Annotated in this window: 57 protein-coding genes, 2 tRNA genes and 1 pseudogene (2 of these 60 running past the window's edge); 17 read left to right on the top strand and 43 right to left on the bottom strand. The window is 72.7% G+C overall.

The window, feature by feature from the left end; all coding sequences use genetic code 11:
• The 3 genes from ACQSSQ_RS03845 to ACQSSQ_RS03835 form a co-directional block, all read right to left on the bottom strand.
• Positions 1–1013: the 5' portion of a sugar transferase gene (locus ACQSSQ_RS03845; protein ID WP_431325709.1), read on the bottom strand. The gene continues 457 nt to the left of window position 1, outside the view; only the first 1013 of its 1470 coding nucleotides appear in the window; the start codon lies at positions 1011–1013; the stop codon falls past the left edge of the window.
• A gap of 103 nt (positions 1014–1116) precedes the next feature.
• Positions 1117–1701 (bottom strand): aminoacyl-tRNA hydrolase, encoded by a 585-nt coding sequence (pth, locus tag ACQSSQ_RS03840; RefSeq protein WP_431325708.1) that lies wholly within the window; start codon positions 1699–1701, stop codon positions 1117–1119.
• 33 nt (positions 1702–1734) lie between these two features.
• On the bottom strand, positions 1735–2385 hold the full coding sequence (locus tag ACQSSQ_RS03835) for a 50S ribosomal protein L25/general stress protein Ctc (protein ID WP_431325707.1): 651 nt from the start codon (positions 2383–2385) through the stop codon (positions 1735–1737).
• A gap of 59 nt (positions 2386–2444) precedes the next feature.
• Here ACQSSQ_RS03835 and ACQSSQ_RS03830 point away from each other — a divergent pair.
• A pseudogene (locus ACQSSQ_RS03830) lies at positions 2445–3713 on the top strand (acyltransferase family protein); the annotation flags it as partial.
• Between the two features lie 144 nt (positions 3714–3857).
• On the opposite strand, the gene ACQSSQ_RS03825 reads toward ACQSSQ_RS03830, so the two are convergent.
• The 3 genes from ACQSSQ_RS03825 to ACQSSQ_RS03815 form a co-directional block, all read right to left on the bottom strand.
• On the bottom strand, positions 3858–4838 hold the full coding sequence (locus tag ACQSSQ_RS03825; RefSeq protein ID WP_431325706.1) for a ribose-phosphate diphosphokinase: 981 nt from the start codon (positions 4836–4838) through the stop codon (positions 3858–3860).
• Entirely contained in the window at positions 4835–6301 is a 1467-nt protein-coding gene (glmU, locus tag ACQSSQ_RS03820) for a bifunctional UDP-N-acetylglucosamine diphosphorylase/glucosamine-1-phosphate N-acetyltransferase GlmU (RefSeq protein WP_431325705.1), read from the bottom strand. Before glmU ends, ACQSSQ_RS03825 begins: the two co-directional genes overlap by 4 nt.
• A 39-nt stretch (positions 6302–6340) precedes the next feature.
• Positions 6341–6420: transfer RNA gene (locus tag ACQSSQ_RS03815), tRNA-Gln, on the bottom strand.
• Between the two features lie 180 nt (positions 6421–6600).
• On the opposite strand from ACQSSQ_RS03815, the gene ACQSSQ_RS03810 reads away from it, so the two are divergent.
• On the top strand, positions 6601–7557 hold the full coding sequence (locus tag ACQSSQ_RS03810; protein WP_431325704.1) for an acyl-CoA desaturase: 957 nt from the start codon (positions 6601–6603) through the stop codon (positions 7555–7557).
• Between the two features lie 36 nt (positions 7558–7593).
• Here ACQSSQ_RS03810 and ACQSSQ_RS03805 read toward each other — a convergent pair whose 3' ends face one another.
• Both ACQSSQ_RS03805 and ACQSSQ_RS03800 read right to left on the bottom strand, forming a co-directional pair.
• A complete protein-coding gene (locus ACQSSQ_RS03805; RefSeq protein WP_431325703.1) occupies positions 7594–7827 on the bottom strand; it encodes a hypothetical protein in 234 nt (77 codons plus the stop codon).
• Between the two features lie 179 nt (positions 7828–8006).
• The gene (locus ACQSSQ_RS03800) at positions 8007–8873 is read right to left on the bottom strand and encodes an alpha/beta hydrolase family protein (RefSeq protein ID WP_431325702.1); all 867 of its coding nucleotides are present in this window, start codon (positions 8871–8873) and stop codon (positions 8007–8009) included.
• A 268-nt stretch (positions 8874–9141) separates the two neighbouring features.
• Between ACQSSQ_RS03800 and ACQSSQ_RS03795 the strand changes: the two genes are divergently transcribed.
• Positions 9142–9801: a TetR family transcriptional regulator gene (locus ACQSSQ_RS03795; protein ID WP_431325701.1), complete on the top strand. Its 660-nt coding sequence runs from the start codon at positions 9142–9144 to the stop codon at positions 9799–9801.
• An 18-nt stretch (positions 9802–9819) separates the two neighbouring features.
• On the opposite strand, the gene ACQSSQ_RS03790 is transcribed toward ACQSSQ_RS03795, so the two are convergent.
• Genes ACQSSQ_RS03790 through ACQSSQ_RS03780 form a run of 3 tightly spaced genes read right to left on the bottom strand, consistent with a single transcriptional unit; the run spans position 9820 to position 11336 of the window.
• Positions 9820–10590, bottom strand: coding sequence for a methyltransferase domain-containing protein (locus ACQSSQ_RS03790; protein ID WP_431325700.1), 771 nt, complete (start codon positions 10588–10590; stop codon positions 9820–9822).
• Positions 10590–11120, bottom strand: a complete 531-nt coding sequence (locus tag ACQSSQ_RS03785) for a Clp protease N-terminal domain-containing protein (RefSeq protein ID WP_431325699.1) — start codon at positions 11118–11120, stop codon at positions 10590–10592. Before ACQSSQ_RS03785 ends, ACQSSQ_RS03790 begins: the two co-directional genes overlap by 1 nt.
• A 3-nt stretch (positions 11121–11123) precedes the next feature.
• On the bottom strand, positions 11124–11336 hold the full coding sequence (locus tag ACQSSQ_RS03780; protein WP_431325698.1) for an RNA polymerase subunit sigma-70: 213 nt from the start codon (positions 11334–11336) through the stop codon (positions 11124–11126).
• Positions 11337–11453: 117 nt separating this feature from the next.
• On the opposite strand from ACQSSQ_RS03780, the gene ACQSSQ_RS03775 reads away from it, so the two are divergent.
• Complete coding sequence (locus ACQSSQ_RS03775) at positions 11454–11948, top strand: MarR family winged helix-turn-helix transcriptional regulator (protein ID WP_431325697.1); 495 nt, start codon at positions 11454–11456, stop codon at positions 11946–11948.
• Positions 11949–11957: 9 nt separating this feature from the next.
• Here ACQSSQ_RS03775 and ACQSSQ_RS03770 read toward each other — a convergent pair whose 3' ends face one another.
• The 3 genes from ACQSSQ_RS03770 to ACQSSQ_RS03760 all read right to left on the bottom strand — a co-directional run bounded on the left by ACQSSQ_RS03770 (position 11958) and on the right by ACQSSQ_RS03760 (position 16907).
• Positions 11958–14006, bottom strand: a complete 2049-nt coding sequence (locus ACQSSQ_RS03770; RefSeq protein WP_431325696.1) for an MMPL family transporter — start codon at positions 14004–14006, stop codon at positions 11958–11960.
• 91 nt (positions 14007–14097) lie between these two features.
• Positions 14098–15876: an ABC-F family ATP-binding cassette domain-containing protein gene (locus ACQSSQ_RS03765; RefSeq protein ID WP_431325695.1), complete on the bottom strand. Its 1779-nt coding sequence runs from the start codon at positions 15874–15876 to the stop codon at positions 14098–14100.
• A gap of 44 nt (positions 15877–15920) precedes the next feature.
• Positions 15921–16907 carry a helix-turn-helix transcriptional regulator gene (locus ACQSSQ_RS03760; protein ID WP_431325694.1) on the bottom strand — a complete coding sequence of 329 codons (987 nt, stop codon included), beginning with the start codon at positions 16905–16907 and terminating at the stop codon, positions 15921–15923.
• A gap of 33 nt (positions 16908–16940) precedes the next feature.
• On the opposite strand from ACQSSQ_RS03760, the gene ACQSSQ_RS03755 reads away from it, so the two are divergent.
• Complete coding sequence (locus tag ACQSSQ_RS03755; RefSeq protein ID WP_431325693.1) at positions 16941–17345, top strand: RidA family protein; 405 nt, start codon at positions 16941–16943, stop codon at positions 17343–17345.
• Complete coding sequence (locus ACQSSQ_RS03750; RefSeq protein ID WP_431325692.1) at positions 17342–17782, top strand: SRPBCC domain-containing protein; 441 nt, start codon at positions 17342–17344, stop codon at positions 17780–17782. Before ACQSSQ_RS03755 ends, ACQSSQ_RS03750 begins: the two co-directional genes overlap by 4 nt.
• Before the next feature lie 11 nt (positions 17783–17793).
• Here the strand turns inward: ACQSSQ_RS03750 and ACQSSQ_RS03745 are convergent, their stop codons facing one another.
• The 9 genes from ACQSSQ_RS03745 to rsmI form a co-directional block, all read right to left on the bottom strand.
• Positions 17794–18711, bottom strand: coding sequence for a 4-(cytidine 5'-diphospho)-2-C-methyl-D-erythritol kinase (locus tag ACQSSQ_RS03745; protein WP_431325691.1), 918 nt, complete (start codon positions 18709–18711; stop codon positions 17794–17796).
• A 9-nt stretch (positions 18712–18720) separates the two neighbouring features.
• Entirely contained in the window at positions 18721–19635 is a 915-nt protein-coding gene (gene rsmA / locus ACQSSQ_RS03740) for a 16S rRNA (adenine(1518)-N(6)/adenine(1519)-N(6))-dimethyltransferase RsmA (RefSeq protein ID WP_431326770.1), read from the bottom strand.
• The gene (locus tag ACQSSQ_RS03735) at positions 19596–20675 is read right to left on the bottom strand and encodes a resuscitation-promoting factor (RefSeq protein WP_431325690.1); all 1080 of its coding nucleotides are present in this window, start codon (positions 20673–20675) and stop codon (positions 19596–19598) included. Before ACQSSQ_RS03735 ends, rsmA begins: the two co-directional genes overlap by 40 nt.
• Before the next feature lie 171 nt (positions 20676–20846).
• Positions 20847–21692: a TatD family hydrolase gene (locus tag ACQSSQ_RS03730; protein ID WP_431325689.1), complete on the bottom strand. Its 846-nt coding sequence runs from the start codon at positions 21690–21692 to the stop codon at positions 20847–20849.
• Positions 21689–23527 (bottom strand): methionine--tRNA ligase, encoded by a 1839-nt coding sequence (gene metG, locus ACQSSQ_RS03725; RefSeq protein WP_431325688.1) that lies wholly within the window; start codon positions 23525–23527, stop codon positions 21689–21691. Before metG ends, ACQSSQ_RS03730 begins: the two co-directional genes overlap by 4 nt.
• Before the next feature lie 30 nt (positions 23528–23557).
• Positions 23558–24685 carry a hypothetical protein gene (locus ACQSSQ_RS03720; RefSeq protein WP_431325687.1) on the bottom strand — a complete coding sequence of 376 codons (1128 nt, stop codon included), beginning with the start codon at positions 24683–24685 and terminating at the stop codon, positions 23558–23560.
• A gap of 2 nt (positions 24686–24687) precedes the next feature.
• A complete protein-coding gene (locus tag ACQSSQ_RS03715) occupies positions 24688–25836 on the bottom strand; it encodes a hypothetical protein (protein ID WP_431325686.1) in 1149 nt (382 codons plus the stop codon).
• 56 nt (positions 25837–25892) lie between these two features.
• Positions 25893–27083 carry a hypothetical protein gene (locus tag ACQSSQ_RS03710; RefSeq protein ID WP_431325685.1) on the bottom strand — a complete coding sequence of 397 codons (1191 nt, stop codon included), beginning with the start codon at positions 27081–27083 and terminating at the stop codon, positions 25893–25895.
• Positions 27084–27145: 62 nt separating this feature from the next.
• On the bottom strand, positions 27146–27973 hold the full coding sequence (gene rsmI / locus ACQSSQ_RS03705; protein ID WP_431325684.1) for a 16S rRNA (cytidine(1402)-2'-O)-methyltransferase: 828 nt from the start codon (positions 27971–27973) through the stop codon (positions 27146–27148).
• 86 nt (positions 27974–28059) lie between these two features.
• Here rsmI and ACQSSQ_RS03700 point away from each other — a divergent pair, with 86 nt between their 5' ends.
• Positions 28060–29733: a dolichyl-phosphate-mannose--protein mannosyltransferase gene (locus ACQSSQ_RS03700; protein ID WP_431325683.1), complete on the top strand. Its 1674-nt coding sequence runs from the start codon at positions 28060–28062 to the stop codon at positions 29731–29733.
• Here ACQSSQ_RS03700 and ACQSSQ_RS03695 read toward each other — a convergent pair.
• The 4 genes from ACQSSQ_RS03695 to ACQSSQ_RS03680 form a co-directional block, all read right to left on the bottom strand.
• Positions 29730–30989, bottom strand: coding sequence for an RNA polymerase sigma factor (locus ACQSSQ_RS03695; RefSeq protein WP_431325682.1), 1260 nt, complete (start codon positions 30987–30989; stop codon positions 29730–29732). The two genes, ACQSSQ_RS03700 and ACQSSQ_RS03695, sit on opposite strands and share 4 nt — an antisense overlap.
• Positions 30974–31351 carry a YciI family protein gene (locus ACQSSQ_RS03690; RefSeq protein WP_431325681.1) on the bottom strand — a complete coding sequence of 126 codons (378 nt, stop codon included), beginning with the start codon at positions 31349–31351 and terminating at the stop codon, positions 30974–30976. The genes ACQSSQ_RS03695 and ACQSSQ_RS03690 overlap by 16 nt, the downstream gene beginning before the upstream one ends.
• A 96-nt stretch (positions 31352–31447) precedes the next feature.
• Entirely contained in the window at positions 31448–32275 is an 828-nt protein-coding gene (locus ACQSSQ_RS03685; protein WP_431325680.1) for an aldo/keto reductase, read from the bottom strand.
• Between the two features lie 13 nt (positions 32276–32288).
• Positions 32289–32915, bottom strand: coding sequence for a TetR/AcrR family transcriptional regulator (locus ACQSSQ_RS03680; protein ID WP_431325679.1), 627 nt, complete (start codon positions 32913–32915; stop codon positions 32289–32291).
• Between the two features lie 60 nt (positions 32916–32975).
• On the opposite strand from ACQSSQ_RS03680, the gene ACQSSQ_RS03675 reads away from it, so the two are divergent.
• The 5 genes from ACQSSQ_RS03675 (at position 32976) to ACQSSQ_RS03655 (ending at position 36118) form a co-directional block, all read left to right on the top strand.
• A complete protein-coding gene (locus ACQSSQ_RS03675; RefSeq protein ID WP_431325678.1) occupies positions 32976–33386 on the top strand; it encodes a VOC family protein in 411 nt (136 codons plus the stop codon).
• A 33-nt stretch (positions 33387–33419) separates the two neighbouring features.
• The gene (locus ACQSSQ_RS03670) at positions 33420–33839 is read left to right on the top strand and encodes an SgcJ/EcaC family oxidoreductase (RefSeq protein WP_431325677.1); all 420 of its coding nucleotides are present in this window, start codon (positions 33420–33422) and stop codon (positions 33837–33839) included.
• 73 nt (positions 33840–33912) lie between these two features.
• On the top strand, positions 33913–34485 hold the full coding sequence (locus ACQSSQ_RS03665; RefSeq protein WP_431325676.1) for an RNA polymerase sigma factor: 573 nt from the start codon (positions 33913–33915) through the stop codon (positions 34483–34485).
• The gene (locus ACQSSQ_RS03660; protein WP_431325675.1) at positions 34482–35468 is read left to right on the top strand and encodes a DUF4349 domain-containing protein; all 987 of its coding nucleotides are present in this window, start codon (positions 34482–34484) and stop codon (positions 35466–35468) included. The genes ACQSSQ_RS03665 and ACQSSQ_RS03660 overlap by 4 nt, the downstream gene beginning before the upstream one ends.
• Positions 35465–36118, top strand: coding sequence for a hypothetical protein (locus ACQSSQ_RS03655; protein WP_431325674.1), 654 nt, complete (start codon positions 35465–35467; stop codon positions 36116–36118). The genes ACQSSQ_RS03660 and ACQSSQ_RS03655 overlap by 4 nt, the downstream gene beginning before the upstream one ends.
• 56 nt (positions 36119–36174) lie before the next feature.
• On the opposite strand, the gene ACQSSQ_RS03650 is transcribed toward ACQSSQ_RS03655, so the two are convergent.
• From ACQSSQ_RS03650 to ACQSSQ_RS03620, 7 genes are all read right to left on the bottom strand, one after another.
• Positions 36175–36250: transfer RNA gene (locus ACQSSQ_RS03650), tRNA-Ala, on the bottom strand.
• 64 nt (positions 36251–36314) lie between these two features.
• The gene (gene sepX / locus ACQSSQ_RS03645; RefSeq protein ID WP_431325673.1) at positions 36315–37205 is read right to left on the bottom strand and encodes a divisome protein SepX/GlpR; all 891 of its coding nucleotides are present in this window, start codon (positions 37203–37205) and stop codon (positions 36315–36317) included.
• Between the two features lie 75 nt (positions 37206–37280).
• Positions 37281–37844, bottom strand: coding sequence for a GNAT family N-acetyltransferase (locus ACQSSQ_RS03640; RefSeq protein WP_431326769.1), 564 nt, complete (start codon positions 37842–37844; stop codon positions 37281–37283).
• 41 nt (positions 37845–37885) lie between these two features.
• A complete protein-coding gene (locus tag ACQSSQ_RS03635) occupies positions 37886–38380 on the bottom strand; it encodes a MogA/MoaB family molybdenum cofactor biosynthesis protein (protein WP_431325672.1) in 495 nt (164 codons plus the stop codon).
• A complete protein-coding gene (moaC, locus tag ACQSSQ_RS03630; protein ID WP_431325671.1) occupies positions 38377–38871 on the bottom strand; it encodes a cyclic pyranopterin monophosphate synthase MoaC in 495 nt (164 codons plus the stop codon). The genes ACQSSQ_RS03635 and moaC overlap by 4 nt, the downstream gene beginning before the upstream one ends.
• The gene (glp, locus tag ACQSSQ_RS03625; protein ID WP_431325670.1) at positions 38871–40091 is read right to left on the bottom strand and encodes a molybdotransferase-like divisome protein Glp; all 1221 of its coding nucleotides are present in this window, start codon (positions 40089–40091) and stop codon (positions 38871–38873) included. The genes moaC and glp overlap by 1 nt, the downstream gene beginning before the upstream one ends.
• A 10-nt stretch (positions 40092–40101) precedes the next feature.
• On the bottom strand, positions 40102–41487 hold the full coding sequence (locus tag ACQSSQ_RS03620) for a UTP--glucose-1-phosphate uridylyltransferase (protein ID WP_431325669.1): 1386 nt from the start codon (positions 41485–41487) through the stop codon (positions 40102–40104).
• Between the two features lie 30 nt (positions 41488–41517).
• Between ACQSSQ_RS03620 and ACQSSQ_RS03615 the strand changes: the two genes are divergently transcribed.
• A complete protein-coding gene (locus ACQSSQ_RS03615; RefSeq protein WP_431325668.1) occupies positions 41518–42087 on the top strand; it encodes a 5-formyltetrahydrofolate cyclo-ligase in 570 nt (189 codons plus the stop codon).
• Between the two features lie 10 nt (positions 42088–42097).
• On the opposite strand, the gene ACQSSQ_RS03610 is transcribed toward ACQSSQ_RS03615, so the two are convergent.
• Genes ACQSSQ_RS03610 through ACQSSQ_RS03600 form a run of 3 tightly spaced genes read right to left on the bottom strand, consistent with a single transcriptional unit; the run spans position 42098 to position 47173 of the window.
• Positions 42098–44743 (bottom strand): penicillin acylase family protein, encoded by a 2646-nt coding sequence (locus ACQSSQ_RS03610; protein ID WP_431325667.1) that lies wholly within the window; start codon positions 44741–44743, stop codon positions 42098–42100.
• 16 nt (positions 44744–44759) lie between these two features.
• Positions 44760–45818: a hemolysin family protein gene (locus ACQSSQ_RS03605; protein WP_431325666.1), complete on the bottom strand. Its 1059-nt coding sequence runs from the start codon at positions 45816–45818 to the stop codon at positions 44760–44762.
• Positions 45815–47173, bottom strand: coding sequence for a hemolysin family protein (locus tag ACQSSQ_RS03600; RefSeq protein WP_431325665.1), 1359 nt, complete (start codon positions 47171–47173; stop codon positions 45815–45817). Before ACQSSQ_RS03600 ends, ACQSSQ_RS03605 begins: the two co-directional genes overlap by 4 nt.
• 147 nt (positions 47174–47320) lie before the next feature.
• Here ACQSSQ_RS03600 and ACQSSQ_RS03595 point away from each other — a divergent pair, with 147 nt between their 5' ends.
• The 3 genes from ACQSSQ_RS03595 to mscL all read left to right on the top strand — a co-directional run bounded on the left by ACQSSQ_RS03595 (position 47321) and on the right by mscL (position 48906).
• On the top strand, positions 47321–47644 hold the full coding sequence (locus ACQSSQ_RS03595; protein ID WP_431325664.1) for an FmdB family zinc ribbon protein: 324 nt from the start codon (positions 47321–47323) through the stop codon (positions 47642–47644).
• 109 nt (positions 47645–47753) lie between these two features.
• Positions 47754–48392: an SAF domain-containing protein gene (locus tag ACQSSQ_RS03590; RefSeq protein ID WP_431325663.1), complete on the top strand. Its 639-nt coding sequence runs from the start codon at positions 47754–47756 to the stop codon at positions 48390–48392.
• Between the two features lie 73 nt (positions 48393–48465).
• Positions 48466–48906, top strand: a complete 441-nt coding sequence (mscL, locus tag ACQSSQ_RS03585) for a large conductance mechanosensitive channel protein MscL (protein WP_431325662.1) — start codon at positions 48466–48468, stop codon at positions 48904–48906.
• 3 nt (positions 48907–48909) lie between these two features.
• On the opposite strand, the gene ACQSSQ_RS03580 is transcribed toward mscL, so the two are convergent.
• The 6 genes from ACQSSQ_RS03580 to ACQSSQ_RS03555 all read right to left on the bottom strand — a co-directional run bounded on the left by ACQSSQ_RS03580 (position 48910) and on the right by ACQSSQ_RS03555 (position 54467).
• Positions 48910–49140: a hypothetical protein gene (locus tag ACQSSQ_RS03580; RefSeq protein WP_431325661.1), complete on the bottom strand. Its 231-nt coding sequence runs from the start codon at positions 49138–49140 to the stop codon at positions 48910–48912.
• Positions 49133–50047 carry an NAD-dependent epimerase/dehydratase family protein gene (locus ACQSSQ_RS03575; protein WP_431325660.1) on the bottom strand — a complete coding sequence of 305 codons (915 nt, stop codon included), beginning with the start codon at positions 50045–50047 and terminating at the stop codon, positions 49133–49135. The genes ACQSSQ_RS03580 and ACQSSQ_RS03575 overlap by 8 nt, the downstream gene beginning before the upstream one ends.
• A gap of 104 nt (positions 50048–50151) precedes the next feature.
• The gene (gene mgrA, locus ACQSSQ_RS03570; protein WP_431325659.1) at positions 50152–51225 is read right to left on the bottom strand and encodes an L-glyceraldehyde 3-phosphate reductase; all 1074 of its coding nucleotides are present in this window, start codon (positions 51223–51225) and stop codon (positions 50152–50154) included.
• 2 nt (positions 51226–51227) lie between these two features.
• Complete coding sequence (locus tag ACQSSQ_RS03565; protein WP_431325658.1) at positions 51228–52031, bottom strand: HAD-IIA family hydrolase; 804 nt, start codon at positions 52029–52031, stop codon at positions 51228–51230.
• 58 nt (positions 52032–52089) lie between these two features.
• Positions 52090–53103, bottom strand: coding sequence for a CNNM domain-containing protein (locus tag ACQSSQ_RS03560; RefSeq protein WP_431325657.1), 1014 nt, complete (start codon positions 53101–53103; stop codon positions 52090–52092).
• The gene (locus tag ACQSSQ_RS03555) at positions 53100–54467 is read right to left on the bottom strand and encodes a hemolysin family protein (RefSeq protein WP_431325656.1); all 1368 of its coding nucleotides are present in this window, start codon (positions 54465–54467) and stop codon (positions 53100–53102) included. The genes ACQSSQ_RS03560 and ACQSSQ_RS03555 overlap by 4 nt, the downstream gene beginning before the upstream one ends.
• A gap of 145 nt (positions 54468–54612) precedes the next feature.
• On the opposite strand from ACQSSQ_RS03555, the gene ACQSSQ_RS03550 reads away from it, so the two are divergent.
• Positions 54613–54873, top strand: the 5' portion of a protein-coding gene (locus tag ACQSSQ_RS03550; protein WP_431325655.1) for an LLM class flavin-dependent oxidoreductase. Its footprint extends 774 nt past the window's final position; only the first 261 of its 1035 coding nucleotides appear in the window; the start codon lies at positions 54613–54615; its stop codon lies beyond the right edge, outside the window.

Genomic DNA, 54873 nt, shown 5'->3' with positions numbered 1-54873 from the left:
GTGCGGCGCTGCTTGAAGATGATCGGGCCCGGCGAGTCGAGCCTGACCAGGACCGCCAGGGTGAGGAACACCGGCGAGAGCACGACGAGGAGCAGCGCGGCGCCGACCCGGTCGATGACTCCCTTGAGCACCCGGGACGGGACGGGACGCTGCCCCGGCTTGACCGAGAGGAGGAGGCGCTTGCCCAGGAGGCGCGGCTCGATGCGCTGCGGCACCGCGCCGTGGACCTCGGCCGCGACCGTGAGCTCGACGGTCGTGCGGGCGAGGGCCCAGCTGAGCTTGCGCACGTCGTACGCCGAGAGCTGGGGGCCGGGCGCGACGACGACCTCGTCGACGTCCAGACGCTGCGCGACCTCGGGGACCGAGGAGAGGCCGCCGACGACCGGGATCCCGTCGAACTCGAGCAGCCGGAGATCGCTCTCGTCGTCGGGCGTGCGGACCAGGCAGATGCCACGCATGTCCACGTCGCGGCTGGACTGCCACTGGCGGACGAGGTGGCCGACCCCGACGGCGTCGCCGACGAGGAGGGTCGCGCGGGCCTGCTGCGCGAGCCGGTGGACGAGGATCGACCCGGCGACGACCGCCGCGACGGAGCCGAGGACGACCACGGCGGCGCGCACCTGCAGCGGTGTCAGCCTGTCGGCGACGGTGCCGATGAGGAGGAACGCGCCCCCGAACCACGCGAGCTTCTTGAGGGGACGGGTGCTGCGCGCACGGGCGTAGACGGGAGTGGCGACGAACTCGAACGTCAGCAGCAGCGCGGCGCCGCCGACCGACCACCACACGACCGGACCGGCATCGACGAGGAGGTAGGCGACGACCACGCCGACGAGCGCCGCGGCGACGTAGGCGAAGGCGACGGGAAGCGACCGGCCGCGGGCGGCGCGCACCGCCGTGGCGGTGTCCGTGCTCGTCGCCGGCGCGCTCGGTGCGGCGGGCACGGTGGCCGCCGGAACCGTGCTCGACGACACGGCGCGACGGTGCGCGGTTGCCGTGTAGTCGATGTCGGTCACCGGAGGGTCCTCTCTGCGGGTGCCCCATATTCAAGCAGCGGCCGAGGGCCACGATGGGCGTTTTTCCCGAAGTTGGAGAACCGGACGCCGAGGCTTCTCCGGATCAGCTGTTGAACTCCCGCTGAGCGACCTCGAGACCCGCGGTGAGCAACGTCTCGACCGCGTCCGCCGCGGTCTCGATCACGAGGGGGAGCTCCTTGCGCTCTGTGCTCCCGAACGGCTTGAGCACGTAGTCGGCGGGGTTCTGCCGACCGGGCGGACGACCGATGCCGATCCGCACCTTGTAGTAGTCGCCGGTGCCCAGCGAGGACCGGATGGACTTCAGCCCGTTGTGACCGTTGTCACCCCCGCCGAGCTTCACCCGCATCGTCTCGTACGGGAGGTCCAGCTCGTCGTAGACCACGACGAGCTGCTCCGGCGGCACCTTGTAGAACGTCGACAGCGCCTTGACCGCACCGCCGCTCTCGTTCATGTACCCGCGCGAGCGACCCAGCACGACGCGGACGCCGGGAGTGCCGCCGAGGCGACCCTCCACGACGTCCGCGCGTGTGGGTTTGTGCGACTTCCACCGGCCGCCGGCACGCTCCGCGAGGGCGTCGGCGACCATGTAGCCGATGTTGTGACGCGTCTGCGCGTATCCCGGCCCGGGGTTGCCCAGGCCGACGACCAGCCAGGGCGAGTCCGTCATGGCGAGGGGTGCTCCGTCCGCGTCAGGGACGCGTCACTCGGCCGGTGCGGCCTCGGCGTCAGCAGCCTCGGCCTCGACCTGCGGCTCGTCGCGCTCGATGCCGGCCTCGGCCTCGGCCTCCTCCAGCTCGGCCTCGACCTGCTCGGCGGTGGCCTCGGCGACGACGTTGACGATCAGCACGTCGCCGTCGACGGCGAGCGCCGAGCCCTTGGCGAGCTCGAGGTCGGAGGCCTTGATCTGCGCCCCGGCCTCGAGACCCTCGACCGACACCTCGATCTGCTCGGGCAGGTGGGTGGCCTCGGCCTCGATGGCGACCGTGGGGCTCTCGGTGACGACCATGGAGCCGCTGATCGCGTCGCCGGTCACGACGACCGGGACGTCGACGGTGACCTTCTCGCCGCGACGCACGACCAGCAGGTCGGCGTGCTCGATGAAGCCCTTGATCGGGTCGCGCTGGACCTGCTTCGGGAGGGCCAGCTGGGCGTCGCCCTCGACCTCGACCGACAGCAGCGCGTTGGGCTGCTTGAGCGCGAGCATCAGATCGTGGCCCGGCAGCATGACGTGGATCGGGTCGATGCCGTGACCGTAGAGGACCGCAGGAACCTTGTTGTCGCGACGGATACGGCGAGCGGCACCCTTGCCGAACTCGGTACGCGTCTCTGCCTTGATCTTGATCTCGGACACGGCGGTACTGCTCCTTCAAAGAACGGGAATCTACGAGCGGTGGTCGCGCCTCGGCGACGGTGGTCTTTCGGACGGCCGCATCGCGCACTGAGTCCAAGACACCAAGTCGATCACGGCTGACGGAAAGCCAACCCTCGCCGAGGCAACTTCCCCATCCTACAAGGGTCGGGCGAACGCTGTCGAAACGGGTTGCGGGGGCAATTGCGGCGAAGCGCCTCCCCGACACGGCCGTCGCGGTTACGGTGACGCCGCCGACGCCGTTCTCGGAGGGAGGAGTCGTGCGCACCTCGGACCCCACGCCCGCACCGCCCGCACCGTCCGCGCCGTCGCGCCTCGACGCGCTCGACGGCCTCCGCGGGCTCGCGTGCGCCGTCGTCGTCCTCCACCACTTCCTGCTCGTCGTCCCCTCGCTGGCCCGCGACGAGGTCGCCGGGACGGACTCGGCGCCGGGGTCCGTCGCGTGGTGGCTGCGGGCGACTCCCCTCCACCTGGTGTGGGCGGGCCACGAGGCGGTCCTGCTCTTCTTCGTCCTCAGCGGATTCGTCCTCGCGCTCCCGCTGGCCCGCGAGGTGCGTGACCGGACGTGGTGGGCGGCCTACTACCCGCAGCGCCTCCTCCGCCTGCTGGTCCCGCTCTGGGCCGCCGTCGCGCTGGCGTCCGTCCTCGCCGCGCTGGTGCGGCGACCGGACGGCGAGAGCGTGTGGCTCCAGATGCACCAGCCGGTCAGCGGCAGCACGGTCCTCCACGACCTGACGCTGCTGCGGTGGACCTCGACGGTCGACAGCCCCCTGTGGTCGCTGCAGTGGGAGCTGTGGTTCTCGCTCCTCCTGCCGCTGGTCTGGGCCGTGCTGGGCCGTGTCTCGAGCGGCGCGCGCTGGCCCCTCGTCCTCCTGGTGCTCGTGGGCACCAGCACGTGGGCGCGTTTCGACCTGCGGATCGCCGAGGCACCGGCCGGCTGGCTGGTGAGCGGCCTCGCCGAGTACGTGCCCGTCTTCGGGATCGGCGTCGTGCTCGCGGTGAACCACGGCCGGCTGGTCGACGCCGGTCGCCAGGTCTCGTCGGTCCGCTGGACCTCGTGGTCGTGGTCGGTGATGGTGCTGGTCGCTGCGCTGCTCGCGACCGCACCGAGCCTGACGTCGGTCCCGCTCGGACCCCCGCCCGTCCGCTACGCCCTCTCCCTGGTCGGGCTCACGGCGCTGCTCGTCCTCGCGCTCGGCAGGGGTCCGGTGGCCGGAGGGCTTCGGGCGCGGCCGCTGCAGTGGTGGGGCGCACGGTCGTACAGCGTCTACCTCGTGCACGAGCCCCTGCTCGTGGCGGCCGCGCTGGTCCTCGCGCTCCCCCAAGCACCTGGCTCGTCGCCGGCCCGCTGGTGCTCGTCACGGTCCTCGCCTGCGCGGTCGTCTTCTACCGCCTCGTCGAGGCGCCGTCGCACCGGTGGGCCCGGCAGGCCGGCGCGGGCGTACGGCGGCGGCTCAGGCCTTGCCGTCGAACAGGCTCGTGACCGAGCCGTCCTCGAAGACCTCGCGGATCGCCTGACCGAGCAGCGGCGCGATCGAGAGCTCGGTGAGCTTGTCGAAGCGCTTGTCGTCGGCCAGCGGCAGGGTGTTCGTGATGATGACCTCCGACGCCGAGCACCCCTCGAGCCGCTCGACCGCCGGGCCGGAGAAGACGGCGTGCGTCGCGGCGATGACCACGTCGGCCGCACCGGCCGCCATCAGCGCCTCGCAGGCCTGGACGATCGTTCCGCCGGTGTCGATGAGGTCGTCGACCAGGATGCAGGTCCGGCCCTCGACGTCGCCGACGACGCGGTTGGCGACGGTCTCGTTGGGACGGTCGATGTCGCGGGTCTTGTGGATGAACGCCAGCGGGACGCCGCCGAGCTTCTCGGCCCAGTTCTCCGCGACCTTGATCCGGCCCGCGTCGGGCGAGACGACGGCGAGCCGCTTGTCGCCGTAGCGCTGGAGCACGTAGTCGGTGAGGATCGGCATCGCCATCAGGTGGTCCACGGGCCCGTCGAAGAATCCCTGGATCTGGGCCGTGTGCAGGTCGACGACCATCAGACGGTCCGCGCCGGCGGTGAGGAAGAGGTCGGCCATCAGCCGGGCCGAGATCGGCTCGCGGCCACGGTGCTTCTTGTCCTGGCGGGCGTACCCGTAGAACGGCTGGATGACGGTGATCCGCTTGGCCGAGGCGCGCTTGAGCGCGTCGACCATGATCAGCTGCTCCATGATCGCCTCGTTGATCGGCGCGGAGTGGCTCTGGATCACGAAGGCGTCGGAGCCGCGGACGGACTCCTGGTAGCGCACGTAGATCTCGCCGTTGGCGAAGTCGTAGATCGAGGTCGGGACGATCGACGTGCCGACCTCCTTCGCGACCTCCTCGGCGAGAGCGGGGTGACAACGTCCGGAGAAGAGCATCAGGTTCTTCTCGGTGGTGCGCTTGATACCGGTCACGTGCTGCTCTCCTGGACGTCGTCGTCGCTGTGCTCGCCGGCGGCCGCACGGGCGGCGGCCTCCGCTGCCGGGGTCCCGGGGCGTCTCCGCGCGACCCACCCTTCAATATTCCTCTGTGATCCAGCCGACACGCCAAGCGCCCCCGGGGGCACGTCCTCGCGGATCGTCGCTCCCGCGCCGGTGAAGGCACCGTCGCCGACGGTCACCGGGGCCACGAACGTGTTGTTGGACGAGGTCCTCGCCTGGGCGCCGATCGTCGTGCGGTGCTTGTTGACGCCGTCGTAGTTGGCGAAGATCGTGCCGGCGCCGACGTTGGCGCCCTCGCCGATGTCGCCGTCGCCGACGTAGGAGAGGTGCGGCACCTTCGCGCGGGGACCGACGCGGGTGTTCTTGGCCTCGACGAACGCGCCGAGCTTGCCGCCGGCGCCGACGGTCGTCCCGGGGCGGAGGTAGGTGAAGGGTCCGGTCGTGGCGCCGGCCTCGATCACCGAGAGCGACGCGTGGGTGCGGACGACGCTCGCACCGTCGCCGATCTCCATGTCCTGGAGCGTGCAGTCCGGACCGATGACGGCGTCGGAGCCGATGGTCGTCGCACCGAGGATCTGCGTGCCCGGCTGGATCGTCGTGTCCGCCCCGATCGAGACGTCGGCGTCGATCCAGGTCGTCGCGGGGTCGACGACCGTGACGCCGGCCAGCATGTGCCGCTCGACGATGCGCCTGTTGGCCTCTGCGGCCAGGCGGGCCAGCTGCACCCGCGTGTTGACGCCCTCGGTCTGGATCTCGTCCTCGATCTCGTACGCCCCGACGGTGCGCCCCTCGGCGACCGCGACCCCGATGAGGTCGGTCAGGTAGTACTCGCCCTGCGCGTTGTCGTTGCCGACGCCGCGCAGCGCGTCGCGCGCCCACGCCAGGTCGAAGGCGAGGATCCCGGAGTTGATCTCGTCGATCCGGCGCTGCTCGTCGGTCGCGTCGCGCTCCTCCACGATCGCGACGACGGCGCCGTCCGGTCCGCGCACCACGCGGCCGTAGCCGTGCGGGTTGCCGATCCTCGCGGTGAGGACGCTGAGCGTGCGGTCGTGCTCGCGGTGGTCGGCGACGAAGCCCTCGAGCGTCTCCGGCTCGAGCAGCGGCACGTCGCCGTAGACCACGACGACGGTGCCGGCCGCCTGCTCGCCGAGGGTCGCGAGCGCGACCGCGACGGCGTGCCCCGTGCCGAGCTGCTCCTCCTGCACCGCCTGGACGACGTCGGGGTCGACCTGGGCCAGGTGCTCGGCGACCTGCTCGCGCTGGTTGCCGATGACGGCGACGACGTGGTCGGGCGCGATCCCGCGCGCGGCGTGCAGCGCGTGCCCGAGCAGCGTCCTCCCGGCCAGCGGGTGGAGCACCTTCATCGTCTTCGAGCGCATCCGTGTGCCGCCCCCGGCAGCCAGGACGATCACGGTGGTCGGAGCCTGCTCGCTCACGCGTTCCTCTCGGGCCGGCGACTCGGTCTGGCGGATGAGCTCCCCGGGTAGGAGTCGAACCTACGTCGCTTGATCCGCATTCAAAGTGCGGCGGGCCCTGCCGACAGACCAACCGGGGATCATCCGCCCCCAGCGTACGGAACCGCGGGCGCCCTGCCCACACCGACCGCTGGCGGCGGGCACCTCCCGGCTGGCGATTGCCGGAGGGGTTGCCGGGTACCGGTCCACCAGCAACACTGAACCTACGCGAACGTAGGTAGGCTTCCCCGAAGTCGCTCCCCAGCACCGAGGAGACTCCGATGCCCGCAGGACTCGAGACCCCGATGCGCAACGAGGCCGGACACGGCGCCGAAGGGGCGCCCCCCGGAAAGGCCGAGCAGATCACCCTCGCGGTGTTCGTCGCCGTGCCGTTCCTCGCGCTGCTGGCGGCGATCCCCGTCGCCTGGGGCGGCTGGCTGGGGCCGGTCGACCTGGTCCTCCTCGCCGTGTTCTACCTGATCGGCTCGCTCGGCGTGACCGTCGGTCTCCACCGCCTCTTCACCCACAAGTCCTTCAAGCCGAACCGCGCGGTCAAGGTCGCGCTCGGCGTCGCCGGGAGCCTCGCGATCGAAGGTCCGATCACGCGCTGGGTCGCCGACCACCGCAAGCACCACAAGTTCTCCGACCGCGAGGGTGATCCGCACTCCCCGTGGCGCTACGGCGAGACGATCCCGGCGCTGACCAAGGGCTTCGTCTACGCCCACATCGGCTGGATGTTCAACGCCGAGCAGACCCCGCAGCGTCAGTACGCCCCCGACCTCCTCAAGGACCGCGACATCGTCCGCCTGTCTCGGCAGTTCCCCATGTGGGTCGCGGTGTCGCTCGCGGCACCCGCGGTGATCGGCGGTCTGGTGACCTGGTCCTGGCAGGGCGCGGTGACGGCGTTCTTCTGGGCGTCGCTGGTCCGGGTGTTCCTCGTGCACCACGTCACCTGGTCGATCAACTCCATCTGCCACACGATGGGCGAGTCACCGTTCCGCTCGCGCGACCGCTCGGGCAACGTGTGGTGGCTCGCGATCCCGTCGATGGGCGAGAGCTGGCACAACCTCCACCACGCCGACCCCACCTGCGCGCGCCACGGCGTGCTGCGCGGGCAGGTCGACATCTCGGCCCGGCTGATCTGGCTCTTCGAGAAGGCGGGCTGGGTCAGGGACGTGCGCTGGCCGGTCGCGTCGCGCATCGCCGCCAAGCGCGTCGACGTGCCGTCGGTCGCCTGAGCCGACCCGCGCGGCCAGTACGGCTGGGCGTCTGTCTCAGTGCGGCTGGGCGTCCCGTTTCGTCTTGTGGCTGCCGAGGTCGGCCTCGGCGATGCCGGTGATCAGCGCGCAGATGGCGCCGAAGATCGCGAGCGCCGTCCCGAGGGCCTCCCACGGCTGACTGTCGAGCGTGCCGGCGCGGACCAGCAGCAAGATCGTGATGCCCGAGATCACGAACGCCGCCACCACGGCGATCACGGCGGCCCAGCGGGCCAGCTTGCTCACGTGCATGGAGACCTCCTCAGGACGTGCCTCCTCTCCACGGTCGACCTGCGTCGTGCGTCGTGCAAGCCGAACGGGCCGCCCGGCAGGAGTGCGTGCCGGGGGCCCGGTCATCATGGGAGAGCCGGGCCACGATGGTTCCGTCATCGTGGCCCGGCCCTTTCCCGTCCTGCGCTCCGGCTCGAGGGTCAGTCGGGGCAGGAGTTCCGGTAGTCCGACAGCGCGATGCTCGTCGGCGCCGGGCAGAGGAACTGCGAGTAGCGCGTGTCCTGGTCCACGTACCGCTTGAGCCAGGTGACCATCAGGCGTCCCTGCCAGTCAGGGTTGGTGTTGCCGGCGAAGTGGCTCGCCCCCGCCAGCTCTCCGTACGCGCGCTCGGGCGCGCCGGTGAGGGAGTTGTAGAACGGGATCGAGTGCGCGAGGGTCGACGCGACCGTGTCGTTCTGGGCACCGATGATCATCGTCGGCACCCGCACCCCGCTCCAGCTCTTGGTGGTGTGCCACGGCTGGAGCGCGACGGCCGCCTTCAGGCTCGGCCGCAGGTTGGCGGCGGCCAGGGTGCCCCCACCGCCCATCGAGTGTCCCGACGCGGCCAGCCGCGAGGAGTCCACGCGGGTCCGCACGCTGCTGCGCTCGGTCAGGTAGTCGAGCGCGGCCAGGATCTGCCGGCCGCGGCTGTCGGGCTGGTCGAGCGTGGTGGTGGTGTCGATCGCGAACACCACGAACCCGTGGGACGCGACCCGGCGCGCCAGGGTGGCGTACGCGCTGGACGTGGCGGTGAAGCCCGGCGCGAGGACCACACCTCCGAACGTGCCCGCCGACGTCGTCGTCGGGTAGTAGATCGTGCCTCCGCCGAACCCGGTCACGAGCAGGCTCGAGACCGAGGTGGTGCTGACCGCGAACGAGCCGTTGCCGAGCACGCTGGACGCGGTCGGCGCGGGCCCCCGCTCGTACGGGTTCTCCGCGCCGACGGCCGCCGGCGCCGAGACGCCGACGAAGGGAAGGGTCACGGCTGCGAGCAGTGCCGCGAGCCGGACTCCGAGGTGTCTGAACATCGCTGTCCTCCTTCGGTTCGGCGACCCGAGAGCGCCCCCGACCGTCGGGGTTTCCGCCAAGTGCCAACGGACGTTAACGAGTCCGTTACAAATCGGGCAAGAGGCGCGAAAGAAGTCCTTCCAGGGCCTTGTGATCCCGGTAACTAAGCGCTTGCTTACCTGCCTGGGAAGGAGATCATCGTCACATCCCGCATCCGACCGGACGCTGGAATACCGGGGAACGCGCCGACCGACGCGCCAGCACCCTCGCCGGGGGCAGTACGGCACAATGCCGAGAGTGGCCAAGAACCCCGAGCCGGAGACCAAGCGCAGCAGCAAGCGGATGACGGCCGCCGAGCGGCGCGAGCAGCTGATCGCGATCGCTCGGACGCTCTTCGCCGAGCGCGGCGTCGACGGCACCACGGTCGAGGAGATCGCGTCGCGCGCATCGGTGTCCAAGCCGGTCGTCTACGAGCACTTCGGCGGCAAGGAGGGCCTGTACGCGGTGGTGGTCGACCGCGAGGTCCGCACGCTGCTCGACATGATGCGGTCGGCGCTCACCAGCGGCGGACCCCGAGAGCTGCTCCAGCAGGCCGCGTTCGCGCTGCTGACCTACATCGAGACCAGCTCGGACGGGTTCCGCATCCTCGTCCGCGACGCGCCCGTGGGCTCCCCCACCGGGTCGTACGTGAGCATCATCAGCGACGTCGCGAGCCGCGTCGAGGACATCCTGGTGGGCGAGTTCAAACGACGCGGGTACGAGGCGAAGCTCGCGCCGATGTACGCCCAGATGCTCGTCGGGATGGTGTCCACCACCGGGCAGTGGTGGCTCAACACCCGCAAGCCGAGCAAGGACGTCGTCGCCGCCCACCTCGTCAACCTCGCCTGGAACGGACTCTCCAACCTCGAGGCCAAGCCGGGGCTGCTCGAGCGCCCGAAGGGGGACTAACGCCGCTTCGCGACTCCGTCAGACGCGCCGCTTCGCGACGACGAACGTCCTCGGGAACGGCAGCACGGTCCCGTACGCCTTCCGCGGGTACGCCTCGCGCAGCGCCGCCTTGTACTCCTCGGTGAACTCCTCGCGGAGCCCCGGCGGCAGCGCCTGGAGCACCGGGCGTGCGCCGGTGCCGGCGATCCATCGGAAGACGGGGTCCTCGCCCTCGAGCAGGTGGTAGTAGGTCGTCCCCCACACGTCGAGGTCCCATGCGTCGTCGACCAGGAGGTCGAGGTATGTCGCCGGCGAGACGGTGCGCACCGTCGCGAGGCCGGTCGTGTGCTCCGCGTACGGCGCCCGTCCCGCGATCTCCCGGAGCAGCGTGTGGTTGGGCTCGTGGTGGTTGTCGGGGACCTGGAACGCGAGCACTCCTCCCGGCGCGACATGGTCCCGCAGGCGGGGCACGACCTCGAGCTGGTCGGGCACCCACTGGAACGCGGCGTTGGAGACCACGAGGTCCACCGGCTCCGGCGGTGCCCACGCGGCGATGTCGCCCTGCTCGTAGCGCGTCGACGCGTCGGCGTTCTCGCGCAGCGCCTGGGCGACCATCTCCGGCGACGAGTCGACGCCGGTGATCGTCGCCTCGGGCCACCGCGCCCGGAGCACGGCGCTGAGATGTCCCGGCCCGCAGCCGAGGTCCACGATCGTGCGTGGCGCGATCGGGACGCGGGCGACGAGGTCGAGGAACGGGCGTGCCCGTTCGGACTCGTACGCGAGGTAGAGCGTCGGGTCCCAGCGCGGCATCAGGCGGCCCGCCCCGCCACCGCCCGCTCGACGTCGGCCCGCAGCGCCGCCGGGTCGTCGCAGACCGCGACGAGGACCGCCTCGGTCCGCGGGTCGTCCACTCGCAGGACGCTGGCGAGGACCTGCAGGGCCCCGATCTCGCGCCCCCGCCCCGCGACCGTCACGCGCAGCGCGTTCTCGAGCACGGCCTTGCTCGCGCGCGTGAACCGCAGGTGGCCGCCGCGGCGGCCGGCACGCTCGAGGGCGCCGTCGCCGAAGGTCGCCTCCGCCCGCGCACGGACGGCGTCCAGGTCCACCCCGAGCGAGGCCAGCGCCTCGGCGTCGAGCGCACCGTCGCCGACGCGGGCGATCTCGCGCCGGACGGCCTCGTACGTGATGCCGTGCCGCGCCAGCAGCCCGTCGCCCGCGCCCTGCCTCGCCAGCGCGCCGAGCAGGTGGGCCGGCTCGATGCGCCGGTCCCCGACCTCACGTGCCTCGGCCTGGGCATCGACGACCGCGGAGCGCGCGGACGCGGTGAACCGCTCGAACATGTGTCAGTCCCTTCCCTCGCGGTCGCCCGCTCCGTGCTTCTTGTGCGCGGCCTGCCGCGTCACGCCGAGCGCGTCGGCGACCTGCTGCCAGGACCAGCCGAGCGCGCGGGCCCGCTCGACCTGGAGTCGCTCGAGCCGCTCCGCGAGCTCGCGGAGGGCCCGGACGGCGCGCAGGCCGATCGCGGGGTCGGCGTCGGTGGCAGGTCCAAGATCCATGCGTCAACCGTAGTTGACACCCCGCCGATCGTCAACCTTTGTTGACGACGCCTCGACGCGGACCGGACCACCGACCATTCGTCTCGACATCGAGAATCTTGACGCTAGGCTGGCGGTATGCGAGACGAGGTCGATCGACTGGTCGCCGCGTGGCGTCGCGAGCGCCCGGACCTCGACGTGGACCCGATGGAGGTCCTCAGCCGGGTGTCGCGCCTCTCGCGCCACCTCGACCTGGCGCGCCGTGAGGCGTTCGCCGACCAGCACCTCGAGGGCTGGGAGTTCGACGTGCTGTCCGCGCTGCGCCGCGCGGGCGAGCCGTACCAGCTCTCCCCCGGTGAGCTGCTGCGCGAGACCCTCGTGACCAGCGGGACGATGACCAACCGCATCGACCGCCTCGCCGCCCGGCGCCTCGTGGAACGCCTCCCCGACCCCGCCGACCGGCGTGGCGTGCAGGTCCGGCTGACGGACGCGGGGCTGACGACGGTCGACGCCGCGCTCGAGGCCCTCCTGGCGCGCGAGCGGGAGCTGCTCGCCGCGCTCGCCGACGGCGACGCGGGGCAGCTCGCCGCCCTGCTCCGGGCCCTGCTGCTTCCGTTCGACGCCGCCGAGTGACCGGTCGGGTCAGCGCCGACGCTGGAGCCCGCTCGGCCACCAGATCCGCGACCCGATGTCGTACGACAGGGCCGGCACGAGCAGCGACCGGACGAGGAGCGTGTCGAGGAGCACGCCGAACGCGACCAGGAACGCGATCTGGGCGAGGAAGAGGATCGGGATCACCGCGAGCGCCGAGAACGTCGCCGCGAGCACGACACCGGCCGACGTGATCACGCCCCCGGTCACGACCAGCCCGTGCAGGATCCCCTCCCGGGTGCCGCGTCGCATGGACTCCTCCCGCACGCGCGTCATCAAGAAGATGTTGTAGTCGATCCCCAGCGCCACGAGGAAGACGAACGCGTACAGCGGGACCGACGGGTCCGCGCCCGGCCACCCGAAGACGTGGTCGAACACCAGCGCCGCCACGCCCAGCGTCGAGAAGAAGCTGAGCACGGTGGTCGCGACCAGCAGCACCGGCGCGAGGACCGACCGCAGCAGCACGACGAGGATCAGCAGGATCACGACGAGCACGACCGGGATGATCACCGTACGGTCACGCTCCGCGACGTCGTTGCCGTCCACCTGCTGCGCCGTGGACCCGCCCACGAGGACCTGGTCGCCGAGGTCGTGCAGCTCCGAGCGCAGGGTCCGCACCGTCTCCTCCGCCGCGTGGCTGTCCGCCGCGTCCTCGAGCGTGACCTCGACGACCACGCGGCCGTCGACCACCTTCGGGGGTGCGTCGCCGGTGGGGGACGACCCGGTCGCGTCGTCGGTCGTCGGCGCCGCGGAGGCGACGCCGTCGGTGCCCTGCACGACACGGACGACCTCGTCGAGGTCGTCCTCGGGAGCCACCACGACGGCCGGGGAGCCCGAGCCTCCCGGGAAGTGCCGGACGAGCGCCTCCTGACCCTGGACCGCCTCGACCTCGCCAAGGAACAGGTCGCTCTGCGAGACGCCCGAGGCCTGGAAGGTCGGCGCGAAGGCCGCGGCGACGGCGAGCCCGAGCGTGGCCCCCACCCAGAGGCGCCGTGGCCGGCGCTTGACCAGCGCGGCGACCTTGCCCCAGACGCCCGACTCCTCCGGCTTGGCGGTGCCCACGTGCGGACGGAACGGCCAGAACGCCACCCGCCCCAGCAGCACGAGCGCCGCCGGCAGGAAGGTCAGCGCGGACAGCATCGCCGCCGCGATGCCGAGCGCCGCGACGGGGCCGAGGCTGCGGTTGGAGGTGAGGTCGGACAGGAGGAGGCACAGCAGCCCCAGGATCACCGTGCTGCCGGAGGCGAGCACCGGCCGCAGCGCGCGGCGCCACGCGACCCGCATGGCCGTGAAGCGGTCCTCGTGGACGCGCAGCTCCTCGCGGTAGCGCGCGACCAGGAGCAGGGCGTAGTCCGTCGCCGCGCCGACGACCAGGATCGACATGATCCCCTGGCTCTGGCCGTTGAGGTCGAGGACGCCGGCGTCGGCCAGCCGGTAGACGACGAACGCGGCCAGCCCGAGCCCCAGCACGGAGGTGAGCAGCACCGCGAACGGGAGCAGCGGACTGCGGTAGACGATCAGCAGGATCACCAGGACCACGACGAGGGCGACCCCGAGCAGCAGGCCGTCGATCCCGCCGAACGCCGAGCCGATGTCGGCGGCGAACCCGCCAGGGCCGGTCACGTACGGCGTGGCGCCGTCGACCTCCTCGACCGATGCGCGCACGTCGTCGACGACCGTCTCGATCTCACCCTCGTACGACGCCGCGACCTGCACGTACCCCACGAGCGCGTCGCCGTCCTCGGACGGGACCGGTGGGCTGGCCGGGCCTTCGATGCCGTCGACCTGGGCGACCGCGTCGAGCTGGTCGGCGACCGCCGCACGGCCCTCGGCGGAGATCGGGCCGTCCGACTCCCAGACGATCACCACCGCCACCGTCTCGGGGCTGAACGCCTCCTGGATCTTGGCGACCTCGGTCGACTCGGCGCTCTCGGGGAGGAACGCCGCGTTGTCGTTCTCCGAGACCTCGGAGAGCTTGCCGGCGAACGGGCCGGCGAGGCCGCCGAGGACGAGCCAGACGAGGACCAGGGCGATCGGCACGATCCACCGGAGTCGGCCAGGGGAACGGTGGGCAGAGTCGGACCGAGCCACTCTCACTCCATTAGGTAGAAAATCTATCTATCGACAGACCTCAACCTAGCACCTCGGCAAGATCCAGCCAGATCGCCTCGAGCTCGTCGCGTTCGCTCGAGATCGAGGCCAGCCGGGTCTGCAGGTCGGAGAGCATCCCGACGTCGGTCGGGTGAGCCGCCATCTCGGCCTCCACCGCCGCGGCCTGCTCGGCGAGCCTGGCCAGCCTGCGGTCGATGCGCGCCATCTCCTTCTGCGCCGCCCGCTCCTCGGCACCCGACAACGCGGCCGTGGCCGTGGCGCTCCCCGCGCCGGCAGGGGCCGTCGCCGCGGCCACCGTGGTCGCCGCCTCGGCGCCCGGCGTACGACGGGCCCCTGGCTCGCGCGGACGGTAGTCGTCCACGCCGCCCACCAGCATCCGGATCGACCCGTCGCCCGGCAGCTCGTACACGGTGTCCGTGACGCGCTCGAGGAAGTAGCGGTCGTGGGAGACGACCACGAGCGTGCCCGGCCACCGGTCGAGGTAGTCCTCGATCACGGTGAGCGTGTCGATGTCGAGGTCGTTGGTCGGCTCGTCGAGGAGCAGGACGTTGGGCTCGGCCTGCAGGATCCGCATCACCTGCAGACGACGACGCTCGCCGCCGGACAGGTCGCCGATCCGTGCCGTCAGGAGGTCACCGGTGAACCCGAAGCCCTCGAGCAAGGTGCTCGACTGCAGCTCCGGACCCTTGACGGCGTCGAGGACGCGCTGGGTCGGGTCCATCTCGTCGAGCGCCTGGGAGAGGTACGCGACCGCCACCGTCTTGCCGCGCTTCACCCGCCCTGAGTCCGGGGTGACCGCCCCGGTGAGCAGCCGCATGATCGAGGTCTTGCCGGTGCCGTTCGGGCCGACCAGTCCGACGCGGTCGCCAGGGCCGAGCCGCCACGTCGCACGGTCGAGGATCAACGCGTCGCCGCGGACCAGCGAGACGTCCTCGAGGTCGATGACGTCCTTGCCCAGACGCTGGGTGGCGAACCGCTCGAGCTCGAGCCGGTCGCGCGGCGGCGGCTCGTCGGCGATCAGCGTGTTGGCGGCCTCGATCCGGAACTTCGGCTTCGAGGTGCGTGCGGGTGCCCCCCGCCGCAGCCACGCGAGCTCCTTGCGGACGAGGTTGCGGCGCCGGCTCTCGGTCGCCGCGGCCTGCCGGTCGCGCTCGGCCCGCGCGAGCACGTACGCCGCGTAGCCGCCGTCGTACTGGTCGACGACCCCGTCGTGGACCTCCCACGTCCGGGTCGCGACCTCGTCGAGGAACCACCGGTCGTGGGTGACGACGACGAGCGCGCACTCGCGCAGGCGCAGGTGGCGGGCGAGCCACGCGATGGCGTCGATGTCGAGGTGGTTGGTCGGCTCGTCGAGCACGAGGAGGTCGTGCTGGCCGAGCAGCAGGCGGGCGAGCGAGGCGCGCCTGCGCTCCCCGCCTGACATGCCCTCGACGATGCGGTCGAGCGGGATGCCGGCGAGCAGGACGGTGACGATCTCGCGGGTCGTGGAGTCGGCCGCCCACTCGTGGTCGGCCTTGCCTCCCAGCACAGCCTCGCGCAGGGTGTGCGCCTCGTGGAGCTCGTCGCGCTGGTTGAGGTAGCCGACCTCCAGCCCGCGTGCGTGCGTCACGCGCCCGGCGTCGGCGGGCTCGATGCGGGAGAGGACCCGCAGCAGGGTCGTCTTGCCACCGCCGTTGCGGCCGACGATCCCGATCCGGTCGGAGGCGGAGATCCCGAGGCTGACCGAGTCCAGCAGCGTCCGGGTGCCGTGGGACTTGTCGACCCCGTCGAGGTTCACGAGATTCGGCGGCGGCGTCACCTGAGCAAGCGTACGAGGCTGCCCCCACGCAAGGCCCGTCGGCGTCACCCTGCGGGGTAGCGCGCCACCAGCCACTCCCCCAGGGCGCGGATCCGGTCGACCAGCGCGAGGGGCTCGATCACGTCGAAGTCGACGTTTCGCGCGACGAGCCAGCGCGCTGCCCAGTCGAGGTCCTCGGTGCGGAGCGTCACGACGCAGTCCTCGCCGTCGGCCTCGACCGAGCCGACCGTCGGCGGGACCAGACGGCGGACCAGGTCGGCGGAGGTGAGCATCCGGACCCGGACCCGGTGGCCGCCGAAGCGCTGCGCGAGCGTCTCGGTGACGAAGGCGACGGCGTCGTCCGGAGGGTCGGGCGGCGCCGACCGTCGCCCGAGGGAGCTGACCTCGTCGATCCGGTCGAGCGCGTACGTGCGCCATGCGGGCACCGCGGGGTCGTACGCGACGAGGTACCACCGCGCGGCCACCTGGACGACGCGATACGGCTGCAGGTCGCGCGGGCGCGCTTCGGCCGAGGGCGCGCGGCGGTGCCGTACACGGACCGTCTCGACGTTGCGGCAGGCGTGGGCGAGCGTCATCAGGACGGCGGGGTCGACCGTCCGGTCCCACGGGACAGGAGCGGACTCGGTGTGTGCGAGGGCGTCCAGCCGGGAGCGGAGCCGGCTCGGGACCGACTCGGTGAGCTTGGCCAGCGCCGTGACCGCGGCCGTGCTGGTGCCGTCGACGGCGACCGCGGACCGGAGTGCGACGCCGACCGCGAGGACCTCGTCGGCGTCCAGCAGGAGCGGAGGGACGGCGCGTCCTGCCGCGAGCGTGTAGCCGCCGTAGCGACCGGCCTCGGCGTCCACCCGGTAGCCGAGATCGCGCAGGTGGGCGACGTCGCGCCGCGCCGTCCGCTCGGTGACGCCGAGGCGCTCCGCGAGGCGCGCCGCGGAGATGCCCGGCTGCGCCTGCAGGACCGCGAGCACCTCGAGGCGCCGACCGGTCGGGGTCAGCGCCCGGGGGTCGACGAGGTCGTCGCTGAACCCTGACATGATCTGACAGGGTACGCCGCTAGCGTGGCCGACATGAACGAGATCGCACTGCTCAGCCCGGAGGGCCTGGTCCAGAGCCCCGCCTTCAGCCACGTCGCCGTCGTGCCGCCGTCGGCGACGACGATCCACGTCGGCGGTCAGAACGCGGTCGACCCGACCGGCACGGTCATCGGCGGGGACGACGTCGCGGCGCAGGTGTCGCAGACCCTCGACAACGTCGAGACGGCCCTCGCCGCAGCAGGTGCCGGCCTCTCCGACACGATCGCCTGGTCCGTCCTCATGGTCGACGGAGCCGACCTGCAGGCCGCGTACGCCGTCGTCGCCTCGCGGCTGGTGACCGACGGACCGCCCCCGCTGGTGACCTTCGCGCGGGTGTCCGGGCTGGGCGTTCCGGGCGCCCTCGTCGAGGTGACCGTGACCGCCGCGGTGGTCCGGTGACGCAGCAGGAGCGGACGCCGGTCGGCCTGACCCGCGACGCCGGGTGGCAGATCGGCGTCTCCAAGACCGTCGACCACCCCGCCCACGAGGTGTGGGCCTTCCTCGTCTCGCCCGCGGGGACAGATCTGTGGCTCGGCCACGACGTCGTGCTCGCCGCCGAGCGGGGCACCCGGTACGAGACCCGCGAGGGGACGACCGGCGAGATCCGCAGCTTCCGGCCGCAGGACCGGGTCCGGCTCACGTGGCGTCCGCGCGACGCGGACCACGACACCGTCGTGCAGGTCGTCGTCAGCGACAGCGGACCGGGGCGGTCGATGATCCGCTTCCACCAGGAGCGGCTGACGAGCGCCCGCGAGCGTGCCCACCAACGGGCGCACTGGCGCACGGTGATGACGTCGCTCGTCGCCGCGCTGGACCGGGGCCGCCCCGGCGCGTGACGCGGTCGGGCTCAGACCAGGCGCGCGCCTGGCTCCGGGCCGCTCGCGTGCACCGCGTCGGCGCAGACGCCGGTCGCGAGCAGCAGGCGGGCGAGCTCCTCGGAGTGCACCGTGTCCTCCGCGAGCAGCATGACCGTGGGGCCCGATCCCGACACGAGCGCGCCGAGGGCGTCGCCCTCCTGGGCGACCTCGAGGACGCGGCCCAGCTCAGGGCGCAGGTCGAGCGACGCCTTCTGAAGGTCGTTCGACAGCGCGGCGCCGAGCGCGGTCGCGTCCCCGGCGGCCAGCGCCGTGAGCAGCTCCTGCGGGACCTCCGGCGCCGGCGGTGGGACGTCGGCGTGCAGCTCGTCGTACCGGGCGTAGACCTCGGCGGTCGAGAGCCCGCGGTCGGCGATCGCGAAAACCCAGTGGAACCGCCCGCGCGCCAGCACCGGGCTGACCTCCTCGCCGCGGCCGCCGCCGAGCGCCGTCCCCCCGTGCAGGAGGAACGGCACGTCGGAACCGAGCGTGGCCGCGATGTCCTCGAGCTCGCTCCTGGTCGCGCCGGTGCCCCAGAGGGCGTCGCACGCGACGAGCGCCGCCGCCGCGTCCGCCGACCCTCCCGCCATGCCGCCCATCACCGGGATCGCCTTGCGGATCGCGAGGCTCACGCCGGCGTCGACCGCGAAGGCGTCGCGGAGGGCGCAGGCCGCCTTGACCGCCAGGTTGTCGGGCCCGGTCGGCACCGGCGCCTCCTCGCGCCGACCGTCGCCGGCGAACTGCACCCGCACGGTCACCGCGTCGTCGGAGACCTCCGTGGCCCGGATCTCGTCGCACAGGTCCACGGCCTGGTAGACGGTCGCGAGCGGGTGGTAGCCGTCGTCGCGGCGCGGGCCCACGCCGAGGCACAGGTTGATCTTCGCCGGAACCCGGACGGTCGTCGTTCGCACCGGATCAACCTACCGTCCGGCTGCCGGCGCCTCGGGCTGCGCGTCGAGGGCCACCGCGATGCGGACGTAGGCCGCGAGGTCGAGCTGCTCGCCCCGCTCCTGCGGGGAGATGCCGGCGGCGTGGAGCGCCGCCTCGGCGCGGTCGGCGCCGCCCGCGATCCCCGCCAGCGCCGCCCGCAGCGTCTTGCGGCGCTGGGCGAACGCGGCGTCGACGACAGCGAAGACGCGGCGCCGGTCCGCGCCGGCGGGAGGCTCGCGGCGCGTCCACGCGACGAGACCGGAGTCGACGTTGGGCGCCGGCCAGAACACGGTGCGACCCACGCGACCGGCAGGGCGCACGTCGGCGTACCAGGACGCCTTGACGCTCGGCACGCCGTACGTCCGCGAGCCGGGGCCCGCTGTCAGCCGGTCCGCGACCTCGGCCTGGACCATGACGAGCCCGCGCTCGATCGTCGGGACCTGCTCGAACAGGTGCAGCAGGACGGGGACGGACACGTTGTAGGGCAGGTTGGCCACGAGGGCTGTCGGCGCCGGGCCCGGCAGGTCCCGCACCTGGAGGGCGTCGGCGTGCAGCACGTCGACGTCACCGGTGCGGCTCGGTGCGAAGGTCGCGATCGTCGACGGCAGCGCCTGCGCCAGCCGCTCGTCGATCTCGACGGCGACGACGTGGCGCACCTCGTCGAGGAGGGCCAGGGTCAGCGACCCGAGCCCCGGACCCACCTCGAGCACCACGTCGTCCGGCCCCACCTCAGCCGCGCGCACGATGCGGCGCACCGTGTTGGCGTCGATGACGAAGTTCTGGCCACGCTTCTTCGTCGGGACGACGTCGAGCTCCTCAGCGAGCGCACGGACGTCGCCGGGACCGAGGAGGCGTACGTCGCCGCTCAGGTCGGGAGCCCCAGCTGCGCGGCGCAGTGCGGCCAGCTGCCGTAGCTGCCGCCGTTGGCGTCGCGGAGCTTGGTGGCGACGGCGATCTGCTGCTCGCGCGAGTTCTCGTGCGGGTAGCCCTGGCCGCCGTACGCGCGCCACGTGCCGAGGTTGAACTGGAGACCGCCGTAGTAGCCGTTGCCGGTGTTGATGCTCCAGTTGCCGCCGGACTCGCACTGCGCGAGACGGTCCCAGACCGAGCCGTCGCCCGGGTCGATCGACGGCGTCGACGGCTTGGTGCCGTGGCGCTCGATCTGCGCCCGCGCCGGGGTGACGACCACGGTCTTGACCGCCTTGCGGCTGCGGACCTTGCCGTCGGCGCGGACGATCTCGTACGTCACCTGCGCGGTGCCGTCCTTGCCCTTGCGCACGACCTTGACCTCGCCGGCGTCGAGCGCGTCGTCCTCGCGGACCTTGGTCTTGAACTCGACCGCCTCCGTCTTGGTGCGGACGGTCTTCGCGACGCGGACCACGCGGACGCGCATGCCGTCGGTGATCTTGGCCGACAGCCGCGGCGTGACCTCGTCGAGGGCGCCGAGCGTGATCCCGAGGCCCGCCAGCGCGTCCTTGACCGTCGTGCCGGCGGTGAAGACTGCGCGACGGCTGCCGTCGGCGACGAGCCGGATCTGGTTCGGGCTGGTGATGGTCAGCGCGAGTCCCGCGCGCGGGACGGTCGCCGAACGGCTCGTCGAGAGCTCCGCGGCGGCGTGGGGGCGGATCCCGAGCTGGTCGAGGGCCTCGTCCACGCGCAGCGCGGTGGTCCAGTAGGTCTTGGCGCTGCCGTCGACGGTGAGCACCAGCTTGCGCGCGTAGCGCACGGCGACCTTGGTGCCGTCCTCGATCTTGGCGTCGGCGGCGGGGAGGACCACGTCGCGGTCACCGAGGTCGATGCCCTCGGCGTCCAGGACGTCGGCGACGGTGCCGCCGAAGGTGCGGACCTGGGTCTCCTTGCCGTCCACGCTGAGGGTGACGGTCTTGTTGAGCACGGTGAAGGCGAGGACGCCGGCCACGATCGCGGCAACGACGACAGCGCTCACCGACGTGAGTGCAAGGCGGGTACGCACGAGGCTCCCTCGGGGGTCGGGACACAAAACTCTCGGCAGAGTAACCAGATCGTGACCTGAAACCCAACCCCCGTGGCCCGGGTCACACTCCGTCCGGGAACTTACCGCACTGTGGTTCCGCAGGTCGTCCCGGGCTTTCGGGGGTCAGCCCCAGGTGCCCCCGAAAGCGGCGTCGGTGTTGCTGTCGATCGCGTCGCAGAGCGCCTCGACGTCGGCGTCGAGGACCTGCGCCATCGCCCGCACGGTCGTCGGCACGAGATAGGAGGCGTTGGGCCGCCCCCGGTACGGCGTCGGGGTGAGGAACGGCGCGTCGGTCTCGACCAGGATCCGGTCCATCGGGGTGACGGCGAGCGCGTCGCGGACCGGCTGGGCGTTCTTGAACGTCACCGTGCCGGCGTAGGACAGCCAGAACCCGCGCTCGACGCACGCGCGTGCGAAGTCGGCGTGGCCGGAGAAGCAGTGCATCACCGTACGCTCCGGCGCGCCGACCTCGTCGAGGACCGCAAGGACGTCCGCGTGGGAGTCGCGGTCGTGGATCACGAGCGTCTTGTCGTGCTCCTTGGCCATCGCGATGTGCGCGCGGAAGGACTCGTGCTGGGCGGCACGCCCCTCTTCCCCGGTGCGGAAGTAGTCGAGACCCGTCTCGCCCACCGCCCGCACGCGAGGGCTCGAGACGACCAGCGACTCGATCTCCGCGAGGGCGTCGTCGAGCTGTCCGTCGGCGGCCAGGCGCGGCGCCTCGTTGGGGTGCAGCGCCACCCCCGCGATGATCGCGTCGTGGGCCTCGGCGGCCTTGACCGCCCATCGAGCCCCCGGCAGGTCGCAGCCGATCTGCACGATCCGCGTGACGTTCACCTGGCGCGCGCGGTCGAGGGCCTCGACCACCGTCAGCTGCTCGGCCGAGTCGTCCATGTCAAGGTGGCAGTGGTTGTCCACGACAGGACGGGGCAGCGGCTCCGGGAGGGGCGGGCGGTCTCCGTCACGACTCACGCGGGAGCGTCCTCTCGCACGATCGGCGCCCACTCCGGACCGGTCTCGGCGAGCGACGGCTCGAGCTTGGCGAACAGCGGCGTCGGCTTCGCCAGCGGCGTGCCGGCGACGATCTCCGTCCGGCGCCAGACCGCCTGCTCCGCGGCGTAGTCGCCGGTGATCACCGGGTACGAGCGCCCCATCTCGGGGATGCCGACGCCGATCGGGTCGGCGGGCACGTCGTCGACGACCTCACGGACCTCCGGCTGCGCCGCCCAGACGCCGGTGCCGCCGAGCGTCTCGAAGACCCGCTGCGCGGCGTGCGGGAGGAACGGCGTGAGGAGCGCGTTGGCGTCCGCGACGACCTGCAGCGCGGTGTGGAGCACGGTGGCCTGGCGCTCGCGGTCGTCCTTGAGCTTCCAGGGCTCCATGTCCGACAGGTAGCGGTTGGCCGCGGTGACGACCCTCATCGCCTCGCCGATGCCCTGCTTGAAGCGGCTGCGGGCCAGGTGCGCGCCGACGGTGTCGAAGCCGGCCGCCGCGGTGTCCAGCAGCGCCCGGTCGGCGTCGGTCAGGGGGCCCGGGGTGGGGATCTCGCCGAAGTTCTTGTGCGCCATCGAGACCGAGCGGTTGACGAGGTTGCCCCACTCGTTGGCCAGCTCGAAGTTGGTCCGGCGGACGAACTCCTCCCACGTGAAGTCGGCGTCCTGGTTCTCGGGGCCGGCGACGGCGATGAAGTAGCGCAGCGCGTCCGGGCCGAACTCCCGGAGGAAGTCGCCGACGTAGATGACGGTGCCGCGGCTGGTCGAGAACTTCGAGCCGCTCATCGTCAGGTACTCGCTGGAGACGACCTCCGTCGGCAGCTCCAGCTCCCCCAGCGGGCCGGTCTCGCCGCCCTTGTCACCCAGTCCGCGGTAGCCGAGCAGCAGCGCCGGCCAGATCTGCGAGTGGAAGGTGATGTTGTCCTTGCCCATGAAGTACGACGACTCCGCGTCCGGGTTCGTCCACCACTCGCGCCACGCCTCGGGGTCGCCGGAGCGTACGGCCCACTCGACCGACGCCGACAGGTAGCCGATGACCGCGTCGAACCACACGTAGAGCTTCTTGTCGGTGCGGTCGGACCAGCCCTCGAGCGGGACGGGCACACCCCAGTCGATGTCGCGGGTCACGGCACGCGGCCGGAGGTCCTCCACCAGGTTGAGGCTGAAGCGCAGCACGTTCGGCCGCCAGTCGGTGCGTGACTTGAGCCAGTCGGCCAGCGCCGACGCGAGCGCGGGCAGGTCGAGGAAGAAGTGCTCGGTCTCGACGAACTCCGGCGTCTCGCCGTTCACGCGGCTCCGCGGCTCGATCAGGTCGGCCGGGTCGAGCTGGTTGCCGCAGTTGTCGCACTGGTCGCCGCGCGCGCCGTCGTACCCGCAGATCGGGCACGTGCCCTCGATGTAGCGGTCGGGCAGCGTACGGCCCGTGGACGGGGAGATGGCGCCCGTCGTCACCTTCGGGACCAGGTAGCCGTTGCGGTGCAGGCCCGCGAAGATCTCCTGCGCGATCGCGTAGTGGTTGCGCGTGGTGGTGCGGGTGAAGAGGTCGTACGAGACACCGAGGCCCGCGAGGTCCTGGACGATCACCCGGTTGTAGCGGTCGGCGAGCGCCGCGGCGGTGGAGCCCTCCGCGTCGGCCTGGACCAGGATCGGCGTGCCGTGCTCGTCGGTGCCGGAGATCATCAGGACGCGGTCGCCCATCATGCGGTGGTACCGGGAGAAGATGTCGGAGGGAACTCCGAACCCTGACACGTGACCGATGTGGCGCGGGCCGTTGGCGTAGGGCCAGGCGACCGCGGTGAGGACCGTCTTCGACATGCCCACCATCCTACGGAGGCGGGGTGCGGGTCAGCGGCGGCGGCCGACGCGGGGCAGGACGCGCTCGACGACCGCGCCCGGCGACAGCGCCCGCATCTTGCGCAGCCGCGACGTCATCCCGGCCCTGTCCGCGTGCGCTGCCTCGACCGCGCCGGCGACCGCCCGTGCGGCGACGTCGCTCGGGACGGCTACCGTCCTGGGGATGCTGTCCGGCGCGTCCGGGCCCGGGCGTGCGACCACGAGGTCGTCCAGGTCGCCGACGACCGCGACACCGCTCGCGCGGATCTGGTCGACCATCTCGAGGCTCACCGTGTGCAGCCGCTCCAGCGCCCACCGCGGGAGCACGACGCGCGGGGCCGACGGATCCGGCGGCACCGCCTTCAGGCCCTTGGTCGCCCCCAGCCGGACGAAGCGGCGGTAGTCGCGCGCCTCCCAGCCGCGCAGCCGGAACTCCTTGTTGAGCGAGCGGACGACCTCGACCTCGGGCAGCGTCAGCGAGCGGTTGAGCCGGTCCGGCTCCGGCTGGAGGATGCCGTCCGGCGCGCCGACCAGGTCCTCGAAGGTGCGCAGGAGCGCAGCCGGGTCACGGTCGTCGACGACCACGACCCGGACGCGGTCCGGCCCGACCACGTCCGCCCACCGCCGGACGAGGACGTCGTGACGGTGCCGTCGCCAGAACCCGGAGGTGCCGGCCACGTCGTCGCGCAGGATCCCGCGGAGCCAGCGTCGCAGCGACACCACCGAGCCGTTCTGGATGTACTGCTGCCACTGCGACGGCACGATCCGGTCGAGCGGACGCAGGGTCACCACGACGTGGACCCGGTCGCGGCCGAGGTCCTCGACGACACGCTCGACGGCCTCGCCCTCCGCGTCGGCGAAGAACTCGCTCGACACCACCACACGGCCACGCTCGGGGACGCATGCGACGAAGCGCTCCCAGTCCTTGATGTCCAGCGGCGGCTCCCCGGCCATCGGCCCGTGGCCGGTGACGGCGACCACGCCGGCCATCGGCGTACGGCTGCGGCCCGGGTAGCGGACGCCGTGCTCCTCCAGCGCGCTCGCGGCGGCGAAGAACGCGCTCTGGACCGCCGTCGTCCCGGTCTTGTGCGGGCCGACGTGGAGCAGCAGCGCATCGTCGGGGAGGAGCAGGTCGCTCACGCTCAGTGCCTCCGGGTCCCCTTGCCCGTGACCCGCCGGCGCGCCGCACCGAGCATCTCGCGCGCGGTCATGGGGCGGGGAGGGCGCTCGGCGGCGCGACGGGCCGCCCGCAGGTCGATCTCCTGCACCTCCTGGCCGGCGAGCACGAGACCCACGGCCAGGCGGGCGCTCAGCTCGGGGTCCAGCACGACCGGGCCCTCGTCCTCGGAGCGCGGCCGCGCTCCGAGCGCGAGCGTGCCCGGGTCGCCGATCACCCGGGCGCCGGAGGCCACGATGTTCTCGGCCATCTCGGCGCCGACCTTCTGCGCGGCCTCGATCGCCCAGCCCGGCGTCTCGATCCTGGCCTCGCCCGCCTCGGGGCGGCGGTGCTTGAGGTAGTGGCCGGCGCGGGTGTTGACCAGCCGGTCGTACAGCGGCATCGGGAGCTTCTCGGCCTTGTACTGCACGTTGAAGGCGCGCAGCATCTCCGCCTCGTGGAACGTGAGCGACCGGTTGACCAGGTCCTCGGGGACCTCGAGCGTGCCGTCCCGGAGCCCGAGGAGCTCCTCGAAGGTGTGCGGGAGGAACCCGTAGTCCTTGCCGTCGAGCATGATCACGACGACGTTGTCGAAGCCGACCACGTCGCCCCAGCGCCGGACGAGCGCGTCGTGGCGGTGGCGCTGCCAGAACGACGGGGTCGGCGAGGTGCCGTTGAAGGTGCGGTCGAGCCACTCGTCGTACGAGTGCGTCATGCCGCGCTGGAGGTACTGCTGCCACTGCGAGGGAAGGATCTTGGCGAGCGGACGCAGCGTGATCGCGATCGTGAGCTTCTCGCGGCCGAGGTCGCGCACGACCGCCTCGACGTGCTCCTCCTTGGCGTCGGAGAAGAACTCGCTCGACACGACGACCCGGGGCTCGGGCGACTCCGTCAGCTCGGTGACGAGCTCGCGCCACCGCTTCTCCGCCGCGACGGGGTTCTGCTGAGGGAGGATCCGGTCGGTGACCCAGCGCACGGCGACGGACTCGTGCCGGGTGCGCCCGGCGTAACGGACACCCTGCTCGAGCGCGGCCCCACGGGCGTTGTCGAACGCTCCCTGCAAGGCGGTGCTGCCCGTCTTGTGCGGCCCGACGTGCACGAGTCGTGTGCCCTCCGGGAGGAGCAGCTCGGTCATCGATCGCCTTTCGGTCATCGGTGAGCGAAAGCCTACACGCGCGGTCTGCGCCCCTGTCACCGCCCGAACACGGCCGTCACGCGGCGGCGCGCGCGACGCAGCAGCTCGCGGACGAGGGCGCCCCCGGGAGTCGCGGCGAGCGACGCCGGCGTCGCCGGCTCCCGGCGCTGGAGCGCGAGCTCGTGCGCGCTGCGCCGCCGGGCCGAGTCGAGCAGCTCCTGGGACGCCGCGGCGAGCGAGGCGGCGAGACGTCCGGCTGCCTCGGGCGTCAGCCGGACGTCCGGCGGCGCCGGAGCGGTCCGTGCCTGCGCCAGCACGTCGAGGTCGCCCACGACCCGGACGCCGGAGGCCGCGATCGCCGCCGCCATCTCCGCTCCGACCCCAGCGGCCGCGTCGAGCGCCCACTGCGGGGTGTACGGCTTGGGCTCGTCGGAGCCGGGGCGCCGCTTCTTGAAGGAGACGTCGGCACCGGCGTTGAGCAGCCGGTAGTGGATGCGCCGGTCGACGCTCATCTCCGCGAGGCTGCGGTGGTAGGCCTGCATGAGCTCGGCCTCCGCCGCGGTCAGCGAGCGGTTGTCGCGGTCCTCGTGCGGGACGAGGGTCCCCTCGGGGAGCCCGAGCATGCCCTCGAACGAGGCTGGCAGCATCCGGCGGTCGGAGGAGTCCAGGACGACGACGGTCACGCGGTCGGGGCCGACGACCTCCGCCCACCGCGCGACGAGGTGGTCGTGACGGTGCGGGACCCAGAACGACCCGCGTGGGTAGTCGCGTCGGGCGTCGGCCTCGAACACGCGGCGCAGCCACTCCTCGTACGGGTGGCGCTGGCTGCGCAGGACGTACTGCTGCCACTGCGAGGGCAGGATCGAGGCCAGCGGGCGCAGCGTGACTGCGACGTGGACCCCTGACCCGAACGCGTCGACGATCTCGCGGACGTGCGCCGGGGTCGCGTGCGAGAAGACCTCGCTGCTGACCACCACCCGCGGCTCCTCGGCGGTCCGCACCTCGGCGGAGAGCAGCTCCCACCGCTCGCGCGCCCTCGCGGCGTCGTGGTGCGGACCGATCCGCTCGACCGCGTGGATCACCGCCAGCGACTCGTGCCGCAGGGCGCCGGCGCGGCGGACGCCGTGCTCGGCGAGGACCGGCCGCGCATCGTGGAGCGCGGACTGGAGGGCTGTGCTGCCGGTCTTGTAGGGACCGACGTGGACGAGACGTGCGCCTTCGGGGACCAGGAGGTCGCTCGCGGGCATGGCGTCGGACTCCTCGTGGACGCGACGGCGACCACGCGCCCCCGGCGCAGGTCCGCCAAGAGCTACCGGTGGACGAGGTCAAACACTACACGTCGGCGTACCCCGGTCCGCGTGGCCACGTCGGCGATCGCGTCCTTGCGCGACAGCCCCGCCCGCTCGCCCTCGGCGACCATCGCGCGCAGGGTGTCCTCGTCGAAGGTCCGCGGAGGCGCTCCGCCGACCACGACGGTCACCTCGCCCCGCACCCGCGCGTCATCCCCCTCGGGTCGGGCCCAGACCGCGAGCTCCGCGAGGGGTCCGCGCCGGACCTCCTCGTACGTCTTGGTCAGCTCCCGGCACACCGCCGCCGGGCGCTGCTCCCCGAAGGCGGCGCGCATCGCGTCGAGGGTGTCCGCCGTGCGGTGCGGCGCCTCGAAGAAGACCATCGTGCGCGGCTCGTCGACCAGCGCGGCCAGGGCGCGGTCGCGCTCGCCCGCCTTGCGCGGGAGGAAGCCCTCGAACGTGAACCGGTCGACGGGCAGCCCGGACACCGCCAGCGCGGCCAGCGCGGCGGACGGCCCCGGAGCCGACGTCACGTCGATGCCCGCGTCGACCGCTGCCGCCACCAGGCGGTACCCCGGGTCGGACACGCTGGGCATCCCGGCATCGGTGACCAGCACGACGGTGCGGCCGGCCTCGAGCTCGCCGACCAGCTCCGGCGTCCGGCGCGACTCGTTGCCCTCGAAGTACGAGACGACGCGTCCGGCGATCTGCACGCCGAGGTCGGAGGCGAGCCGGCGGAGGCGCCGGGTGTCCTCGGCGGCGACGACGTCGGCGTCGGCCAGCAGGTCCCGCAGGCGCTGCGAGGCGTCGGCGGGGTTCCCGATCGGGGTCGCGGCGAGGACCAGCACGCGCCCAGCCTACGGGTGTCCCGACGGCCTCGACCGCCCGACGACGACGGGCCGGGGCGCGAGGAGGGGGCCGCTAGGGTGGCCGCGTGTCCGTGACCGTCGACGAGCACCCTGGCCGCACCGCGGGGTCCGCGCCCCTGGGGCGTACGCCCGACGGTGCTCCGCTCCCCCCGCTGCGCGAGCGGTTCCGTTCCCGGGTCGCGGACTCCCCCCGGATGATCGGCTGGCTCGGTCCCGTCGCGGTCGCGCTGCTCGCGTTCGCCGCCCGGGTCTGGAGGCTCGAGTACCCGCCGCGCCTGCTCTTCGACGAGACCTACTACGCCAAGGACGCGTGGTCGCTGCTGCACTTCGGCTACGCGCAGGACTGGGTCGAGGACGCCAACGCCAAGGTCGAGGCGGGCCAGACGACGGGGTTGTGGACCGGCGAGCCCACGCAGGTGGTGCACCCCGAGGTCGGCAAGTGGATGATCGCGGTCGGCGAGCACCTCTTCGGGATGAACGCGTTCGGCTGGCGGATCTCGGCGGCCGTCGTCGGTGCCCTCACCGTGCTGGTCCTCGCGCGGATGGTGCGCCGCCTGAGCGGGTCCACCGCTCTCGGCTGCCTCGCCGGCCTGCTGCTCGCCGTCGACGGCGTCCACCTCGTGATGTCGCGGATCGCCCTGCTCGACGTGTTCCTCGCGTTCTGGCTGGTGTGCGCGGTCGCCTGCGTGGTCGCCGACCGGGACTGGGGCCGTACGCGCCTCGCGCGCCGGTTCCCGACGACCGAGGACGTCGTGGGGTTCGGTCCCGTGCGGATGCTGCTGCTGCGGCCGTGGCGGTTGGGCGCCGGCGTGTGCTTCGGGCTCGCCGCCGGCACGAAGTGGAGCGCGCTGTACGTCCTCGCCGTCGTGGGCGTCGTGGTCTGGGTGCTCGACCTGATCGACCGGCGGGCGATCGGCGTACGGGGTGCGTGGTGGCGCTCGATCCTCGTCGACGGGCTGCCGGCGTTCGTGTCCCTGGTCCTCGTCGCCCTCGTCGTGTACGTCGTGACCTGGACCGGGTTCCTCGTGAACCACGAGGTCTTCGAGGGCCGGTTCGGCCTCGGCTACGGTGACACACCGCCGTGGGGGTCGGCCATCGACCAGTCCGACCGGGGGTTCGTCGGCGAGCTGCTGCGCCCGCTGGAGTCGCTGTGGCACTACCACCAGATGGTCTACTCCTTCCACACCGGCGACTACCTGGCCGGCAAGACGCACCCCTACCAGTCCGACCCGTGGGGATGGCTGGTCCTCAACCGCCCCGTCGGCGTCGACGCGCAGACCGACCTCCCGGCCACGACGCCGGGCTGCACGGCGACCGGGACGGAGACCTGCATCCGGCAGGTGCTGATCCTCGGCAACCCCGCGATCTGGTGGGGCGGGCTGGCGGCGCTGATCGCGTCGGTCTGGTTCTGGCTGCGCGACCGCGACTGGCGGTTCGGTCTCCTTGTGCTCGTGGTCCTCGCCGCGTGGCTGCCGTGGTTCGCCTACGACGACCGCCCGATCTTCCTCTTCTACGCGACGGCGTTCATCCCGTTCACCTGTGCCGCGATCGCCCTGGTGGCCGGGCGGCTGCTGCGGGCTTCACGGACGAGCCGGATCCGGTGGTGGGGGCCCGTCGCGCTCGGCGCCTACGTCGCCGTGGCGCTGGGCCTGGCCGCGTTCTACTTCCCGATCTGGACCGACATCCTCCTCACGCACGAGGCGTGGCTGCACCGGATGTGGTTCACCCGCTGGATCTAGCCCGACCGCCGGGTGAGCCCGTCCAGGGCCTGCTCGAGGTACGCGCGGCTGGTGGCGTCGGTGGTCAGCGAGATCGCCTTGGCGTACGCCTCTGCCGCGGCGCCGCGCTCGTCCAGCTCGGCGAGCAGGTGCGCCCGCAGCGCCCACGCGGGCTGGAACCGACGCGCGACGTCAGGATCGGCCTCTGCGGTCGTCGCGGCGAGCACGCCGAGTCCCTCCCGCGGCCCCTCGACCCGTGCCGTCGCCGCCGCGAGCGCGACCTTCGCCCCGAGCGTGGGCGCGGTGACCACGAGCGCCCGGTGGAGACGGAGCAGCGCCGCGTGGTCCGTACGACCGGTGCGGGCGCGGTCGCAGTGCGCGGACTGGATCGCCGCCTCCAGCTGGAACCGCCCGGGTCGGCCCCTCCGGGCAGCCGCGTGCAGAAGACGCTCGCCCTGCGCGATGAGCGCCTCGTCCCAGCGCTCGGTGTCCTGCGCGTCCAGCGGCACGAACCGGCCGACCTCGTCGGTGCGGGCACCGGCGCGCGCCAGCGAGAGGGAGACCAGAGCCGCGAGCCCGAGCACCTCGGGCTCGTCGGGGAGCAGCGCCGCGAGGAGGACCGCGAGGTAGTGCGCCTCTCCGGCGGTCGAGGTGCGCAGCGCGGTGCTCGGGACGGCGGCCCAGTCGATCGCGTACGCCCCGTACACGGCCTCGAGCACCGCCGGCAACCGTTGCGGCATCACCTCGCGGCCGGGGACGACGAACGGGATCCGCGCGTCACGGATCCGCCGCTTCGCGCGCACCAGCCGCTGGGCCATCGCGCTGGTCGGCACGACGTACGCCGCCGCGATCCGCTGCGCGTCCAGCCCGAGCACCGTCTGCAGCATCAGCGGGGTCCGGACCGACCCGTCGATCGCGGGGTGCGCGCACACGAAGAGGAGGGCGAGCCGCTCGTCGGGGATCTCGTCGCCGGTCCCGGGCGGGTCCGTCGTCGCCAGGTCCCGGTCGTCCTCCGGCAGCGGCGACGACGTCCGCCGCGCGGCCGACCGGTAGAGGTCGCGCAGCCGGTTGCGTCCTGCCGTGAGCAGCCATGCGTCCGGGTTGTCCGGGACGCCGCGCTCCGGCCACGTCGCGAGCGCGCGCTCGAACGCGTCCGCCAGCGCGTCCTCGGCGGCGACGATGTCCCCGCTGGCGGCGGCGAGCAGGGCGAGCAGGCGGCCGTACGACGTACGAGCCGCCCGCTCGGCCTCGTCGTAGGCCGTCAGGGCTGGTACCACTTCCGCTCAGGGCTCCACGTGAGCGTCGTCGGCCGCACCTCGACCGAGCCGTACGACGCGCCCGGGCACTTCTGGGCCCAGGCGAGCGCCGCGTCGAGGTCCGGGACGTCGATGACGATGACGCCGCCGACGTACTCCTTGGTGTCGGCGAAGGGTCCGTCCTGGATCTTGGGCTCGCCGTCGACGGCCGTCACCGTCGTCGCCGCCTCGGGGAAGCCGAGGATCTGGGTGGTGACGAAGACGCCGGCGTCGTCGAGCGCCTGGGCATAGGCGTCGAACGCGGCCTCGACAGGGGCCATGTCCTCCTGGCTGATGCCGGCCTCGCGCGGGTCGGCGTTGTGGATGAACAGCGTGTACAGCATCGGAGCGTTCCTTCCGTCGGTGTCGATCCTGACACCGTGATGACGAACCAGCCAGACGCCGATCGACACCTCGCCGACAGAAGCACGGCGAGCGCGCTAGAACTCCTCGTGCGTCTCCGGGTCGCCGCCGCTGCGGGCCTGCGGACGGTCCGCCACCGCGGCCATCTCCTCCTCGCTCAGCACGAACCCGAACACGTCGAGGTTCTCGCGCTGCCGCTGAGGGTCGCCCGACTTCGGGATCGGCACCACGCCACGCTGCACGTGCCACCGCAGCACGACCTGCGCCGGCGTGACGCCGTGGCGGTCGGCGATCTCGCGGAGGCCTGGGTCGGAGAGCAGGTCGGTCTTGCGGGCCAGCGGCTGCCACGCCTCGGTCACCACGCCGTGGTCGGCGTCGTACGCGCGGAGCTCGTCCTGGACGAAGCACGGGTGGAGCTCGATCTGGTTCACCACGGGAGCGACACCGGTCTCGGCGACGAGGCGGTCGATCTGGGCGGGGGTGAAGTTGGAGACGCCGAGGCTGTTCACCAGCCCGTCGTCGCGGAGCTGGATCATCGCCTGCCACGAGTCGACGTACCGGCCGAGCCGCGGCAGGGGCCAGTGGATCAGGTAGAGGTCGACGTACTCCAGCCCGAGCCGCTCGCGCGACTCCCCGAACGCCCGCAGCGTCGACTCGTACCCCTGGTCGTCGCCGCGCAGCTTGGTGGTGACGACGATCTCGTCGCGCGGCACGTCGCTCATGGCGACGCCCTGCCCGACGCCCGCCTCGTTGCCGTACGACGCCGCCGTGTCGACGAGCCGGTAGCCGACGTCGAGGGCGCTGCGTACGGCGTCGGCCGCCTGGGCGTCGTCCATCGGGTAGGTCCCGAGCCCGATCCTCGGCAGCTCGAGCCCGTCGGTCATGGTCGTCGTGGGAGCCTGCATGCCCCTGAGCCTGTCATCGCTTCGACCCGTGCGCAGCCGGAGGTGGACGGAGACAGCCGAGGATGCGGTCGAGCGCCGCGTGGAGCTCCTCCCGCGTCGCCGACCCGGGCTCGGCGACCTCGAGCGCGGCGTCGTTCATCGCGCCCGAGAGGAGGGTCGCGAGCGCGTCCGCCGACCCGCGCGCGACGTCGCCGCGGTCCTCCAGCGCCCGCAGCCCCGTGGCGAGCAGCTGCCGCGACGTGGCCGCGTCGAGCGACCGCCACTCCTGCCAGCCGAGGACCCGCGGCCCGTCGATCAGGACGAGCCGGCGTACGGACGGGTCGGCTGCGGCGTCGAGGAACGCGTGGCAGCCGGCGACGAGTCCGTCCCACAGGTCGACCTCGGCGCTCGCCGCCGCCTCGACCCGGGCGGCGACGGTCTCGTGGGCACGACCGACCGCGGCGACGAACAGCCCACGCTTGCTGCCGAAGTGGTGGTAGACGGCCCCGCGCGTGAGGCCGGCCTCGTGGGCGACGTCGTCGAGGCTGACGGCGTCGTAGCCCCGCTCGGCGAACAGCGTGCCGGCGAGGTCGACGAGGTGGGCGCGGTTGATCTCGCTCTGCGCCTTCGACGACCGGCCCACGACGGCTCCCTTCCGCACGATACATACGGAGTGTATGTTACGAGAATACGTACGCACCGCATGTATCGGAGGTCTTCCATGTCCGTCACGAGCTTCTACCCGGTCCTCGGCGCCACCGACGTCGAGAACGCCGCCCGCTTCTACGAGCGCTGGTTCGGCTTCACGCGCACGTTCTCGTCCGACTGGTACGTCTCGCTCGCCCGCGACGGCCACGAGCTCGCCCTCCTCGACCCGGGTCACCCGACGGTCCCTGCCGGGTACGGCGCCGCCGCACGCGGCACGATCCTCAACGTCGAGGTCGACGACGTCGACGCGGAGTACGCGAGGCTCGTCACCGACGGCGGGCTCGCCCCCGTCCTCGCGCTGCGCTCCGAGCCGTTCGGGCAGCGGCACTTCATCGTGGCCGGGCCCGACGACGTCCTGGTGGACGTCATCACCCCCATCGCGCCCGACGCCTCGTACGCGGACGCGTTCGCTCCCGGGCCTTGACCTCAAGTCCACTCGAACGTCGAGCCTGGATCCATGCCACCGACAGAGCCCCTCTCCCGCCAGGACGACCTCGCCGCGATCACGGAGGTCGTCGCCACCGTCGAACGCGCTCAGAACTCCGAGGACGTCGACGCCTTCGTCGCGCTCTTCCGCGCGGACGCGATCTGGACGACCGGGCACGGCGCGCTGCTCCTCGGCCGGGACGCGATCGCGGCGTTCACCCGGTCGGTCCTGCCTGGCGCGATGCGCGACACGATCGGCTCGTACGAGGTCGTGCACGTCCTCTTCGTCCGGCCCGACGTGGCCGCCGTCAAGGTGCGGCAGACCGTACGGAACCGCGACGGCTCGGCGGTCGACGGCGCGTACGAGGGATCGCCCCTCTACGTGATGGCGAAGGAGGAGGGACGCTGGCTGCTCACCGCCAACCAGAACACCGTCGTGGTCGACGCATGACGTCGTGAAAACCCGTGAGACGGTCCGGGGATTGACGACATGGAGAGGATGAGGACCATCCGAACGGAGCGCCATGTCGACAGACCTCCCGCTCGAGCGCGACCCCGACGACCGACCCCTGTGGGAGCGGACTCGGCGGGGCGACCGTGATGCGTTCGGCGCGCTGTACGCGCGCCACGTGCGCCCGGTGTACTGGCAGTCGTTCCGCGTGGTCGGCAACGCGACGGACGCCGAGGAGGTCGTCCAGGACGTCTTCGTGACGGCCTGGCGGCGGCGCAGCGAGATCGCGCTGGTCGACACGTCGGTCCTCCCCTGGCTGCTCTCCACCGCGAAGTACACCGCGCTGAACCATCACCGACGCCGGACGCGCCGCCGCTGGGAGCAGCTCGACGACACCGTCCCGAGCGCCGAGCAGACGCCCGACGACGCGTACGTCGCCGAGCAGCTGCTCGCCCGTGTCCGCGAGAGCGTGGCAACCCTGTCGCCGCTCGACCAGCAGCTGTTCGAGCGGTGCGTCGTCGGCGACCTCACCTACGCCGAGGCCGCGGACGAGGTCGGGGTGACGCACGCCGCGGTCCGCAACCGCGTCGCCCGGATCCGCAGCCGCGTCCGTGCCGCCACCCAGGACCTGAGGGGGCCCGCATGACCATCCGTCCCGACCTCCCCGACCTCTCCGACGAGCAGGTCGACCGGATGTACCGCCGGATCACCGCCACGGTCGAGCACGACGCCGTCGTCCGGCGGGCGAAGCGGCGCAAGATCGCCCTTGCGGCCGCGTCGGTGGTCGCGGTCCTCGGCCTGGGGGGCGCGGTCGTCGGCGGCGTCACGCTCGTCCCGCAGGGCTCCGACACCGCGGGCGACAGCTCCGTCCCCGACGAGCGAGCCCTGCGCGGCGAGCAGGGGCCCAACGCGGCCACGGAGGACGCCGGGGGTGGTGCGGGCGCCGACAGCGGCAGCGGCTCGGACGACGGCATCGCGGCGCGCGAGATCGTGACGACCGCCTCCGCCGTCCTCACCGTCGACGCCCCCCGCGACGCGGCCGACGCCCTCGCGGCCTGGACCGAGGACGAGGGGGGACGGGTCGAGAGCCGCGACGAGTCCACGCACGACGGCCGTACGACGGTCTCCTTGCGCCTGCGTGTCCCCGCCGACAGCACCGGCGACACGACCGAGCGCCTGCGCACCCTGGGCACGGTGTCGGGGCTGCGGATCGACACCGAGGACGTCACCGCGCAGGGGCGCGACCTCGACGCACGCATCCGGGCCCTGCAGGTGTCCGTGGTGCGGCTGCAGGAGCTGATGTCCGAGGCGTCGTCGACCGCCGACCTCCTCGCCGCCGAGCAGACGCTGGCTCAGCGGCAGTCCGACCTCGAGGCACTGCAGGCGCAGCGCCGCGGTCTGTCCGACCAGGTGGCGATGGCGACGTACGACGTGGTGGTCAGGTCCGAGCGGGAGCCCGACGCGCCGAGCAGCTCCGGCTTCCTCGGCGCCCTCGACGACGGCTGGGACGCGATGGTCGCGTCGCTCGGGTTCGTCGTGCGCGTCCTCGGTTTCGTCCTCCCGTGGGCGGTGCTGCTCGCCGTGCTCGGCGCCGTGTACGTCGCAGGCCGCCGCGTGATCCGGCGATGACTCCGGGGCGGGCGGCGCGGGTGCTCCTCGCGCTCACGCTCGGCGGGGTGCTTCACGGGTGTACGACGGATCCGTCTCCCCAACCCGACTGCGGCCCGCGGATCGAGCACCACGGCACGGTCTACCGCGCCGTCTCGGTCGTCCGCATGCCGGCGGCCGGCTCACGGCTCGGCGAGGTCTCGGCCCTCGACTGCGACGGCTCTGCACTGGAGGGAGGCCCGACCGTCGTCCTCCACGCGGCCGCCGGGTTCGATCCCGAGGCCGTCGTCCTCGTCACCGGCACCGCGATGGCGTCGCTGTACGTCGATCAGGATCTCGACGTGGACGACTGGCCGGCGCGGTTGCGCATCGCCGGCCACTATCCCGAGTGCAGCGCACCAGCTGCGCTGGAAGGGACGTGGCAGTCGGGTCCCGACAGCTCGGGCGTCGCCCCTCCCGACCTCGCCGACACGGCTCTCGTGCAGGCGATCCGGTCCCGCGGCCCCGAGGTCGTCGGATGGGCATGGGTCGAGGTGCTCGTCCGGATCCCTGGGCACCTCACCCACGCGGCCGAGGCGATCGAGCCCGGAGCGCCGGTCCGTCTCAGCACGCGCTGCGAGGGAGACGGCTACGTCGCGGCAGCGGCACCACAGGCCGCACACCGGCGATAGCCCGAGCCCAGCACGACGAAAGGGCCGGATCCGCGGTGCGGATCCGGCCCTTCGGCTGGTGGAGCTACGGGGATTCGAACCCCGGACCTTCTCATTGCGAACGAGACGCGCTACCAACTGCGCCATAGCCCCAAAGCGAGATCGAGATTACCACGCGATCCGACGGCTCCCGAATCCGGGGTCCGCCTCGTGAGCGTCAGTCGCCCACCGCGCGCCGGGTCTCCCCCGGCTTGTCGTCGGCCGACCCCTTGGCGTGCCCCTCGACGGCCGGGCCGTCGCCGAAGTCGATCGTCCGGACGGTGCGTGCGACAGCCGGCTTCGTGACGTAGGTGGGGAGGGTCACGGGCACCGGGTCCCACAGCGTGGTGCCCGAAGTCGTGGACACGGAGACGGCGTCCAGCACCTGCTGGTCGAGGGCTCCGTCGGGCAGCGGCCCGCGCTCCATGACGTTGCGGCGCTCCGGGTCGTGGTCCTCGATCTGCCCGGACAGGATCACGGTCACCTCGGAGTCGGGGTCGACCTCGAGCTCGACGTCGACCCGTGCCTCGCGCTCGGCACGACGCTCGTCGCGGCGGGCCTCGCGGCGTCGGGCACGAGCGGCCCGGCGCTCAGGGTTGACGAGCCGGAAGCGCACCGGCCGGCCGATCTCGCTGCGGACCATCACGCGGCACAGGACGAGCCACACGACGACGAGCCCGCCCGGGATCGCGGCCGCCCACGGCAGCAGGATCCCGGCGACGGACAGGCCGCCGACCACGGCGCACGCGAGGAGGAGCGTCAGCAGCACCCGGCGGCGGCGACGGGCGGCGACGCGGGCCGCACGGCGGTTGTAGCGACGGCGAGGAGCGGGCGTCTCGGCAGGCTCGGGAGCCGTCGCGACCTCCTCGGCCTTCGCGGTGACCTTCGTGGTCTCGCTCGTGCTCTCGGCCTCGGCGTCGTCCTTGCGGTGGGTCAGCACGCGCAGGGCGCCGGAGAAGCTGGTCACGGATCCCGCACGCGTCGCCTCCTCGTGGCGCCGCAGCGCCAGAGGGACGCCGTACGCCACCCAGATGGCGATCACGGCTGCGAAGATGAGACCCGTACCCACGGAAGAACCGTACGTGCTGCGGACGGTCCCTCTCGGGGACCTCGTCCGGTGTGTCGCGAGGTGGTTCTCGCAGAGTCAGCGATCGGCGTCGGCCGAGTCGACCCGCGCGATGAGCCCGCCGGGGACGACCTGCTCCGCCGTGATCGCGAACAGCAGGTGGTCGCGCCATGCGCCGTCGATGTGCAGGTACCGGGGCGCCAGCCCGACCCGGTCGAAGCCCAGCTTCTCGACCACGCGCAGGCTCGACCGGTTCTCCGGGCGGATCGCGATCTCCATGCGGTGCAGCCCGAGCGCCTCGAAGCAGTGGTCGGTGGCCAGGGCGACAGCGGTGGTCGTGATCCCCCGTCCGGCGTACGGCCGCGCGATCCAGTAGCCGATCTGCGCCCACCGCGCGGAGCCCCACGTGATGCCGGACACCGTGACCTGGCCGATCATCTCGTCGCCGCCGTAGGTCGTGACGAACGGGAGCGCCCGCCCCTGCGACGCCTGCTGGCGCAGCGAGCGGACCGCTGCGCCGTACGACCGGCTCCCCGAGGGCGCCGTCCGCGGGAGGGTCGCCTCCCAGCGGCTGAGCCACTCCGAGGACTCCTGCCGCAGCCGCGCCCACACGCGGGCGTCGCTGCGCCGGATCGGTCGCAGCCCGACGTCGCCGTGCTGCAGCGTCGCGGGCCAGCCCGTACTCAGGACGCACCGCCGGGGTCCCGGGCGTGGTCCACGCCCGCCACCTGCTCGACCGCGTGCACCAGCACTCCCTCGAGCACCGCGAGGCCGTCGCGCACGCCGCCCCGTGAGCCGGGCAGGTTCACCACGACCGTCTGGTCGGCGACGCCGGCCCTGCCCCGCGACAGCATCGCCGTGGGCACCCCGGCGGCGACGCCGTACGCGCGGATCGCCTCCGCGACCCCGGGCAGCTCCCGGTCGAGCACCGCGTCCGTCGCCTCGGGCGTCGCGTCGGTCGGGCTGATGCCCGTCCCGCCGGTCGTCACGACCGCCTCGTAGCGCAGGTCGACCGCCTCCCGCAGCGCCTCCTCGACCGGCAGGCCGTCGGGGACGACGAGCGGGTCGGCGACCTCGAACCCCCAGGAGCGCAGCGCCTCCACGATCATCGGTCCGGTGGTGTCCTCGTACACGCCGGCCGCGGCCCGGTTGGAGCAGGTGACCACGAGAGCCTTCACGCCGACCAGTCTCCGCTCTTGCCGCCCGACTTCGCCCGGACCCGCACGTCGGAGATGACCGCGTGCTTGTCGACGGCCTTGATCATGTCGACGACCGTCAGCGCCGCGACGCTCACCGACGTCAGCGCCTCCATCTCGACACCCGTGCGCCCCGTCGTGCGGACCGTCGCCGCGATCGCCACTCCCTCGTCGGTGACCTCGAGGTCGACCTCGACCCCGGTGATCGCCAGCGGGTGGCACAGCGGGACGAGGTCGGGGGTGCGCTTCGCGGCGAGGATGCCGGCCACGCGCGCGACGCCCAGCGCGTCGCCCTTGGGCACGTCGCCGGAGCGCAGCAGCGCGACGACCTCCGGGGTCGTGCGCACGAGACCGGTGGCCGTGGCCTGGCGGCGCGTCTCGTCTTTGGCCGACACATCGACCATGCGTGCGGCGCCCTGCTCGTCGACGTGGGTCAGACGCGGCGCGTCGACCGGCCGCTCGGGCTCCCCCATCAGAAGTCCCGGTCCAGCACGAGCACCTTCGCGGTGTCCCCGACGTGCAGCGCGGTCTCGTCCTCGTCGACGGCGATCAGGCAGTTGGCGCGGGCCAGACCCGCGACCAGGTGCGACCCGGGACCGCTCACCGGCGTCACGCGGGCCCCGCGCGGCGACACCTCGAACCACCCGCGAAGGTACTGGCGGCGCCCGGACGGCGAGCGGATCTCCTCGGTCATCGTGGCCTGGACGAGCGGGCGGCGGTACGGGAGGCGGCCCATCATGCGGCGCAGCATCGGGAGGACGAAGACCTCGAACGACACGTAGGACGAGACCGGGTTGCCCGGCAGCGTCACGATCGGTGTCTTCTCCTCGCCGACGGTCCCGAAGCCCTGCGGCTTCCCGGGCTGCATGGCGACCTCGCTGAACTCGACCGTGCCCAGGTCGGAGAGCGCCGCCTTCACCACGTCGTACGCACCCTTGCTGATGCCGCCGCTGGTGACCACGAGGTCCGCACGGACCAGCTGGTCGTTGAGGACGTCGGCGAACTCGCGCGGGTCGTCGGAGGTGATGCCGACCCGGTACGCGATCGCGCCGGCCGCACGCGCGCAGGCGGCGAGCATGTACGAGTTGCCGTCGTAGATCGAGTCGTAGTCGAGACGCGCACCGGGCTCGCGCAGCTCCGTCCCGGTGGAGAGCACCACGACGCGGGGCCGCGGCCGCGCCTTGAGCCGCGCGAACCCCAGCGACGCCAGGAGGCCGACCTCGCGCGGACCGAGGATCGTCCCGGCCTCGGCGACGACCTCGCCCGCCGCCACGTCCTCACCCGAGGGGCGCACGTTCTCGCCGGCCCGCCGCGCCTGGTAGATCTGCACCTCGGCGTCGCCGCCGTCGGTCAGCTCGATCGGGACGACGGTGTCGGCCCCGGACGGCAGCGGAGCGCCCGTCATGATCTTGACCGCGGTCTTGGACGTGAGCGCGGTGGGTGTGCTCGAGCCCGCGGCCTGCTCGCCGACGACCGGGAGCCGCACCGGGAACTCCTTGTTGGCGCCCTGCACGTCGCTCGCCCGGACGGCGTACCCGTCCATCGCGGAGTTGGTGAAGCGCGGGAGGTCGATCGGGCTCACGACGTCGTCGACCAGCGGCAGCCCGAGCGACTCCAGCAGCGGCTGGTCGTACGGCTGGAGCGGGCCGATCAGGTCGAGCAGCTTCGCGAGGTGCTCGTCGACGGTACGCATGGGCGACAGCCTAAGACCCTTCGAGCAGCGTGCCGTCGGCGATCGTCCCCGGTGAGCCGTCCTCCGGCACCGTCACGTCCCCGACGACACGGACGTCGGCACCGAACGTCCAGTCGCCGGCGACGGTGAACGAGGTCGCGTCCACGAGCGAGACGGGGCCCTTGGGGAACCGGGCGTCGAAGGCGTGGACGAGCTTGTAGTGCTCCTTGTCGAGCCGGACGAGCGGGGCGTCGTCGCGCTGCGCCACCAGGTGGAAGTCCTCGTCGAGGTCGTAGAAGTCGGAGCGGACCAGGAGCAGGTCGTCGGTCGTCTTCACCGGCAGGAAGCGCTCCCGCTCCACCTCGATCGCCACCGCGCCGTCGAAGACCTGGACCGCGGCACCCATCGCCGACTCGACCTGGATCACCTCCGGCGAGCTCGGGTCGGTCGGGTCCACGGTCTTCACGTTCCTGATGAGCGGGAGGCCGAGCACGCCGTCGCGCTCCTCGATCACGGCGGCGAGCGCCGCGAGGTCGAACCACAGGTTGTTGGTGTGGAACCAGCGGTGCCGCGTGATGTCGTCGGCCAGCGCCTGGTCCTCCTTCGGCGTCTGCGCCGTCTCCCGCAGGACGAGCCTGCCGTCGGACTTGCGGCGTACGAGGTAGCCGCCCTTGACGTCGGCCGGCGTCCGGCGGCAGACCTCGGCGGCGTACGGCGCGCCGGACTGCGCGAACCAGCCCGCCATCCGCGGGTCGGGGTAGCTGCCGAGGTTGTCCGAGTTGGACACCGACGCGTAGCGGTACCCGGCGTCCAGCAGCGCCCGCAGCGTGCCCGACGCGTCGAGCGCCGTGTAGAGGTCGCCGTGCCCGGGCGGGGTCCACTCCAGGCTCGGGTCCTGCGGCCACGACACCGGCGTGAGGTCGTCGGAGCGCAGCTTGGGCTCCTTGTTCTGGAGGAAGTCGAGCGGCTGCCCCGCGACCTCGAGGTCGGGGTAGCGCGCCAGCGCGGCCAGCGTGTCCTCACGGGTCCGGAAGCTGTCCATCAGGATCAGCGGGAGCGGGACCCCGTACGTGCTGCGGACCTGGCGCACCTGCTCGACCACGACGTCCAGGAAGGTGCGCTCGCCGCGGACCGGGAGCAGCGACTTCGCCTTGTCCATCCCCATCGAGGTGCCGAGCCCGCCGTTGAGCTTGATCACGACCGTACGCGCCAGCGCCTCGCGGACCTGGTCGTCGGCGACGTCGGCGTCGGCCAACCGGGTCGGCGGGTCGAGCGGGTCGACGTCGGACTCCGGGATCATGCCGGTCGCGCCCGCCTCGAGCTCGGCGTAGTAGTGCGCGAACACCTCGATCGCCCGGGGAGGGACCCCGGCCGCCTCCATCGTCTCGCGGGCAGCGGCCAGTCCCTGTTCGCTCATGCGCCTCATCGTAGGCACTACGGTCGAGGTGTGACGGACAAGCGGCGGTTGCGCGAGCAGCTGCTCGAGCGACGGACCGCCCTCGACGAGCAGGCCGTGGTCGCTGCCGAGACCGCGCTGGCCCGACGAGCCTCCGCGGTCGTGCGCGACCACGGCGCGCGCGTCGTGGCGGCGTACCTGTCCGTCGGCCGCGAGCCGCCCACCTGGGCGCTGCTCGACGCGCTGCTCGCCGACGGCGTCGAGGTCGTCGTCCCCCGCGCGCTGCCGCGCCGGCGCCTGAGCTGGGTCCCGTACGCCGGCCGCGACGCGCTCGTCCTCGGCCGGTTCCAGATCCCGGAGCCCACAGGCGGAGCCGACGACACGGCGCTCGCCCGTGCCGACCTCGTGGTCGTCCCGGCGCTCGCGGTGGACGCCACGGGCTTCCGCCTCGGCCGCGGCGGCGGCTACTACGACACCGCGCTGGAGTCCTGCGACAGACCGGTCCGCGTCGCGCTCGTCTACGACCACGAGGTGGTCGCCGATGTGCACCCCGAGGCCCACGACCAACGGGTCGACGTTGCCGTGACGCCTCAGCGGACGATCGCGCTCCCGCCGCGGTGAGCCGGCGGGCTCAGTCCTCGAGGTCGGGCGTCAACGTCAGCCGGTCCTCGGCGGCGGCCTCGACCTTCTTCGCAGAGAACGGCCACGCCAGCGTCTTGCCGTCGGCCCAGAGCTTCGTCTGGTCCACGTAGTTGCCGTGGAAGGCGTGCCCGGAGACACCGGTCAGGTTGATCCAGCGGGAGCGGTCGAGGTCGCCGAGGTCGACGACCATCCGCATCGACGGCACCGCGGTCACCTCGTAGCCCTTCGCGGCGTCCCAGCCGGTCGCGTCGACGATCCCCGACCCGCCGGCGACCGCGTACGGTCCCCGGTTGAACAGCCGCTCCACCAGCGCGATCCCGGAGGTGCCCAACGTCTGGTTCTCCAGCGTCAGCGTGTGCATGCCACCCCAGGTCCAGCGGGTCGGGTCCAGGGACTGCCGCCGCGTCATCTCGTCCCGGGCGTCGCGCATCGCCGTCCGCAGGACGTCGTCGCGGGTCTCGCGCTCCGTCTTGGTGGTCCGGTCGTCCCACCACATGCTGTTCGGCGAGTTGAGGAGCCGGCGCACCACCTCGAACCAGCGCTCGCCGCCGGCCGGCCACACGTCCTGCGGCAGGTCGTCGTGGAAGGTGCGCGCCAGGAGGTTGCGCCAGACGGCGGCGAAGTACGCCGCCGCGCCCGAGTCGCGGTCCTGCTTGAGGTCCCAGTCCCTCAGCAGGTCCTGCCCGTCGGCGTAGTAGCCGGAGCCGAGGTCGACCTCGAGCAGGTACGGCATCAGGGTGTTGGCCTGGCTGTTGTAGGTGTCGTTCTGGATCCGCGTCATGTCGTCGACGTCGAGCTTGGACGTCGCCGTGATCAGGTCGATGATCCGCTGGCTGCGGTAGCCCGCGGCCTGGCCGGTCCCGATGAGGTACGGGTACTGCCGGCCGATCACCTGCTGGTTGGCGGTCACCACGTAGCCCTCGGCCGGGTTCAGCACCGACGGCAGCTCGGCGTACGGGATGGAGCCGGTCCAGCGGTACGACGCGTCCCAGCCGGGGACGGGCCACCGGCCGTCGCCCTTTGCGCGGATCGGGACCGAGCCGGGCGCCTGGTAGCCGATGTTGCCCATGCGGTCGGCGTAGACGAGGTTCTGCGACGGTACGGCGAACTGCCGCGCGGCCTTGCGGAAGGAAGCCCAGTCGCGGGCCTTGGCGAAGCCGAAGACGGCGTCCATCGTGCGCCCCGGCGTCAGCGCGGTCCACTGCAGGGAGACCCCGAACTGGGTGCCGCCCCCGGACCGCTCGGCCACGTCCTCCATCGTGGCGTCGACGTCGGAGAGGACAGGCCCGTGCAGGGTCTCGCGCACGGTGATCGTCTCGGGGTCGTCCTCCCCGGCGACCTCGAACGTCTCCTCGCGCTCGGTGAACGGGCGCCAGGTGCCGTCGTACAGGTAGCGGTCGCCCTCGATGCGTTCGACGTAGAGGTCGGTGACGTCGGGGTACATCGTCGTGAAGCCCCACGCGATGTCGGCGTTGTGGCCGATGACGACGCCGGGCATGCCGGAGAAGGTGAACCCCGAGACGTCGAACGGGCAGGCTTCGTCCACCTGACGGCAGTGCAGGCCCATCTGGTGCCAGATGCCCGGCATGCTGGGCGCGAGGTGGGGGTCGTTGGCGAGGATGGGCTTGCCGGTGGCGCTGCGCTCCCCCGAGACGGCCCACGCGTTGGACCCGATGCCGTCGCCGAAGCCGAGCAGGGTCGGGAGCCCGGCGGTGACCGCGGAAACGCCCTTCATCGAGCCGACGAGCTGCTTCAGCCCGGCTGCCTCGGCGGAGCCGTCGGCCGGGATGGCGGAGCCGTCGGCCGCCTCGGCGGCGCGAGCGGCGTCGTCGCCCTCCGGCACGTCGTCGGCGCGGTCGGTGTCGGCGTTGCGCCGGCGTCCCGCCGACTGCTCGAACGACCCGTCCACGACGGTGCCCTGGGTGACGATCGGGTCGTGCCGGCGGAACGGGAAGCCGGGGTAGAGCGTGTCGACCTCGTCGCGCGTCAGCTTCTCGGTGGCGAGCACGCGGTCGATCTCGTCGCCCATGTTGCTGCGCAGGTCCCACGCCATCGCCTTGAGCCAGGCCAGCGAGTCGACCGGAGTCCACGGCTCGGGCTCGTAGTCGTCGCCGGTGATGCCGAGGACGGAGTACTCCAGGGACAGCGCCGAGGGCTCGCGGTCGGCCACGTAGGCGTTGACGCCGCGCGCGTACGCCTCGAGGTAGCGGCGGGTCGCCGGCGACACCTCGGCCAGCTCCTGCTCGGCGACGCGCCGCCAGCCCATCGTGCGCACGACCTTGTCGGTGTCGAGCGCCGACTCGCCGAAGAGCTCGGCCAGCCGCCCCGCGGTCACGTGCCGCCGGAAGTCCATCTCGAAGAAGCGGTCCTGGGCGTGGACGTAGCCCTGCGCCATGAACAGGTCCTCGGCGGTGTCCGCGTAGACCTGCGGGATGCCGTGGTCGTCGCGCAGGACCTCCACGTCGGCACTCAGGCCCGCGAGCTGAGCGGTGCCGGCGCGGTCGGGGAACGGCCGCCGCACGGTCACCACGGCCAGCGCGGCCAGCGCCACGAGCACGACCGCGAGCACGATCGCGACGACCACGAACAGACGCCGGGTCAGGACAGGGCGAAGTCGCAGGGCCAGGTCACGCACCCGTGCATTGTGCCGCTCACGTCGTCCCGGCGGCACGGCGGGACGGGTCCCGGACCTCTCCGCGGACCTCGCCGACGAGCTCCTCGAGGACGTCCTCGAGCATCACGACGCCGAGCTCGGCCCCGTCGTCGCCGACCACGCGGGCCATGTGGGCACCCCTGAGCTGCATGAGACGAAGGGCGTCCAGGAGCCGCGACCCCCGGCGTACGGAGCCGAGCGGGCGGATCCACTTCGCCGGGATGGGACGGGTCACCTCGGAGACCTCGAGCGCGTCCTTGATGTGCAGGTAGCCGACCAGCGCGTCGTGGGAGTCGGTGACGGGGAACCGCGAGTAGCCGGTGCGGGCGCAGGCGTCCTCCACGTCGGCGCGCGCCGACCCGACCGGGACCGTGACGAGGTCCGCGCGCGGCAGGAGCACCTGCTCGACGGTCCCCGCCTCGAACCCGAGGGCCCCGGAGACGAGCTCGTACTCCTCGGAGTCGAGCAGTCCCTCGCGGTGGGACTCGTCGATCAGGCCGGCGACCTCGTCGGAGGTGTAGGTGCTGCCGACCTCGTCCTTCGGCTCCAGCCGGACGAGGCGGACGGCGCCGTTGGCGATCGCGTTGAGCGCGACCACGAACGGCTTGAGCAGCCAGATGACGCCCAGCACGAACGGTCCGAGCCAGAGGACGACGCGGTCGGGGCCGGCCAGCGCGACGTTCTTCGGGACCATCTCGCCGAGCACGACGTGGAGGTAGGTCACGATCGCCATCGCGATCACGAAGGAGATCGGGTGCACCATCGCGTGCGGGACGTGGAGCGCCTCGAAGACGGGCTCGAAGAGGTGCGCGATCGCAGGCTCGCCGACGGCACCGAGGCCGAGCGAGCAGAGCGTGATGCCGAGCTGCGCGGCGGCCATCGCCAGGCTCACTCGCTCCATCGCGCGGATCGCCAGCCGGGCGGCTCGCGACCCGGCCTGCGCCTTCGGCTCGAGCTGGGTGCGCCGGGCCGAGATCAGCGCGAACTCCGCCGCCACGAACAGCGCGTTCAGCGCGAGCAGCACCACCACGAGCAGGATCGCGAGGACGGGGTTCATCGGTCGTCCTCCGCATCCAGCGCGTCCGGGTCGACCTCGAGGATCACCCGGTCGATCCGGCGCCCGTCGAGGCGGTCGACCCGCAGGCGGACGGCCACGGTCGTCACCTGGTCCCCCGCGACCACGGGCACGGTGAGGCCGACCTGGTCGCCGACCTCGGCGAGGCGCCCGAGGTGCTGCAGCACCAGCCCGGCGACCGTCTCGTAGTCGTCGCCCTCGGGGAGCGGCACGCCGGTCTGCATCGCGACCTCGTCAGGCCGCAGCATGCCGGACAGGACCCAGGTCCCGTCCGGACGCGAGCGCAGCCGCGCCGAGGCACGGTCGTGCTCGTCGGAGATGTCGCCGACGAGCTCCTCGACGAGGTCCTCGAGCGTGACGACGCCGTCGGTGCCGCCGTACTCGTCGAGCACCACCGCCATCTGCAGCCGCTGGTCGCGCAGCAGGACGAGCAGCGGGTCGAGCTCGATCGAGTCGGGCACGGTCAGCGCCGGGGAGGCGAGCTCGGCGAGCCGGACCGTACGACGCCGGTCCGGCGGGACGGCGACGGCGTCCTTGACGTGCACGACGCCGACCAGGTCGTCGAGGTCGTCGCCGATGACCGGGAAGCGCGAGTGCCCCGAGGAGCGGACCGCGTCGACCAGGTCCTGGGCGGTGTCGCGACGGTCGAGGAACTTCACGCGCACCCGCGGCGTACGGACGTCGGCGGCGGTGCGGTCGCCGAAGGCGATGGAGCGGGCGACCAGCTCGGCCGTCGGGCGGGCCAGGGCCCCCTCGGCGGCCGAGCGCTGCACCAGCGAGCTCAGCTCGTACGGCGACCGCGCCGACCGCAGCTCCTCCTGCGGCTCGATCCCCATCGCGCGCAGCAGGGCGTTGGCGGACCCGTTGAGGCCGCGGATCGGCAGGGCCATCACCGCGGTGAACGCCCGCTGCAGACCCTGCACTGCGCGGGCGGTAGCCATCGGGACGGCGAGCGCGAGGTTCTTGGGGATCAGCTCACCGACCAGCATCGTGACGAACGTGCTCAGCAGGAGCGCGACGAGGTAGGAGGTCGCCGACAGCGATGCGCCGGTCACACCGAGGATCTCCAGCGGCCCCCGCAAGAGCTGGCCGATCGCCGGCTCGGCGAGGAAGCCGATCGCGAGGTTGGTGATCGTGATGCCCAGCTGGGCGCTGCTCAGCTGCGTCGACAGCGTCCGCAGACCCGCGAGAAGACCCGCGGCGCGCTTGTCGCCGGCGGCGGCCGCGCGCTCGACCGACGGACGGTCGACCGTGACGAAGGAGAACTCCGCGGCGACGAAGACGCCACAGGCGAGCATGAGGAAGAAGGACGTGAGGAGGAGTAACCACTCGGTCATCAGGATGCGATCGTACCGGCCCCGCGGGGAATCGCGGCCGGGCCGACTTTGTTCTCCTGAGTGGCGCCCCGCACAATGGGCGCTGGAGATCGGTACGGCTGCCCGCCCGGGGGCGGCCGTACGCGCGAGTGCCAGAAGGAACCGACCGTGCCCACTTACCAGTACCAGTGCACCGACTGCGGCCAGCCGCTGGAGGTCCAGCAGCGCTTCAGCGACGACGCCCTCACCGTGTGCCCGTCCTGCGACGGCCGCCTGCGCAAGGTCTTCAACGCGGTGGGCGTCGTGTTCAAGGGCAGCGGCTTCTACCGCAACGACAGCCGCTCGGGATCGACGAGCAGCACGACGTCGACCAGCACCTCGAGCGACAGCAGCGCAAGCACCTCGAGCACGACGAGCACGTCCTCGTCGGCGGGCGGCTCCTCGAGCAGCACCTCGACGAGCACGTCGAGCACCGCGACGACGAGCGCCTGACCGCACCCGGTCCCGTACGGCCCCGCCTCCCTGTGGAGACGGGGCCGTCGTCGTCGGCGCCTGTGGACGGCGGCCCGTCCGGCCCGACCGGGTCCGCCACAGTGCAGGCATGGCCGATTCCCGTCCCGCCCGGTCCCGGCTCGCCGACGGGCTCGGGCCGCTGCGCCGCCGCGTGCGGACCCACCGACGGCCCCTCGCCGCCGTCTGCGCCGCCACCTCGGTGCTCCTCGCCGTCCACGCGGCCCGTCCGAGCCCGGGCCCGACGGCGCCCGTCCTCATCGCGACGGCCACGCTGCGCTCCGGCAGCCTGGTCGGGCCGGGTGACGTCGCGCGGGTCGAGGTCCCTCCGGACCTGGTGCCCGACGACGCGCTCGTCTCGGTCGAGGACACCCGCGGCCGTGTCGTCGCCGCGCCGGTCGCGAGCGGGTCGGTGCTCACCCGGTTCTCGCTCGTCGGCCCCGGGCTCCTCGCGGGCTACCGACGGGGCACGGCCCTGGTGAGCGTGCGGGTCGCCGACGCCGCGACCGTGACGCCGGTGAGGGTCGGAGACGCCGTCGACGTGGTCGGCACCGACCCGCGGGGCACGTCCGCACCACGCGTGCTGGCCCGGCGGGCCCAGGTCGCGGCGCTGCCCGCCGGCGAGGGTGACGACCGTGCGGTGCTGGTCCTGGCCGTCGACACCACGACCGCCCGGACGCTGTCGGGCGCCGGGGTCGCGTGGCACCTCGCCGTGACGGTCGTCGCATGACGCGCGGGTCGCCAGACCCTGAGTCCTGTGGTGGGGTGGGAGGACCACCACCACAGCACGGGAGACTTCACCTATGGCCGGGATCGTCGCAGGGTTCAAAGAGTTCGTCATGCGCGGCAACGTCGTCGACCTCGCGGTCGCGGTCGTCATGGGCACGGCGGTCACCCAGCTGGTGACGGCGTTCACCACGTCCTTCATCAACCCTCTGCTCGCCTCCCTCGGTGGTGCCAACGCCAACGGCTGGGGCTTCCAGCTGACCGGCGAGGGCAAGGAGACGTTCGTCGACGTCGGGGCCTTCATCACCGCGCTGATCAACTTCGTGATCATCGCCGCGGTCCTCTACTTCATCCTCGTGATGCCGATGAACAAGTTCCGCGAGAAGTTCGCGAAGCCGGCCGACGACGCACCCCCGCCGGAGGACATCGCCCTGCTGCGCGACATCCGCGACGAGCTGCGCAAGAACCGCGAGGACGCGTCGGCCGGGTCCGCCGGGTCCGGCACGCCGACCGACTAGGCCTCAGCCGCCGTGGTGCGGCGGCACGTCGCGACGCATCTCCTCGTCGCGGCTGCGATCCCGCTCACCCCATCCCTCGGCGGTCTCGTCGCGCGTCGTCGACGGCACGATGTCGCCGAGCAGCCGGGCGGCACGCAGCCGACGCCGGCGCTCCTGCTCGGAGGTGCGGGTCGCGGGTCGAGCGCCGCCTGCGCCGCCCTCGTCCGTGCCCGCCTCGTCGGGACGCTCAGGCACTCTGCGCCTCGATCACCATGGGCATCAGCCACCCGGCGTCGAAGTGCGGGTGGGCGGCCTTCCACCCGGTCGCCCGGTGGAAGCGCGCGGAGCTGACCCGCTGCGACCGCGTCAGCCACTCGAGGCGGTCGCCACCGAGCCGGAGCGTGAGGCGGCGGTAGAAGCTCGCCTGCTCCTGGCCGACCGCCTCGGCGAACGCCGCGACCAGCTCGCTGCGGCGGACGGGGTCGGCTCCGACGTTGTAGGTCCCCGACGGCGCATCGAGGGCGGCGAGCACGGCTCCGCCGATGTCGTCGGGATGGACGACGTGGGTCCACGACTGCGGCTTGCCGAGCCCGACGGCCTGACCCGCCCGTGCTCGCGCGAGGCGCCAGCGGGTGACGGCGTCGTCCCCGACGATGGTCCCGAAGCGCAGCACCACCGCGTCGCGGTGCGCGCACGCGAACTGCTCCGCGTGGGTCTCGGCGAGCACGACCGGCTCCGCGGCGCACGACACGGCGATGGGGCTGTCCTCGTCGATGAGGTGGTCGCCGTGGTCGGCGTACACGAACGACACGCTCTCCTGGACCAGCCTGCCGACGCCCGCGGCCGCCGCTGCCTCGGCGACGTTGCGGGAGCCCTCCACGTGGATGCGGTCGTTGGACTTCCACGCTCCGGGCCGGATGCCCGTGGTGCCGACCGGCATGTGCGTGGCGAGGTTGGCGACGACGTCGCACCCGCGCATCGCCTCGACGAGGCCCGAGCGGTCGAAGAGGCTCGCCCGCACCGACGCGACTCCGCGGTCCTCGAGGGTCGCGGCGTTCTCGTCGCTGCGCGCGAGGGCCACCACCTCGTGACCGGCGCTCTGGAGCGCCATGGTCACGGAGCGACCCATCACTCCGGTGCCTCCTGTGACGAAGACCTTCACCGTTGTGCAACTCCAGGTGCTGCTCGAGGCGCGTCGCGCCAGGATCGGGGGGACTCCATCACGAAAGGGTAACGGATCGGTCCCAGATCGTCACCGGGCGTGCATCACGCGTCGCTCGAGCCGGCCCACAGGTTGAGGTTCCCCTCGACCGCGTGCTCGTCGATCCGGCGCAGCTCGTCGTCGTCGAACGCGAGCGTGCGCAGGGCGCCGACGCTGTCCTCGAGCTGCGCCACGCTGGAGGCTCCGACCAGGGCCGAGGTCACGCGCTGGTCGCGGAGGACCCACGCGATCGCCATCTGCGCGAGCGTCTGGCCGCGCTCCTGGGCGATCCGGTCGAGGGCGCGGACGTGCTCGAGGTTCTGCTCGATCGTCTGCGGGTCGAGCGACTTGTCCTCCGCCGCCCGCGACCCCTCGGGCACGCCGTCGAGGTAGCGGCTCGTGAGCACCCCCTGCGCGAGCGGCGAGAACGCGATGCAGCCGACGCCGGCGTCCTCGAGCACGTCGAGCAGGCCGTCCTCGACCCACCGGTTGAGCATCGAGTACGACGGCTGGTGGATCAGCAGCGGTGTCCCGAGGTCGCGGAGGATCTGGACGGCCTCGCGGGTGCGCTCCGGACCGTACGAGCTGATCCCGGCGTAGCGCGCCTTGCCCGAGCGGACCGCGGCGTCGAGCGCGCCCATGGTCTCCTCGAGCGGGGTGTGCGGGTCGAAGCGGTGGCTGTAGAAGATGTCGACGTAGTCGAGCCCGAGCCGTGCCAGGGAGTCGTCGAGGCTCGCCAGGAGGTACTTCCGCGACCCGAGGAACCCGTACGGGCCCGGCCACATGTCCCAGCCCGCCTTGGTGGAGATCACGAGCTCGTTGCGGTACGGCGCGAAGTCCTCGGCGAGGATCCGGCCGGCGTTCTTCTCGGCCGCGCCGTACGGCGGCCCGTAGTTGTTGGCGAGGTCGAAGTGCGTCACCCCGAGGTCGAACGCGCGCCGCAGGATCGCCCGCTGGGTGGCGAGCGGCTTGTCGTCGCCGAAGTTGTGCCAGAGCCCGAGCGAGATCGCGGGCAGCTGCAGCCCCGAGCGCCCGCAGCGCCGGAACGTGGCGAGCCCTCCGTCGTCGACGCCGGCGTAGCGGTCGTCCGCCGCGCGGTAGAGGTCGTGGGGGTCGAGGATCGTACGGCGCTCGGTCATGGTCACTCCGTCTCGGTCACGGGCGCCACGACGTCGTCGACGAGGTCGGCGATGGAGTCGACGACGCGCGTGGGGCGGTAGGGAAAGCGTTCGACGTCCTCGCGGCGGGTGGAGCCGGTGAGGACGAGCACGGTGCGCAGGCCGGCCTCCATCCCGGAGACCACGTCGGTGTCCATCCGGTCGCCCACCATCACGGTGGTCTCGGAGTGGCCTTCGATGCGGTTGAGGGCGTTGCGCATCATCAGCGGGTTGGGCTTGCCGACGAAGTACGGCGCCACGCCGGTCGCGCGCGTGATGAGCGCCGCGACCGACCCGGTCGCCGGGAGGGGACCCGCCGGCGACGGGCCCGTGGAGTCGGGGTTGGTGGCGATGAAGCGGGCTCCGTTGACGATCAGCTGGATCGCCGTCGTGATCGCCTCGAACGAGTACGTGCGAGTCTCGCCGAGCACGACGTAGTCGGGGCGCGAACGGGTGAGGACGTAGCCGACCTCGTGCAGCGCCGTCGTCATGCCGGCCTCGCCGACGACGTACGCGCTGCCGTTGGGTCGTTGGTCGGAGAGGAACTGCGCGGTCGCGAGCGCGGAGGTCCAGATGTTGTCCTCCGGCACGTCGAGGCCCGACTCCGCCAGCCTCGCCCGCAGGTCGCGCGGGGTGAAGATCGAGTTGTTGGTGAGGACGAGGAACTTGCAGCCGGACTCGGTGAGCCGGCGCAGGAACTCCGCGGCCCCCGGGATCGCGTCCTCCTCGCGGACGAGCACGCCGTCCATGTCGGTGAGCCACGTCGTGACGGGCCGCTTCTCGGTCATGGCGGCAGTATCCCGTGCGCCCGGAGGTCGGGCCATCCCGCCCACCGGGCGCACGGTCTCAGGCCGCGGTCGCCTGCGGGAACAGCGTGCGCAGCACGTCCGCGAGCGTGACGACCCCCGTCGTACGCTCGTCCGGCCCCGTCACGACCGCCAGGTGGTTGCGCGTCTCGCGCATCGAGGCCAGCGCCTCCGACAACGGCGTGGCCGCCGGGAGCGAGAACACCGGTCGGCTCACGTCGGCGATCGACGCCTCGCCCGGGAGGTCGAGGGTGTCGCGGACGTGGATGACCCGGCGCAGGTCGCGGCCGTCGCCGACGAGGACCCGCAGGTGCCCCGAGCGCCGGCTGGCGGCCTGCACGTCGGCGACGGTCGCGCCCTCGCCGACGGCGGTCGGCACCGCGTGCTCGCGGACCAGGTCGCCGAGCGTGGCCGACTCGAGGTCGAGCGCGCCCGACAGCTGCGCCGAGTACGACGCGTCCAGCGCGCCCACGTTCGCCGAGTGCTCCACGAGCTGGCGCAGCGCGCGGGGGTCCTGACCGGAGGCGGCCTCGTCCACGGGCTCCACGCCGACCGCCCGGACGCACCGGTTGGCGAGCGCGTTGAGCCCGAGGAGAGCCGGGCGGAAGACCGCCATGAACGCCCGCATCGGGATCGCCAGGACGATCGCCGAGCGCTCGGGGTGCGCGATGGCCCACGACTTCGGCGCCATCTCCCCGACCACGAGGTGGAGGAAGGTGACGAAGACGAGCGCGAGCACGAACGAGGCCACGTCCGCGGTCCACAGCGGCATCCCCCACGACTCGAGCCACGGGGTGAGCGCGTGGTGGACGGCAGGCTTCGTGATCGCGCCCAGCGCCAGCGTGCAGGCGGTGATGCCGAGCTGGGACCCGGCGAGCACGACGGTGAGCTCGCCGGAGCTGCGCAGCGCCGCCCGCGCGGAGCGGCTGGTCGCGGCGGCGTCCTCCAGCCGGTGCCGCTTGGCCGCGAGCAGGGCGAACTCGATCGCGACGAAGAACGCGCTGAGCGCGATGATGGCGGCGGTCGCGCCGACGACGATCCACGGGTTGCTCATCGGTCGGTCTCCGGGGACTCGGGCGCGAGCACCTGGGCGCTCAGGCGGGACGGGACGTGACGCTCGACCGCGAGCACGGTCAGCCGCAACGTCGAGCGCGGCGGGTCGTCGTCGAGTGCCAGCTCACCCGGGTCGGGCGGCAGGAGGACGTCGACCACGGCACCGACCTCGGGGAACGCCTGGTGGTAGGCGATCGCCAGTCCGGCCACCGTCTCGAAGTCGCCCTCGGGGACGACGTGGTCGACGAGCCGGGCGAGCTCGTCGATCGGCAGCCCGCCCGCGACGACCCACGTGCCGTCCTCCGCCGCCTCGGCGAAGACGTCGACCGCGTCGTGCTCGTCGTCGATCTCGCCGACCAGCTCCTCGGCCAGGTCCTCGGTCGTGAGCACCCCGGCGAAGCCGCCGTACTCGTCGAGCACGCACGCCAGCTGCTCGCGACCCTCGGCCATCGCGGCGAGCGCACCCGGCAGTGGCATCGAGGTCGGGACGAGCAGCGGCCGTCGCATGAGCGTCGCCACGGTCGCGTCGGCCTCGTCGCGGTCGAGCGCGAGCACGTCCTGCAGGTGGACGACGCCGACGACCTCGTCGTCCTCCCCCAGCACGGGGTAGCGCGAGTGGCCGTGGCTCATCCGCGCCCGGACCTCGCCCAGGGGCGCGGCGTGGTCGAGGGTGTCGACGCGCGAGCGTGGGATCATCGCGTGCTCCGCGTCTCGGTTGGGGAAGTCGAGGATGCGGTCGAGCAGCACCGACAGCTGCGGCGGGAGGTCGCCGGAGTCACGCGAGTCGGCGACGATGTGCTCGAGGTCCCGGGCGGTCGCGGCGTGCTCGACGTCGTGGACGGGCTCGATCCTCAGGGCCCGCAGGAGCAGGTTGGAGGCGTGGTCGAAGACGGTGATCAGCCACCCGAAGACGCGGAGGTAGAGCGTCGTCGAGCGCGCCAGCGCCAGCGCGAGCGGCTGCGGCCGCGCGATCGCGAGGTTCTTCGGGAAGAGCTCCCCGAACAGCATCTGGACGAACGTCGAGAAGACCAGCGCGAGCGCCGTGCCGATCGCGATGCCGACCCCGCGCGGGACGTCGACGCCTCCGAGGGCGTCGCCGATCGCCTCGCCGATCAACGGCTCCGCGACGTAGCCGACGAGCAGGCCCGTCACGGTGATGCCCAGCTGGGCTCCCGAGAGCATGAACGACGTGCGGCGCGTCACCGCGAGCGCCCGCTCGGCCGCGGCGGACCCGTCGGCCGCCTGGGCTCGCAGGGCCGAGCGGTCGACCGACATGTAGGCGAACTCCTGGGCCACGAAGTACGCCGTGGCCGCGGTGATCGCGAGCACCACGACGATGCCCGCGAGCAGCGACAGGACCGTCACCACGTTCCCTCACCCCCTCCCGAGCGGCGCGCCGGAAGGGGGTCGGTACTGCCTGAGCTCATGTCTCTCACTCGGGTCGGGGAACGGCCTCGACGCATTCAACGCTCGGGAGGGCGGGATCGTTCCCGCGCGCTAGTGTCGTCGGGTGAGCGATCTCCTCGAGCTGGGTCTCGACACGTTCGGCGACGTCACGGCGGACGAGCACGGCGACCCCGTGCCTGCTCCCGAGGTGCTCCGCCAGGTCGTCGAGCAGGCGGTGCGTGCGGACGAGGTCGGTCTCGCGTTCATCGGTCTCGGCGAGCACCACCGTGCCGACTTCGCCATCACCGCACCCGACGTCGTCCTCGCGACCATCGCGGGTCGCACGGAGCACATCCACCTCGGCTCCGCCGTCACGGTGCTCAGC

Source organism: Mumia spirodelae (assembly GCF_050632745.1).
Lineage (GTDB): Bacteria > Actinomycetota > Actinomycetes > Propionibacteriales > Nocardioidaceae > Mumia.
Note: the sequence above shows the minus strand (reverse complement) of the source record. Positions and strands in the feature narration are given on the sequence as shown.

Coding starts and splice junctions, on each gene's coding strand:
- ACQSSQ_RS03710 (WP_431325685.1), bottom strand. CDS start 27,083: ATGCCCGCGAGCGACCTCCTGGTCCCCGAAGGCGCACGTCTCGTCCAC.
- ACQSSQ_RS03660 (WP_431325675.1), top strand. CDS start 34,482: ATGACCATCCGTCCCGACCTCCCCGACCTCTCCGACGAGCAGGTCGAC.
- ACQSSQ_RS03785 (WP_431325699.1), bottom strand. CDS start 11,120: ATGTTCGAGCGGTTCACCGCGTCCGCGCGCTCCGCGGTCGTCGATGCC.
- ACQSSQ_RS03780 (WP_431325698.1), bottom strand. CDS start 11,336: ATGGATCTTGGACCTGCCACCGACGCCGACCCCGCGATCGGCCTGCGC.
- moaC (WP_431325671.1), bottom strand. CDS start 38,871: ATGGGGGAGCCCGAGCGGCCGGTCGACGCGCCGCGTCTGACCCACGTC.
- ACQSSQ_RS03560 (WP_431325657.1), bottom strand. CDS start 53,103: ATGAGCAACCCGTGGATCGTCGTCGGCGCGACCGCCGCCATCATCGCG.
- ACQSSQ_RS03805 (WP_431325703.1), bottom strand. CDS start 7,827: ATGCACGTGAGCAAGCTGGCCCGCTGGGCCGCCGTGATCGCCGTGGTG.
- ACQSSQ_RS03675 (WP_431325678.1), top strand. CDS start 32,976: ATGTCCGTCACGAGCTTCTACCCGGTCCTCGGCGCCACCGACGTCGAG.
- ACQSSQ_RS03775 (WP_431325697.1), top strand. CDS start 11,454: ATGCGAGACGAGGTCGATCGACTGGTCGCCGCGTGGCGTCGCGAGCGC.
- ACQSSQ_RS03685 (WP_431325680.1), bottom strand. CDS start 32,275: ATGCAGGCTCCCACGACGACCATGACCGACGGGCTCGAGCTGCCGAGG.
- ACQSSQ_RS03605 (WP_431325666.1), bottom strand. CDS start 45,818: ATGAACCCCGTCCTCGCGATCCTGCTCGTGGTGGTGCTGCTCGCGCTG.
- ACQSSQ_RS03565 (WP_431325658.1), bottom strand. CDS start 52,031: ATGACCGAGAAGCGGCCCGTCACGACGTGGCTCACCGACATGGACGGC.
- ACQSSQ_RS03810 (WP_431325704.1), top strand. CDS start 6,601: ATGCCCGCAGGACTCGAGACCCCGATGCGCAACGAGGCCGGACACGGC.
- ACQSSQ_RS03715 (WP_431325686.1), bottom strand. CDS start 25,836: ATGACCGAGCTGCTCCTCCCGGAGGGCACACGACTCGTGCACGTCGGG.
- pth (WP_431325708.1), bottom strand. CDS start 1,701: ATGACGGACTCGCCCTGGCTGGTCGTCGGCCTGGGCAACCCCGGGCCG.
- ACQSSQ_RS03800 (WP_431325702.1), bottom strand. CDS start 8,873: ATGTTCAGACACCTCGGAGTCCGGCTCGCGGCACTGCTCGCAGCCGTG.
- glp (WP_431325670.1), bottom strand. CDS start 40,091: ATGCGTACCGTCGACGAGCACCTCGCGAAGCTGCTCGACCTGATCGGC.
- ACQSSQ_RS03655 (WP_431325674.1), top strand. CDS start 35,465: ATGACTCCGGGGCGGGCGGCGCGGGTGCTCCTCGCGCTCACGCTCGGC.
- metG (WP_431325688.1), bottom strand. CDS start 23,527: ATGTCGAAGACGGTCCTCACCGCGGTCGCCTGGCCCTACGCCAACGGC.
- mgrA (WP_431325659.1), bottom strand. CDS start 51,225: ATGACCGAGCGCCGTACGATCCTCGACCCCCACGACCTCTACCGCGCG.
- ACQSSQ_RS03600 (WP_431325665.1), bottom strand. CDS start 47,173: ATGACCGAGTGGTTACTCCTCCTCACGTCCTTCTTCCTCATGCTCGCC.
- ACQSSQ_RS03760 (WP_431325694.1), bottom strand. CDS start 16,907: ATGTCAGGGTTCAGCGACGACCTCGTCGACCCCCGGGCGCTGACCCCG.
- ACQSSQ_RS03690 (WP_431325681.1), bottom strand. CDS start 31,351: ATGCTGTACACGCTGTTCATCCACAACGCCGACCCGCGCGAGGCCGGC.
- ACQSSQ_RS03795 (WP_431325701.1), top strand. CDS start 9,142: ATGCCGAGAGTGGCCAAGAACCCCGAGCCGGAGACCAAGCGCAGCAGC.
- ACQSSQ_RS03620 (WP_431325669.1), bottom strand. CDS start 41,487: ATGAGCGAACAGGGACTGGCCGCTGCCCGCGAGACGATGGAGGCGGCC.
- ACQSSQ_RS03755 (WP_431325693.1), top strand. CDS start 16,941: ATGAACGAGATCGCACTGCTCAGCCCGGAGGGCCTGGTCCAGAGCCCC.
- ACQSSQ_RS03670 (WP_431325677.1), top strand. CDS start 33,420: ATGCCACCGACAGAGCCCCTCTCCCGCCAGGACGACCTCGCCGCGATC.
- ACQSSQ_RS03590 (WP_431325663.1), top strand. CDS start 47,754: ATGGCCGATTCCCGTCCCGCCCGGTCCCGGCTCGCCGACGGGCTCGGG.
- ACQSSQ_RS03790 (WP_431325700.1), bottom strand. CDS start 10,590: ATGCCGCGCTGGGACCCGACGCTCTACCTCGCGTACGAGTCCGAACGG.
- ACQSSQ_RS03665 (WP_431325676.1), top strand. CDS start 33,913: ATGTCGACAGACCTCCCGCTCGAGCGCGACCCCGACGACCGACCCCTG.
- mscL (WP_431325662.1), top strand. CDS start 48,466: ATGGCCGGGATCGTCGCAGGGTTCAAAGAGTTCGTCATGCGCGGCAAC.